General features: G+C 39.3%; 57 protein-coding genes (1 of these 57 running past the window's edge). 40 read left to right on the top strand and 17 right to left on the bottom strand.

Annotation, left to right across the window (positions count from 1 at the left end; translation table 11 throughout):
• Positions 1-1,033 carry the 5' portion of a serine/threonine-protein kinase gene (locus tag HC728_RS14730; RefSeq protein ID WP_065639780.1) on the bottom strand. It extends 293 nt beyond the left edge of the window, so the window shows 1,033 of its 1,326 coding nt (coding positions 1-1,033); it begins with the start codon at positions 1,031-1,033; the stop codon falls past the left edge of the window.
• 265 nt (positions 1,034-1,298) lie between these two features.
• On the opposite strand from HC728_RS14730, the gene HC728_RS14725 reads away from it, so the two are divergent.
• From HC728_RS14725 to HC728_RS14705, 5 genes are all read left to right on the top strand, one after another.
• Positions 1,299-1,886 (top strand): hypothetical protein, encoded by a 588-nt coding sequence (locus HC728_RS14725; RefSeq protein WP_065597912.1) that lies wholly within the window; start codon positions 1,299-1,301, stop codon positions 1,884-1,886.
• Between the two features lie 134 nt (positions 1,887-2,020).
• Positions 2,021-2,353, top strand: a complete 333-nt coding sequence (locus HC728_RS14720) for a copper resistance protein (protein ID WP_370539792.1) — start codon at positions 2,021-2,023, stop codon at positions 2,351-2,353.
• Positions 2,354-2,408: 55 nt separating this feature from the next.
• Positions 2,409-4,505: a protein-disulfide reductase DsbD gene (locus HC728_RS14715; protein ID WP_190395697.1), complete on the top strand. Its 2,097-nt coding sequence runs from the start codon at positions 2,409-2,411 to the stop codon at positions 4,503-4,505.
• On the top strand, positions 4,505-5,008 hold the full coding sequence (locus HC728_RS14710) for a protein disulfide oxidoreductase (RefSeq protein ID WP_190395696.1): 504 nt from the start codon (positions 4,505-4,507) through the stop codon (positions 5,006-5,008). Before HC728_RS14715 ends, HC728_RS14710 begins: the two co-directional genes overlap by 1 nt.
• 24 nt (positions 5,009-5,032) lie before the next feature.
• A complete protein-coding gene (locus HC728_RS14705) occupies positions 5,033-5,761 on the top strand; it encodes a DsbA family protein (RefSeq protein WP_190395695.1) in 729 nt (242 codons plus the stop codon).
• Between the two features lie 103 nt (positions 5,762-5,864).
• Here the strand turns inward: HC728_RS14705 and gorA are convergent, their stop codons facing one another.
• Both gorA and HC728_RS14695 read right to left on the bottom strand, forming a co-directional pair.
• A complete protein-coding gene (gorA, locus tag HC728_RS14700) occupies positions 5,865-7,220 on the bottom strand; it encodes a glutathione-disulfide reductase (protein ID WP_005421460.1) in 1,356 nt (451 codons plus the stop codon).
• 240 nt (positions 7,221-7,460) lie between these two features.
• Entirely contained in the window at positions 7,461-8,300 is an 840-nt protein-coding gene (locus HC728_RS14695; protein WP_005421459.1) for a 23S rRNA (adenine(2030)-N(6))-methyltransferase RlmJ, read from the bottom strand.
• A gap of 152 nt (positions 8,301-8,452) precedes the next feature.
• Here HC728_RS14695 and prlC point away from each other — a divergent pair, with 152 nt between their 5' ends.
• Positions 8,453-10,495: an oligopeptidase A gene (gene prlC / locus HC728_RS14690; RefSeq protein ID WP_065596325.1), complete on the top strand. Its 2,043-nt coding sequence runs from the start codon at positions 8,453-8,455 to the stop codon at positions 10,493-10,495.
• Positions 10,496-10,649: 154 nt separating this feature from the next.
• Here the strand turns inward: prlC and cyaY are convergent, their stop codons facing one another.
• The gene (gene cyaY, locus HC728_RS14685; protein WP_017018508.1) at positions 10,650-10,964 is read right to left on the bottom strand and encodes an iron donor protein CyaY; all 315 of its coding nucleotides are present in this window, start codon (positions 10,962-10,964) and stop codon (positions 10,650-10,652) included.
• An 81-nt stretch (positions 10,965-11,045) separates the two neighbouring features.
• Between cyaY and HC728_RS14680 the strand changes: the two genes are divergently transcribed.
• The 5 genes from HC728_RS14680 to xerC all read left to right on the top strand — a co-directional run bounded on the left by HC728_RS14680 (position 11,046) and on the right by xerC (position 15,161).
• The gene (locus tag HC728_RS14680) at positions 11,046-11,165 is read left to right on the top strand and encodes a lipoprotein (protein ID WP_005421451.1); all 120 of its coding nucleotides are present in this window, start codon (positions 11,046-11,048) and stop codon (positions 11,163-11,165) included.
• Positions 11,166-11,390: 225 nt separating this feature from the next.
• Positions 11,391-12,644 (top strand): diaminopimelate decarboxylase, encoded by a 1,254-nt coding sequence (gene lysA / locus HC728_RS14675; RefSeq protein ID WP_065641780.1) that lies wholly within the window; start codon positions 11,391-11,393, stop codon positions 12,642-12,644.
• A gap of 81 nt (positions 12,645-12,725) precedes the next feature.
• A complete protein-coding gene (dapF, locus tag HC728_RS14670) occupies positions 12,726-13,556 on the top strand; it encodes a diaminopimelate epimerase (protein WP_005421448.1) in 831 nt (276 codons plus the stop codon).
• Positions 13,553-14,257 (top strand): DUF484 family protein, encoded by a 705-nt coding sequence (locus tag HC728_RS14665; protein WP_065641781.1) that lies wholly within the window; start codon positions 13,553-13,555, stop codon positions 14,255-14,257. The genes dapF and HC728_RS14665 overlap by 4 nt, the downstream gene beginning before the upstream one ends.
• Positions 14,250-15,161, top strand: a complete 912-nt coding sequence (gene xerC / locus HC728_RS14660; protein WP_005421444.1) for a tyrosine recombinase XerC — start codon at positions 14,250-14,252, stop codon at positions 15,159-15,161. Before HC728_RS14665 ends, xerC begins: the two co-directional genes overlap by 8 nt.
• Positions 15,162-15,282: 121 nt before the next feature.
• Here xerC and HC728_RS14655 read toward each other — a convergent pair whose 3' ends face one another.
• A complete protein-coding gene (locus HC728_RS14655) occupies positions 15,283-16,080 on the bottom strand; it encodes a Cof-type HAD-IIB family hydrolase (RefSeq protein ID WP_190395694.1) in 798 nt (265 codons plus the stop codon).
• 167 nt (positions 16,081-16,247) lie between these two features.
• The gene (locus tag HC728_RS14650; protein ID WP_017018504.1) at positions 16,248-17,216 is read right to left on the bottom strand and encodes an alpha/beta fold hydrolase; all 969 of its coding nucleotides are present in this window, start codon (positions 17,214-17,216) and stop codon (positions 16,248-16,250) included.
• A 248-nt stretch (positions 17,217-17,464) separates the two neighbouring features.
• Between HC728_RS14650 and HC728_RS14645 the strand changes: the two genes are divergently transcribed.
• Positions 17,465-18,682: an EAL and HDOD domain-containing protein gene (locus HC728_RS14645; protein WP_011262838.1), complete on the top strand. Its 1,218-nt coding sequence runs from the start codon at positions 17,465-17,467 to the stop codon at positions 18,680-18,682.
• A gap of 65 nt (positions 18,683-18,747) precedes the next feature.
• Here the strand turns inward: HC728_RS14645 and HC728_RS14640 are convergent, their stop codons facing one another.
• The 4 genes from HC728_RS14640 to hslR form a co-directional block, all read right to left on the bottom strand.
• The gene (locus HC728_RS14640) at positions 18,748-20,706 is read right to left on the bottom strand and encodes an AsmA family protein (RefSeq protein WP_190395693.1); all 1,959 of its coding nucleotides are present in this window, start codon (positions 20,704-20,706) and stop codon (positions 18,748-18,750) included.
• Between the two features lie 182 nt (positions 20,707-20,888).
• Positions 20,889-22,511: a phosphoenolpyruvate carboxykinase (ATP) gene (gene pckA / locus HC728_RS14635; protein WP_190395692.1), complete on the bottom strand. Its 1,623-nt coding sequence runs from the start codon at positions 22,509-22,511 to the stop codon at positions 20,889-20,891.
• A 336-nt stretch (positions 22,512-22,847) separates the two neighbouring features.
• Complete coding sequence (gene hslO / locus HC728_RS14630; RefSeq protein ID WP_005421430.1) at positions 22,848-23,723, bottom strand: Hsp33 family molecular chaperone HslO; 876 nt, start codon at positions 23,721-23,723, stop codon at positions 22,848-22,850.
• Between the two features lie 92 nt (positions 23,724-23,815).
• Positions 23,816-24,217 carry a ribosome-associated heat shock protein Hsp15 gene (gene hslR / locus HC728_RS14625; protein WP_005421427.1) on the bottom strand — a complete coding sequence of 134 codons (402 nt, stop codon included), beginning with the start codon at positions 24,215-24,217 and terminating at the stop codon, positions 23,816-23,818.
• A 279-nt stretch (positions 24,218-24,496) separates the two neighbouring features.
• Here hslR and gspC point away from each other — a divergent pair, with 279 nt between their 5' ends.
• From gspC to nfuA, 15 genes are all read left to right on the top strand, one after another.
• Positions 24,497-25,405, top strand: coding sequence for a type II secretion system protein GspC (gspC, locus tag HC728_RS14620; protein WP_026029240.1), 909 nt, complete (start codon positions 24,497-24,499; stop codon positions 25,403-25,405).
• Between the two features lie 32 nt (positions 25,406-25,437).
• The gene (gspD, locus tag HC728_RS14615) at positions 25,438-27,474 is read left to right on the top strand and encodes a type II secretion system secretin GspD (RefSeq protein ID WP_017018499.1); all 2,037 of its coding nucleotides are present in this window, start codon (positions 25,438-25,440) and stop codon (positions 27,472-27,474) included.
• Entirely contained in the window at positions 27,474-28,973 is a 1,500-nt protein-coding gene (gspE, locus tag HC728_RS14610) for a type II secretion system ATPase GspE (protein ID WP_005421421.1), read from the top strand. The genes gspD and gspE overlap by 1 nt, the downstream gene beginning before the upstream one ends.
• Positions 28,974-30,188 (top strand): type II secretion system inner membrane protein GspF, encoded by a 1,215-nt coding sequence (gspF, locus tag HC728_RS14605; RefSeq protein ID WP_011262831.1) that lies wholly within the window; start codon positions 28,974-28,976, stop codon positions 30,186-30,188. It abuts the gene before it with no gap.
• A gap of 62 nt (positions 30,189-30,250) precedes the next feature.
• Entirely contained in the window at positions 30,251-30,703 is a 453-nt protein-coding gene (gene gspG / locus HC728_RS14600) for a type II secretion system major pseudopilin GspG (RefSeq protein WP_005421415.1), read from the top strand.
• A 22-nt stretch (positions 30,704-30,725) separates the two neighbouring features.
• Positions 30,726-31,322, top strand: a complete 597-nt coding sequence (gene gspH / locus HC728_RS14595) for a type II secretion system minor pseudopilin GspH (protein WP_026029239.1) — start codon at positions 30,726-30,728, stop codon at positions 31,320-31,322.
• Complete coding sequence (gene gspI, locus HC728_RS14590; protein WP_190395691.1) at positions 31,312-31,689, top strand: type II secretion system minor pseudopilin GspI; 378 nt, start codon at positions 31,312-31,314, stop codon at positions 31,687-31,689. Before gspH ends, gspI begins: the two co-directional genes overlap by 11 nt.
• Positions 31,676-32,356 carry a type II secretion system minor pseudopilin GspJ gene (gene gspJ / locus HC728_RS14585; protein WP_017018497.1) on the top strand — a complete coding sequence of 227 codons (681 nt, stop codon included), beginning with the start codon at positions 31,676-31,678 and terminating at the stop codon, positions 32,354-32,356. The genes gspI and gspJ overlap by 14 nt, the downstream gene beginning before the upstream one ends.
• Entirely contained in the window at positions 32,356-33,390 is a 1,035-nt protein-coding gene (gene gspK, locus HC728_RS14580) for a type II secretion system minor pseudopilin GspK (RefSeq protein WP_012534351.1), read from the top strand. Before gspJ ends, gspK begins: the two co-directional genes overlap by 1 nt.
• Positions 33,359-34,612 (top strand): type II secretion system protein GspL, encoded by a 1,254-nt coding sequence (gene gspL, locus HC728_RS14575; RefSeq protein ID WP_081328857.1) that lies wholly within the window; start codon positions 33,359-33,361, stop codon positions 34,610-34,612. The genes gspK and gspL overlap by 32 nt, the downstream gene beginning before the upstream one ends.
• Complete coding sequence (locus HC728_RS14570; RefSeq protein ID WP_011262824.1) at positions 34,612-35,103, top strand: type II secretion system protein M; 492 nt, start codon at positions 34,612-34,614, stop codon at positions 35,101-35,103. The genes gspL and HC728_RS14570 overlap by 1 nt, the downstream gene beginning before the upstream one ends.
• Positions 35,100-35,861 (top strand): type II secretion system protein N, encoded by a 762-nt coding sequence (locus HC728_RS14565; protein WP_012534382.1) that lies wholly within the window; start codon positions 35,100-35,102, stop codon positions 35,859-35,861. The genes HC728_RS14570 and HC728_RS14565 overlap by 4 nt, the downstream gene beginning before the upstream one ends.
• 10 nt (positions 35,862-35,871) lie before the next feature.
• Positions 35,872-36,423 carry an ADP compounds hydrolase NudE gene (gene nudE / locus HC728_RS14560; protein ID WP_017018495.1) on the top strand — a complete coding sequence of 184 codons (552 nt, stop codon included), beginning with the start codon at positions 35,872-35,874 and terminating at the stop codon, positions 36,421-36,423.
• A gap of 5 nt (positions 36,424-36,428) precedes the next feature.
• A complete protein-coding gene (gene cysQ, locus HC728_RS14555; RefSeq protein ID WP_012534365.1) occupies positions 36,429-37,247 on the top strand; it encodes a 3'(2'),5'-bisphosphate nucleotidase CysQ in 819 nt (272 codons plus the stop codon).
• Positions 37,248-37,365: 118 nt separating this feature from the next.
• Positions 37,366-37,950 (top strand): Fe-S biogenesis protein NfuA, encoded by a 585-nt coding sequence (gene nfuA, locus HC728_RS14550; RefSeq protein WP_005421395.1) that lies wholly within the window; start codon positions 37,366-37,368, stop codon positions 37,948-37,950.
• Between the two features lie 80 nt (positions 37,951-38,030).
• On the opposite strand, the gene recG is transcribed toward nfuA, so the two are convergent.
• A complete protein-coding gene (gene recG / locus HC728_RS14545; protein WP_017018494.1) occupies positions 38,031-40,112 on the bottom strand; it encodes an ATP-dependent DNA helicase RecG in 2,082 nt (693 codons plus the stop codon).
• A gap of 21 nt (positions 40,113-40,133) precedes the next feature.
• Positions 40,134-40,466, bottom strand: coding sequence for a DUF2500 domain-containing protein (locus HC728_RS14540; protein ID WP_005421391.1), 333 nt, complete (start codon positions 40,464-40,466; stop codon positions 40,134-40,136).
• A gap of 298 nt (positions 40,467-40,764) precedes the next feature.
• On the opposite strand from HC728_RS14540, the gene HC728_RS14535 reads away from it, so the two are divergent.
• Both HC728_RS14535 and HC728_RS14530 read left to right on the top strand, forming a co-directional pair.
• Positions 40,765-41,130, top strand: a complete 366-nt coding sequence (locus HC728_RS14535) for a DUF4145 domain-containing protein (RefSeq protein WP_065597922.1) — start codon at positions 40,765-40,767, stop codon at positions 41,128-41,130.
• A gap of 824 nt (positions 41,131-41,954) precedes the next feature.
• A complete protein-coding gene (locus tag HC728_RS14530) occupies positions 41,955-42,197 on the top strand; it encodes a YecH family metal-binding protein (protein ID WP_011262818.1) in 243 nt (80 codons plus the stop codon).
• 64 nt (positions 42,198-42,261) lie between these two features.
• On the opposite strand, the gene HC728_RS14525 is transcribed toward HC728_RS14530, so the two are convergent.
• The 3 genes from HC728_RS14525 to rsmD all read right to left on the bottom strand — a co-directional run bounded on the left by HC728_RS14525 (position 42,262) and on the right by rsmD (position 43,869).
• Positions 42,262-42,855, bottom strand: coding sequence for a YhgN family NAAT transporter (locus HC728_RS14525; RefSeq protein ID WP_005421385.1), 594 nt, complete (start codon positions 42,853-42,855; stop codon positions 42,262-42,264).
• A gap of 144 nt (positions 42,856-42,999) precedes the next feature.
• Complete coding sequence (locus HC728_RS14520; protein ID WP_005421383.1) at positions 43,000-43,266, bottom strand: DUF1145 domain-containing protein; 267 nt, start codon at positions 43,264-43,266, stop codon at positions 43,000-43,002.
• A complete protein-coding gene (rsmD, locus tag HC728_RS14515; RefSeq protein ID WP_012534366.1) occupies positions 43,267-43,869 on the bottom strand; it encodes a 16S rRNA (guanine(966)-N(2))-methyltransferase RsmD in 603 nt (200 codons plus the stop codon). It abuts the gene before it with no gap.
• A gap of 70 nt (positions 43,870-43,939) precedes the next feature.
• Between rsmD and ftsY the strand changes: the two genes are divergently transcribed.
• The 6 genes from ftsY (at position 43,940) to glpG (ending at position 49,530) form a co-directional block, all read left to right on the top strand.
• Positions 43,940-45,178 (top strand): signal recognition particle-docking protein FtsY, encoded by a 1,239-nt coding sequence (gene ftsY, locus HC728_RS14510; RefSeq protein ID WP_012534380.1) that lies wholly within the window; start codon positions 43,940-43,942, stop codon positions 45,176-45,178.
• Between the two features lie 3 nt (positions 45,179-45,181).
• Positions 45,182-45,850, top strand: coding sequence for a cell division ATP-binding protein FtsE (gene ftsE, locus HC728_RS14505; protein ID WP_005421376.1), 669 nt, complete (start codon positions 45,182-45,184; stop codon positions 45,848-45,850).
• Positions 45,843-46,796, top strand: a complete 954-nt coding sequence (gene ftsX, locus HC728_RS14500) for a permease-like cell division protein FtsX (protein ID WP_005421374.1) — start codon at positions 45,843-45,845, stop codon at positions 46,794-46,796. Before ftsE ends, ftsX begins: the two co-directional genes overlap by 8 nt.
• A gap of 215 nt (positions 46,797-47,011) precedes the next feature.
• Positions 47,012-47,872 carry an RNA polymerase sigma factor RpoH gene (gene rpoH / locus HC728_RS14495; RefSeq protein ID WP_005421372.1) on the top strand — a complete coding sequence of 287 codons (861 nt, stop codon included), beginning with the start codon at positions 47,012-47,014 and terminating at the stop codon, positions 47,870-47,872.
• A gap of 485 nt (positions 47,873-48,357) precedes the next feature.
• Positions 48,358-48,681 carry a thiosulfate sulfurtransferase GlpE gene (gene glpE, locus HC728_RS14490; RefSeq protein WP_012534374.1) on the top strand — a complete coding sequence of 108 codons (324 nt, stop codon included), beginning with the start codon at positions 48,358-48,360 and terminating at the stop codon, positions 48,679-48,681.
• A gap of 6 nt (positions 48,682-48,687) precedes the next feature.
• Positions 48,688-49,530 (top strand): rhomboid family intramembrane serine protease GlpG, encoded by an 843-nt coding sequence (glpG, locus tag HC728_RS14485; RefSeq protein WP_012534343.1) that lies wholly within the window; start codon positions 48,688-48,690, stop codon positions 49,528-49,530.
• A 77-nt stretch (positions 49,531-49,607) separates the two neighbouring features.
• Here the strand turns inward: glpG and HC728_RS14480 are convergent, their stop codons facing one another.
• Positions 49,608-50,018: a flagellar basal body-associated protein FliL gene (locus HC728_RS14480; RefSeq protein ID WP_005421359.1), complete on the bottom strand. Its 411-nt coding sequence runs from the start codon at positions 50,016-50,018 to the stop codon at positions 49,608-49,610.
• 121 nt (positions 50,019-50,139) lie between these two features.
• On the opposite strand from HC728_RS14480, the gene HC728_RS14475 reads away from it, so the two are divergent.
• Positions 50,140-50,682: a chorismate lyase gene (locus HC728_RS14475; protein WP_054775828.1), complete on the top strand. Its 543-nt coding sequence runs from the start codon at positions 50,140-50,142 to the stop codon at positions 50,680-50,682.
• Positions 50,679-51,542 carry a 4-hydroxybenzoate octaprenyltransferase gene (gene ubiA / locus HC728_RS14470; RefSeq protein ID WP_054775829.1) on the top strand — a complete coding sequence of 288 codons (864 nt, stop codon included), beginning with the start codon at positions 50,679-50,681 and terminating at the stop codon, positions 51,540-51,542. Before HC728_RS14475 ends, ubiA begins: the two co-directional genes overlap by 4 nt.
• 233 nt (positions 51,543-51,775) lie before the next feature.
• Here ubiA and plsB read toward each other — a convergent pair whose 3' ends face one another.
• Positions 51,776-54,199, bottom strand: coding sequence for a glycerol-3-phosphate 1-O-acyltransferase PlsB (gene plsB, locus HC728_RS14465; protein WP_190395690.1), 2,424 nt, complete (start codon positions 54,197-54,199; stop codon positions 51,776-51,778).
• A 241-nt stretch (positions 54,200-54,440) separates the two neighbouring features.
• Here plsB and lexA point away from each other — a divergent pair, with 241 nt between their 5' ends.
• The 3 genes from lexA to dinF all read left to right on the top strand — a co-directional run bounded on the left by lexA (position 54,441) and on the right by dinF (position 57,444).
• Complete coding sequence (gene lexA / locus HC728_RS14460) at positions 54,441-55,067, top strand: transcriptional repressor LexA (RefSeq protein ID WP_005421350.1); 627 nt, start codon at positions 54,441-54,443, stop codon at positions 55,065-55,067.
• Between the two features lie 125 nt (positions 55,068-55,192).
• Positions 55,193-55,987 (top strand): class I SAM-dependent methyltransferase, encoded by a 795-nt coding sequence (locus HC728_RS14455; RefSeq protein WP_017019518.1) that lies wholly within the window; start codon positions 55,193-55,195, stop codon positions 55,985-55,987.
• A 125-nt stretch (positions 55,988-56,112) separates the two neighbouring features.
• Positions 56,113-57,444: an MATE family efflux transporter DinF gene (gene dinF / locus HC728_RS14450; protein WP_017019517.1), complete on the top strand. Its 1,332-nt coding sequence runs from the start codon at positions 56,113-56,115 to the stop codon at positions 57,442-57,444.
• Positions 57,445-57,671 lie beyond the last annotated feature (227 nt).

Here is a 57,671-nt window from a genome sequence, read left to right as displayed (position 1 = left end):
TTAATAATGCACATAAAAATGAAGGAATAGGTTTACGTTTTAATAGGCACGTTAATGTATAGCATGGACGATGCTGCTTTAAGCTAATTGGACGAGACGCGATAACCGCTTCGATATCTAATCGCAGCTCTAAAACCGAGTGATAGCGTTTATCTAATGATTCTTGCATCGCTTTCGTTTGGATGCAGTGAATATCATCATTTTCATTTGTTACTGGAAATAGCAAATGTAAGATCTTTCCGAGTGAAAAAATATCACTCTGTTGCGTAAGAAACCCACCTGATTTCTGTTCAGGACTCGCAAATTGTTCACTAAAGGCAAGCACGCCTTGTTGAGGCTCAATCGTGCTCCCTTTTACTTTTTGTGTAAGGTTAAAGTCGATTAATTTGGGAGAGTGTTGCTTATCAATCAATATGTTTTCAGGTTTAAGATCGGCATGAAGTACATTGTGCTGATGTGCGTGTTCAAGTGCCTTACAAACTTGACTAAATAGATGTAATTTTTGTGTCTTGGATAGTTCATGCGTCACTAAAAAATCGTTAAGCGTTGAACCAATCACTTTTTCCATTACGACATAAACAAGATTTTGGTGTTCACCGCCATCGAATACTTTTGCAATGTAAGGGTGATTTAAACGGGCTAAAAGTTGAGCTTCTTCAAATAGCGCTCTTTTATCGAGTAGGTTGTTAAAACTTGGCTGAATAAACTTGATAGCCAACTCTTGCTCAAAAGTACCATTTGCTCGATGTGCAGAATAAACAACGCCCATTCCTCCACGACCTAACTCATCACGTAATTGATATTTATCAATCGTTTGATTGCTTAAATCCCAATCAAAATGACAAGTTTGTTGCGCGTGAAAGCCGAGCAGATCGGAAAAATGCTCTGATGGAGAAGAACCTAGTAACGCTGTGATCTCTTGATGGATTTCTGGTTGATTTTCTTTCAGTGTATCGAGCACTTTTTGTTGTTGTTCATCATCCAGATCTAACAAGTGATAAAAGATTTGTGTTGAAGAAGTACCTAGCAGCACGATGTTAATTTATAAAAATAATTTGTGCGTACTGTATAAGTTAATATTGAAAATGTGAATGAATATTCTCGATTTTAAGAAAGTTTAAATGGATTTTTTGATCTGAGTAGATGGAGGTTATTGATGTTTTTAATAATAAATTAATAATGATGATTATTATTACAAATAAGTAATAGTGATTTGCTTTTTACTAGGATAGTCATTTTTCAAATAAGGATTACACTTAGCGGTATAAATTAAGATACAGATGAAGAAGGTAATGATTATGGCTGAACACAACACTCCACAGTTTCAAGTTGGACAAACGTTTGAAAACCACCCTTTCCAAGAGGGCGACGGTGCGATGCTTGAACTATTTCGTAATGATTTACCTAATTTACTGTATGTTGGACTTAGCAATATTACCGCTGATGAACAAACACTATTAGGTCAAAGTGGTGCTCAATTAGGTTTAGTATCATCAGAGAAAGGCGGTTGCCTACTTGTTGTTAGTTTTGGTGATTTGGCTTTTGAAATGCAATTTAATTCATCAGCAATTCCAGATGAATATTTCTCTCTTTCTGAAAACAATACCTTATCTGTTTCTATGATTGCGGTAGATACAGCAACTAATTTGTTGTGTGCAATTCGTGAATTTACGTTACCAGAAGCATTAAGTCGTCAGTTTATTGAAGTAGCAAAAACACAACGTGAATTAGGTGATGTTAATGTGGTAAATATCGAGAATATGCACCTATTAAATTCATTAACACCTGAAGCTTTGCAAGAAAAAATGGAATTCCATCCATTACAAAGCGTGGTTGCTGCACCAACATGTGGTTGCGGTCACCATCATCATAACCACGCTCATTAAATTTAAATAGGTAACTAGGAAACTATTTAAAGGTGCGTGTGTCCTAACTGCACACGTTCCTTATTCTTATAGTTAACCAGTTGATGAAATCTGCGTTTTACAGACATGATTTTTTTAGATGGCCCCTCATTCTTGTGTGCTGGGTTATCTTTGTCTGTGCGGCAAACAATATTGGTTTATTAAGTTCGTGTTCTTTACCGCTGGATAGCTCAGTATCTGATACTGTGCAACAAGCATCGGAAACACAGCAAGACAAAAATGGATTAGGTGATAAGTGTGAATTATCGGAACATTTAATCCATTTCGAACAACATCAAGTTGGCGATCATGCGCTTATTGTGCAGATATTCACGGTTCTTCTCGTTATAGGGCTGTGTTTATCATTCGGCTATACCTCTTCATTTACTGAGCCTATTCTTCATAAAGGAAGGCGGGTTCACCTCAAGTTGTGTGTTTTTAGAGAATAAATAATCGAATGTTGTAACAACATTCGACGTATATTTATTTTTAAAGGAAACACAGATGCAAAAATCAGTAATGACAACACGTATGGTCCTATTTGGACTATTCGCGATGTTGTGCAGCGTATTTATATCCGTTGCCCAAGCCGAAACCCCAAATACTGGGTGGCTCAAAAACCAGAATCACACTCCGATTGAAACTCGCTTTGTTCTTACCGGGCAAATCAATAAAGTCGATCAAACCGTTGCCGGATTTCTAGAAGTTCGCTTAGCGGGTGATTGGAAAACGTATTGGAGAAGCCCTGGAGAAGGAGGTATTGCCCCGAGCATGACTTGGGAAGACTCTCAAAATATTCGCAGTATCGATTGGTATTGGCCATATCCGAAACGCTTCGATCTACTTGGTATTGAAACCTTAGGGTATAAGGGAAGTGTGATTTTCCCTATGACACTTCATATTGATGATCTTAATAAGCCGGTTACCTTTAAGGTTGATCTCACCCTGTCATCTTGCACCACTATTTGTGTACTGACTGACTACCCATTTGAACTTACATTCACTCCAGCTGATTTAACGCTTTCTAAAGAAGCGATGCACGTTTACGCCCAAGGGTTAAGTCAGGTTCCAAAAGAGTCTGCACTGATCAGTGATGTAAAAGCAGTGTGGGATGCCACAAAAATGCAGCTTCAGGTGACTGCAAGCAAAAAAATGGGATGGATAACGCCTGATGTTTTGGTAGATGGTCCGTCAGATGAAATGCAAGACGCTAATTTTTCTCGCCCAAAGATTGATGTAGATGGTAACAATATTACCGCAACATTTGATGTAAGTAGTTGGATGGGAACGCCGGATTTAACTGGTGAAAATATCAGTGTTACTTTAAAAGACAGTGAGTTTATAGCAGAGCAACCAGCAAGCATTAGTGATGGAATAATCACAAGTAGTAATGGATTGCAGTCTATTCTGAAAATGATCTTATTTGCTTTATTTGGTGGTTTAATTCTGAACGTAATGCCTTGTGTTTTCCCTGTATTGGGAATGAAGTTAAGCAGTGTTATTTCAGCTCAAGGTCTTGAGAAAAAACAGATTAAATTGCAGTTTTTAGCCTCTGCAAGTGGGATTGTTTTTTCTTTTTGGCTTCTGGCTTCGTTCTTAGTGGTACTTAAGTTATCAGGCAATGCAATTGGATGGGGCATTCAATTTCAGAGTGCGTGGTTTATTGGAATTATGACGCTTATTACGGCATTGTTTGGTGCCAATATGCTGAGCTTGTTTGAAATTCGATTATCCTCAAACACCAACACTTGGATCGCATCAAAAGGAAACAATTCGTACTTTGGTCATTTTATTCAAGGTATGTTTGCCACCTTACTTTCTACTCCTTGTTCCGCACCTTTCTTAGGTACTGCGGTTGCCTTTGCTTTAGCAACAAACATCCCAACCATGTATGGCATTTTTACTGCGTTAGCGCTTGGTATGGCTCTACCATGGATATTGGTTGCTCTCTTCCCATCCATTGCTCTTTCATTACCTAAACCCGGCCCATGGATGAGTAAGGTGAAGTATCTCTTTGGTGCAATGATGCTTATTACTAGCATTTGGTTGCTGAACTTACTTTCTAATCATCTATCAGAGCTTTGGATTTATGCCATTGCAGCAATTGCGGGTGGCGTAATCTTGCTGCGAACCGTTCAAGTTCATAGTAAGAAAGCGGCAGGGTGGTTAAGTATCTTATTTGCTATCGCATTTGGCTTTGGCACAGTGATAGACAGCATGACGTCAACGGACCTACTGCCTGAAGAGCCTAAATGGGTTCCGTTATCGAGTGAATCTATTCAGCAATATGTAGATGAAGGAAAAGTGGTCTTTGTTGATGTTACTGCTGATTGGTGTGTGACCTGTAAGGCAAACAAAATTGGTGTGTTGCTTCAAGAGCCAGTTTATAGCGAGTTAAACAGCGCGAATATTATTCCTATGCAGGGAGACTGGACGGTTCCGAGTGAAAAAATTACTTCTTACCTACAAGAGCATGGACGATTTGGAGTGCCATTTAATGTGGTTTATGGCCCAAGTGCGCCAAACGGCATCGAACTTCCTGTTATTTTGAATGAAAAAGTCGTTATGGATGCGATTAAAAAAGCAGGAAATAAACCGTAATGGGGAAAAGACAAAAAATGAAGCGCTGGGGTAAAGAGACACTAATTTACCTTCTGGTGATCATTATTTTTAGTTTTGCTGTTGATGCGTGGAGAACTAAAGATATGCCAGCGAATACTGCCCCTGCTCTTGCTGGAATAAGTACAACAGGTGAAGCGATCGATGTTATCGCTATGAGTCAAGAAAAGCCGGTGGTGGTGTATTTCTGGGCGACGTGGTGTGCAGCGTGTCGATTTGTAACGCCAACCATTAATTGGTTCAGTGATTCTTATCAAGTTGTTGGTGTGAGTACGAATTCTGGAGAGGACAGAAGAGTCTCTGGTTATATGAGATCTCACGATTACACTTTTAAAAATATGAATGATACGCGTGGCGATATTTCAAGAGAATGGGGCATTCAAGTGACCCCAACCATCGTCATTATTGATAAAGGCGAGATAAAAAACATCACCACGGGGATAACAACTCCGATGGGATTACTTGCTCGTTTATGGCTTATCTAAACGAATATATACGGACAATAAAAAATGAAATTTAAAACGAAATTCATCACAACACTGGTAATGGCATGCTTATTTTCTCCTCTTGCTTCTGCAATGACTCAATCGGAGAAAGTGGAAGATATTAATAAAATGCTTAAAGGCAACCCTACCATTATTGATAGCCTTCATGAGAGCTTGGCTATGTATATTGCTCAACAGGGTAAGTATGAAAAAACGTTGGCAGATTATCATGATTATATGTACAACAACCCAAATCTACCGTGGTTTGGTGCGAAAGATCCTAAATTAACTATTGTTGTATTAACGGATTTAAGTTGCCCTTGGTGTAAAAAATTAGACCCAGTATTAATGAAGTTGGTCGAAGAGCACCCTGATGATCTTAAAGTGATAAATATTTATGTACCACTTAAAGAGGGTTCAAATCCGGCTAACTCGGCAACCTTTGCCTTAAGAGTGTGGAAGGAAAGCCCAGACAAATTTAATAAGATCAGTGAGACCTTATTAAGTAAGCCGGGAATTCACAATATGCGCTCTATCATGAAGGTCGCAAAAGCGAATGATGCGGAAAAGTACGTATCAACGAATGACGAAGTTCAAGATATGGTAGCGAAGAACTACCAACTATTTACGGATTTAGGCGTGCGAGGAACACCAGCTATGTTGATCGATGGTCAACTTCTTCCGGGCTATTTACCTTATGAAAAATTAGCGCCCATGGTTGAAGCTAAAATCGCAGAACAGTCGGGTAAGTAATGTCACTCACTGCTTAATCGAGTTAAACATGATTCAATAAAACAAAAACGCCGCCAAGGTTAATTGGCGGCGTTTTTTATTTTTAAAACAGTCTAAAAATAGACTATCGCATCGTTACAAATTCTTCAGAACCCGTCGGGTGGATAGCCACAACGGCATCGAAATCAGCCTTAGTTGCGCCCATCTTCATTGCTACTGCAAAACCTTGGATCATTTCATCAACCGTGAAACCGATACCGTGTAGACCAACGACTTTCTCGTCTTCGCCTGCACATACTAGTTTCATCTTACAAGGTTGACGGTGCTTAGTGACCGCTGTGTACATTGCAGTAAAGCCTGATGTGTACACTTTCACGTTCTCTTTGCCGTATTGTTCGTCAGCTTCTTGCTCTGTTAAGCCAATCGTACCAATTGGTGGGTGGCTAAATACAACCGTAGGAACTAGATCGTAGTCCATTTTTGCATTGGTTTTGCCATTAAATAGACGCTCTGAAAGTTGACGACCTGCCTTAACCGCTACAGGAGTCAGCTCAATACCGCCTTCCATGATGTCACCAACACAGTAGATGCCTTTCACGTTTGTTTCTTGGTATTCATCCACTTTGATGTAACCGCGATCGTTCGTCGCAACACCGGTTTTATCAAGATTGATAGCATCCGTTGCTGGGTGACGACCGATAGCCCAAATTAGCGTATCAACGTTTTGTGTATTACCGTTTTCTAGGTGAAGCGTTAGGCTGCCGTCTGCTTCTTTAACTACTTCTTTTGGTACCGAGTGAGTATGAAGTGTTGGGCCTTCGGTATTCATTACTTCAACTAGCGTATCGATGATCATTGGGTCAAAGCTACGTAGTGGTGATTCTTTACGGCAGAATAGGTGAGTTTCTGTACCTAGAGAGTGAAGAACGCCTGCGATTTCTACAGCAATGTAACCTGCACCAATAACCGCAACGCGTTTTGGTTGCTCAGTCAGTTCAAAGAAACCATTTGAATCAATACCGTATTCTGCACCAGGGATATTTGGAATTGTTGGACGACCGCCAACGGCAATAAGAATATGATCTGCTGTGTAGTGCTCACCGTTTACTTCAACGGTTTTTGCATCAACAAATTTAGCAAAGCCTTTGATTACGTTTACTTTGTTATTACCAAGTACGCGATCGTAAGATTCATGAATACGACCAATGTAAGCTTGACGACTTTCAATCATCTTGTTCCATTTGAATTCTTTTAGCTCTACATCAAAGCCGTAATCTTCAGCGTATAGGTTAATGGCTTCAGCAACTTGAGCACCGTGCCACATTACTTTTTTAGGTACACACCCTACGTTTACACACGTACCGCCAAGATCTTGAGCTTCGATCAGTGCCACTTTTGCACCGTACATTGATGCACGGTTTGCTGATGCGATACCGCCTGAACCACCGCCGATACAGATATAATCAAAATGCGTAGTCATTACTTTCTCTCCAATAAGTGTTAACCAATTCTAATAATTATCTTCATCTAATTAATTACATTGGTATTAATTCTTTTTATTTACTATGTATGAAATGCGACCAAATTTTTCTTTTTCAAGGTCTACTAGGTTTCATGTCGCTTCGCTTGCAGGTTTCAGGAAAGAGATAAAACTGAGCAATGCTATCTGCTTTTCCTGAATCCTTTGAGGGAGCTTGCGACCGATCTGAACCCTTAGATCTTATTCCGGAACAATCCACTCTACTTTGAAGTGACCTGTTGCTGGTGCAATCGCTTCTTTTAAGAAAGGCAAAATATCGTTCATTTGGCTTTCTAGTTTCCAAGGTGGGTTAATTACGATCATGCCTGATGCTGTCATGCCGCGCTCGTTGGTATCTGGTGATACACCTAATTCAATTTGCAGAATGTTACGAATGTCTAATTTTTTTAATCCGTTGATCATATCGTCGATATCGTGACGATTTACCACCGGATACCAAATCGCATAAATACCCGTAGCCCAACGCTTATGACTTTGGCCAATAGCAGTAACAACATCGCGATATTCTTTTGCAAGCTCATAAGGTGGGTCGATTAAGACTAATCCTCTGCGCTCTTTTGGCGGAAGACTTGCTTTTAGTCGCGCAAAGCCGTCTTCTTTATAGATAGACACTTGGCGATCACGATGAAACTCTTGTTCAAGCAGTGGGTAATCTGAAGGGTGAAGTTCCGTTAGTACCATACGGTCTTGGCGACGCAAATGTGCGCGGCCAACACGAGGAGAACCCGGGTAGTAACGCAGCTCTTCGCCGTCATTTAAGGTTTTGATAGCATCAAGGTAGCTGGTGATTTCTTCTGGAAGATTCGCTTGCTCCCAGATACGTGCGATACCTTGTTTGTATTCACCTGTTTTTTCAGACCATTCATGCGTTAAGTCGTAACGGCCAACACCTGAGTGGGTGTCATGATAAACAAATGGTTTATCTTTTTGAGTTAATGAATTAAGGATAAGGCTTTGTACAATGTGTTTAACCACATCGGCATGGTTGCCTGCATGAAAACTGTGACGGTAACTTAACATGGATGAACTCTCACTATTGGAATGGGAATATTATACCCAAGTTTGTGGCTCAATGTGTGTACTCTTGCATCAGCCATTGAAATTTAGTCAATTAAGCACCATCTTATCTACATAGTGACATCAAATCGAATAAGAAATAAAAAGGAATGAATATGTCTAACCCGCTACTGACCTTCACTGATTTACCTCCATTTTCTCAAATTAAGCCTGAGCATATTCAGCCTGCTGTAGAACAAGCGATTGCTGATTGCCGTGCAAAAATTGAAGAAGTATTAGCTTCTGACGTAACTCCTAGCTGGGAAAGCATTATTGTTCCTTTAGCGGAAACGGATGATCGCCTTAGCCGTATTTGGTCGCCAGTAAGTCATTTAAATTCAGTAAAAAATAGCGAAGCATGGCGTGAAGCTTATGAAGCGTGTCTACCTGAGTTATCTGAATATGGCACTTGGGTTGGCCAACACAAAGGATTGTACGAAGCGTATAAATCCATTAAAGAGAGCGAGGCATTTGCAAGCCTATCTCAAGCCCAACAAAAAACCATCATTGATGAACTGCGTGATTTTGATTTATCAGGTATTGGTTTACCGGCTGATCAACAAAAGCGTTACGGCGAGATCAGTAAACGTAGCTCTGAGCTAAGCTCAAACTTCAGCAACAATGTGCTTGACGCTACTATGGGTTGGTCAAAACACATTACGGACGAAAAAGAGTTATCAGGTTTACCAGAGTCTGCAATGGCAGCAGCAAAAGCCGCGGCTGAAGCAAAAGAATTGGACGGTTGGCTACTTACGTTAGAAATGCCATCTTACTTACCTGTAATGACGTACTGTGATAACAAACCATTACGTAAAGAAATTTATGAAGCATTCGTGACTCGTGCATCAGATCGTGGTCCAAATGCAGGTAAGTGGGACAACAGCGCAATCATGGAAGAAGAATTACAACTTCGTCATGAAATCGCTCGTCTACTTGGTTTTGGTTCATACAGTGATAAATCATTGGCAACCAAAATGGCAGAAAGTCCAACTCAAGTACTTGGCTTTTTAAATGACCTAGCAACAAAAGCAAAACCTCAAGGTGAGCGTGAAGTTGAAGAGCTAAAAGCATTTGTAAAAGAAGAGTTTGGTATTGATGAGTTAGATCTGTGGGACATCACTTACTACTCTGAAAAATTAAAGCAAAAGCTGTATCAAATCTCGGATGAAGAGCTTCGCCCTTACTTCCCTGAATCAAAAGCCGTATCTGGTCTATTCGAAGTATTAAACCGTCTGTTTGGTATGACAGTGGTTGAGCGTGAAGGTGTGGATGTATGGCACGAATCAGTGCGTTTCTTTGATATCTTTGATTCAACGAACACACTACGTGGCAGCTTTTACCTTGATTTGTATGCTCGTGAACATAAGCGTGGTGGCGCATGGATGGATGAGTGTCGTGTACGTCGTTTGACTCAAGAAGGCGAACTACAGACTCCTGTTGCTTATCTAACCTGTAACTTTAATAAACCTGTCGGTGGCAAACCTGCACTGTTTACTCACGATGAAGTGGTGACGTTATTCCACGAATTTGGTCACGGTATCCATCACATGCTGACTCAAATTGATGTGGCTTCGGTATCAGGGATTAACGGTGTGCCTTGGGATGCAGTTGAGCTGCCAAGTCAGTTCTTAGAAAACTGGTGTTATGAAGAAGAGGCGTTAGCGTTTATCTCTGGTCATTACGAAACGGGTGAGCCGCTTCCTAAAGAGATGCTAGATAAAATGCTAGCAGCGAAAAACTTCCAATCAGCGATGTTTATTTTGCGTCAGTTAGAGTTTGGTTTGTTTGATTTTACGCTGCACACTAATTTTGACCCAGAGCTAGGCGGTCGAGTGCTGGAAACGCTAGCGGAAGTGAAAGCGAAAGTAGCGGTATTACCAAGCGTTGAGTGGAACCGTTTCTCTCACAGCTTTGGTCATATTTTTGCAGGCGGTTACAGTGCTGGCTATTACAGCTACTTATGGGCAGAAGTATTATCAGCAGATGCGTTCTCTCGTTTTGAAGAGGAAGGTATTTTTAATACCGAGACTGGCCAAAGTTTCTTAAATAATATTTTGGAAATGGGTGGCAGTGAAGAGCCGATGGAGTTGTTCAAGCGTTTCCGTGGTCGTGAGCCGCAAGTGGATGCGATGCTGCGTCACGCGGGAATTGGTAAATAAAACTATACGCTAGCGCTAACTAGAATCTAGACGCTTCGCTTCTATAAGAGCAGGAAATGGTCCGTATGGATAAGTAATTTATCCAGTTGCCGTTGTTCTGCTCTTATCGTTTCTAGACGCGAAGCTTTATAGTCAGCGATAGCGTATCGAGAAATTAAGCCCACTCAATCTCTTCATCAGCGTGTTTCTGACACTCTTCTTTTACCATCTCGATAAATTCCATGCCCGTTTTAGAACATGTCCATTTTTCATCAACATAAGAGAAGTGGAAGCCACCCGATTTTGAAGCTAACCAAATTTCGTGCATTGGTTCTTGTTTGTTAATGACGATTTGGCTGCGATTTTCAAACTCCAGCGTTAATACGTTTCCTGTGATAACAGGTTCAATATCAGCACCCGAATCATCAATCATATCTTCGAGTAATTGCAGTTTTTCATCGACTAGTTCGTGAAATTCAGTGTTATTCATCTTGTTTATCCTATTGCTTTTCTTGGCTGTGGTGCGATTATAGAGAGCATCAGTAGATATTAACACTAATGGTAAAATCTTATGCACAAAAGAGTGATGGCATTAATGCTATTGAGCCTTCTTACTTTAGCTGGTTGTGGCCAAACTGGTCCGTTGTACATGCCTGCAGATGAAGCACCACAAACAGAAGCGGCTGAGTAATAAATAATACCAATTCCATTAATTACCTGATCATTATTACTGGTTAAATCACCCAATAGCGGTGTTGAAAATTATTATTGTAGAATAACTACTTATAAGAATTTTTGCCTTGCTCTTAAGTGATTTTCCTGCGTAATAAATAGATCATCTAATTAGTTACATTGGTATAACTCTCGCGGATAAATCGATAAACAGAACAACGAAAACTAGACAAGGAAGACGACATTGGATTATTTCAATTATAAAGATGATGGACAACTTTGGGCGGAAGAGCTGCCTATTACACAGTTAGCTGAGCAATTCGGCACACCTTTATACGTGTATTCTCGTGCGACATTAGAGCGCCACTGGAAAGCATTTGATAACTCTGTAGGTAATCACCCTCATCTTGTGTGTTATGCCGTAAAAGCGAACTCAAATATCGGCGTGTTAAACGCACTTGCTCGTCTAGGTTCAGGGTTTGATATTGTTTCTCAAGGTGAATTAGAGCGTGTTGTTGCCGCAGGTGGCGATCCAACTAAGGTTGTTTTTTCTGGTGTAGGTAAAACGGCTGATGAAATGCGCCGTGCACTAGAGCTAAAAATTAAATGCTTTAATGTTGAATCAGAGCCAGAGCTTGAACGCCTAAATGCCGTTGCGGCTGAAATGGGGGTTATTGCGCCTATTTCTTTACGTATTAATCCAGATGTGGATGCAAAAACACACCCGTATATCTCTACAGGGTTGCGTGATAACAAATTTGGAATTGCGTTTGATCGTGCACCTGAAGTGTATAAATTTGCTCAAAGTCTGCCAAATTTAGATGTTCAAGGTATCGACTGTCATATTGGCTCTCAATTAACCGATATTGAACCGTTTATTGATGCAACGGATCGTCTGCTTGCGTTGATCGATGATTTAAAAGCACAAGGCGTCAATATTCGTCACCTTGATGTTGGTGGTGGTCTTGGTGTGGTTTATCGTGATGAATTACCGCCACAACCTTCTGAATATGCGACCGCGTTATTAGGCAGACTAGCGGAACATCAAGATTTAGAACTTATTTTTGAGCCGGGACGTGCTATTGCTGCAAATGCAGGTATCCTAGTTACTAAAGTTGAGTTTTTAAAACACACTGAGCATAAAAACTTTGCGATTATTGATGCGGCAATGAACGATTTAATGCGCCCTGCTCTTTATCAAGCGTGGCAAGATATCGTTCCTGTTGTACCTCGTGAAGGTGACGCTCAAAATTACGATCTTGTGGGCCCTATTTGTGAAACCGGTGATTTTCTTGGTAAAGATCGAGCATTGGTACTAGAAGCGAATGATTTACTGGCAGTTCGCTCATCAGGTGCTTATGGGTTTGTAATGTCATCCAACTATAATACACGTTGCCGAGCGGCAGAGATTATGGTGGATGGTGATGGCGTTCACCTTGTTCGTAAGCGTGAAGAGCTAAGCTCATTGTGGGAACTGGAAGCGATTTTACCCAACTAAAAATATTATTTAAGAGCAAGGTGCTAAGCATGCTTGCTCTTTTTTCAGCCAAGAAAGAAAACATACATAAGAAGAACAACTATGCACTTTCATTTTTCTAAAATGCACGGGCTAGGCAACGACTTTATGGTTGTTGACTGTCTGACACAGAATATTTTCTTTTCTCCAGACCTGATCCGTCGTTTGGCTGATCGCCATCGTGGTATTGGATTTGATCAGTTATTGGTGGTTGAAGCCCCTTATGATCCTGAAACGGATTTTCATTACCGAATTTTTAATGCTGACGGCTCGGAAGTAGAGCAGTGTGGTAATGGTGCACGTTGTTTCGCTCGATTTGTACGAATGAAAGGATTAACCAATAAAACCAGCATTTCGGTCAGTACTAAGAAAGGCAAAATGATTTTAAAAGTGGAAGATGATGATCAAATTACGGTGAACATGGGTGAGCCTGTATTTGAGCCAAATAAGATTCCATTTAAAGCAACGCAAGCTGAAAAAACCTATTTATTGCGTGTTGATGATAAAACCTTATTCAGTGGCGCAGTAAGCATGGGAAATCCTCACTGTGTGACCGTTGTCGATGATGTTGATGCTTATGATGTTGATAAGTATGGACCGTTAGTGGAAAGCCATGAACGCTTTCCTGAGCGTGTAAATGCCGGATTTATGCAAATCATCTCACCAAATGAAGTGAAATTACGCGTTTATGAACGTGGTGCTGGTGAAACTCAAGCTTGTGGTAGCGGTGCTTGTGGCGCGGTTGCTGTCGGTATTATGCAAGAATTATTGGGTGAAGAAGTGAAAGTGTCTTTACCTGGTGGTGATTTGCACATCGTATGGCAAGGACCAGGAAAACCCTTATTTATGACAGGCCCTGCAACACACGTATACGATGGTCAATTATCAATATGATTGAGAAGCAACAAGAATACATAGAGCCAACTGAGCTAACAGAAGATATTGTGGCTCAGTTTTTAACGGATCACCCTGATTTCTTTCAAAAACATCCTGAGTTATTGAATCGAATTAAGGTGGATACACCTGAGCGTGGGGTGGTTTCGTTAGTTGAGGTTCAGGTTAATAAATTGCGTGGTCGTATTGGTGAGTTAGAAGAAGAAATTACGCAATTGATGTCGTTAGCGGCACAAAATGATCGTTTGTTTCATGAGTTTTCAAGTATTCAAAAACAATTGTTATTGAGCGAAAATTTTTCTCAAGCTGTGGCTATTATTGAAAAAAAAGCCATTGAACTTAACTTAACCGCACATATTAAAATTGTTGAACATTCTCACCCTAAATATCATGTCGAGCAAAGTGCACTAGATAATTTTTTGAAGAAATTCTTGAATGGGCATTCCGCTTATTTAGGGCGATTACGTAAAACAGACCGCGATAGTCTTTTTGCGTATGGAGGGTTGGATTTATCAAGTTCTGATTTAGGCTCTTTTGCTATTTTACCTTTAGGTGCATCATCAAAGTCTATGGGTATCATTGCATTTGCTAGTCGTGATGGCGGACATTTCCAACCGAATATGGGCACACTGTTTTTAGAGCAATTAGTGAGTGTGTTTCATTATTTATTAACTCAATGGTCGAAGTTAGATAATGAGTGATGTTTTACCGGTTCAATTTTCAAAGCATCTTGATGCCTTTTATGAGTTCTTGCGCAATGAGAAAGGACTCAGTATCTATACCCAACGTAATTATAAACGTCAATTGACGACCATAGCGGAACAACTTGTTGAGCTAGGCGTTGAATCTTGGCAAGACGTTGATGCTGGATGGGTGAGACAAGTTACCAGTAAAGGAATGCGTGAAGGATTAAAAGCGAGCAGTTTATCTACGCGTTTATCTTCTCTACGTAGTTTCTTTGATTTTTTAGTCTTACGTAATGTGTTGACGGCTAACCCTGCTAAAGGGGTGTCTGCACCTCGTAAATCTCGTCCTTTGCCTAAAAATATTGATGTAGATGAGATGGGGCAATTACTTGAAGTAAACGAAGATGACCCATTGTCTATTCGTGATCGCGCTATCATGGAATTAATGTATGGTGCTGGTTTACGTTTGGCGGAATTGGTCAGCATTGATGTTCGTGATATTCAATTACGTCAAGGCGAATTACGTGTTATTGGTAAAGGCGATAAAGAGCGTAAAGTGCCATTTTCAGGTCAAGCGAAAGAGTGGTTAGGGCATTGGTTACGAGTGCGAAATCAATTAGCAAAACCCGAAGAAAAAGGATTGTTTGTTTCTAAGTTAGGTGTGCGTATTTCTCATCGAAATGTACAAAAACGCATGGCTGAATGGGGATTAAAACAAGGGGTAAATAGCCACATTAGCCCACATAAATTGCGTCACTCCTTTGCGACACATATGTTGGAATCCAGTGGTAATTTACGTGCGGTACAAGAACTGCTTGGGCACGAAAATATTTCTACTACTCAAATCTATACCCATTTAGATTTTCAACACCTTGCTCAAGCGTATGACCAAGCGCATCCTAGAGCGAAGAAAAAATAGGTTCGATTCGGATCAATTAAAAAAGCCAGAGAATTCTCTGGCTTTTTTAATTTATTGATTTTAAATGCAATTACAACGCTTTCAACTATTTGGCCTATGGTAGGCCAAATAGTGAAAAAGCTTATTTAAGCAATAAGTTTTCTAGGTAATGAGCAACGGCTTCGTCAGCTGAAGAACCAATTACTTCATTATTTGGTAGTGCTTTTTTTACTTTCTCGTGCGATGTACCCATCACAATACCTTTGCCAGCCATGCTTAACATTTCGTAGTCATTCATGCCGTCACCAAATGCAATGCAGTTTTCTAATGTCTTACCAAGTAATTTAGCCACCGCCTCTAGTGCTGCCCCTTTTGATACTTCAGCTGCCATGATTTCTAAACACCAAGGCGTAGAGAAAGCCACCATCAGTTGATCGTCAAACTGTGCTTTTAATTGCTCTTCATATTGCACTAAATACTCGTGTTCAGGCATGGTCACAAAGACTTTAGCAATATCGTCTACTGGTGGATTATTTACATCGAATACCGTGTAGGTGAAGCCGTTGTCATGAAATTCTTTTAAGCTCTCATCTTCAGCATTAATGAACCATTGCGTATCTGAGTACATATGAATGGTCAGTTGGTCATCATTTTTTAGTAGGTCGATAACCTGAGGCACTAACGTTTCTGGAACATTTTTGCTGTAAATTAAATTATCATCAGCATCATGAACTCGAGCACCATTAGATGTGATCATATAAGCCGGAATACCCACATCACTGCGAATATTACCCACATCAATATGATGGCGACCCGTTGCAAAAATAAAGGTTAAATTTTGCTGGTGTAATTTGTTCAGTGTTTTTTTCGTGAAGTCAGCAACTTTGTGCTCTGGAGTAAGAAGGGTACCGTCAAGATCCGATGCAACAATGGTAATCATAAAGCCTCATGAGAATACCAATGCCAGTAAATAGAACATTCAATAAACGGCATCAGTATAAAATTAGAATTCAGTTTAATGAGGCTAAGTTTACGTCACTTTATAAGTAAAAAAGAGGGTAAAGATTACACTTCTTATCTTTCCTCTTTTTACTTTTTAGCAGAGCATCACACGTGAGAGTGTTGTTGGAAAAAATCAATGATAGCAACTAATGCTTGGTTGCGGCATTCATCCGTCTCAAACAGCAATTCATGTTTAGCATCAGAAATGGTTATTAATTGGCAATCTGGTGCTTTTTTCTGAAACTTCACATGCGCGTTATTATCAACGATTTGGTCTTTTTCACCTTGAAGTAATAAGGTTGGAAGTGTGCATTGTGCTGCTTGGTCAACACACAGCTTTGCCCCTTTTAATCCCTGATTAACCCAATGATTGCTTGGACCACCGATCTGCAATTCTGGTTTGGTGTCATAGAGCTCTCTAAACCACTGATAGCGAATTTCACAAGTAGTGAGCGCATTATCTAAAAATGGTTTTGCATGATATGGCGCTTGGCCTAAGGCGTAAGAAGGCTGTTTTGACCATAAACTTAAGTAGCGACTAATTGGGTTTGCAATGGGCTTTAGCCAAGGTTGCATATGAATACCATGCATTGGAGCACTTAATGCTAAAGCGGTGTAGGGGTGAGAGTGAGTTTCAACGTATTGAGTTGCAATTGCCCCTCCCATTGAATGACCGAGTAGATAGCAGTCTTGGTAATGCTCTGGTGTGATTAATGATTGAGTTAGGCTATTTAAATCGAGAACGTAATCATTAAAGTCTTCAATATGACCAATATCATTATTATCCGTTAGGCGATCGGACAGACCTTGGCCACGGTGATCGAAAGAATAAATATCATAGCCTTGGCAGAATAAATCATAAAACAGCTCTTGGTATTTATAGACGCTTTCAATTCGTCCGTTAACAACCATGATCGCTTTGGTGTGAGCAGGGCTGGTAAAACTTACCCAATGAAGTTGTGTTTCCTTCTCTCCTTGATAAAAACCGTGTTGGCGTTTCTCCCAAAAAGGAGCCACTTGGTTTTTCATGGTTTCAAGGTAATGCGTTTCTTGAGTAAAGGTCGCTGCTTTCATTGGACTCTCTGAATAACGAATAAGTGAAATTGATGCTGTTATTATAATGACATAAGTTAACTTCGTATCATATTTTGGTAAGTTCTTGCATACTTCTTAAGCAAGAGCATTTTTTTTATTGTGTGTTTCGACTAAGATGTCCTTCAAATCATTAAGGAATGTGTTGATACATCTCAAGTTCATAAAGAAATTGCCGATATAATCATTTATCATCCCGATATATTTTTACAGGATACCGCTTTAAAGTTATGTATGCATACGTTGCCAGACAACCGATACTTAATCGAAAAAAACAGACAATAGGATATGAACTGCTTTTTCGCGACGGTGCAAGCAATGCGTTTCCTGATATGGAAGCCAATCAAGCAACGTGTCGATTGTTGGTTGAAAACTTTATGGCGACGGGAAATAACCCTGCTTTAGAGTCTCCTCGTAGTTTCATTAATTTCCCACAAGAGTCATTAATTTCACTTGTTCCAACGGCATTTCCTAAAAAGAAGATTGTCATTGAAGTACTCGAAACCTGTACCCCAAACGATGAGCTATTTAGTGCGATTAAACATTTGCACAGAATGGGGTATGTGATTGCGCTTGATGATTTTAGTTTAGACCCTGAGTGGGATCGATTCCTTCCTTATTCTCATATCGTTAAGTTAGATATTATGCAGCTGGGTCTTGAGAGAGCGTGTGCTTATGTTAAGCAGCGTAAACGCCAAGGTTGTAAGCGTCATTATTTAGCTGAACGAGTAGAAACGAATGAAGAGTTTCAGCAAGCTTTAGATGTCGGTTTTCATTTCTTCCAAGGGTATTTCTTTAGTAAGCCTGAAATCATTAAAAATCGAGTCGTAAAACCTGAAGAGTTGTTAACGGTACAACTTTTTCAAGAGGTGTGTCGTGAAGAGGTCGACTTCACTCGAATTGAGCAATTGATTTCTCAAGATGTGTCTCTGTCGTACCAGTTGTTGAAGTTTGTAAATACGGCAGCAGTTCGATTAGAAAATCCAATTTCATCGTTTAAGCAAGCGTTAGTGTATTTAGGAGAAGAGCAGATAAAAATGTTCGTGACCTTAATTGCTACAGCGCATGCGGCGATAAATAAACCCAAAGAGCTGTATAAGCAATCATTGGTGAAAGGCCGGTTCTGTGAGTTGATGATTTATCGTTGTCAAAATGGAACGCCAGGCCAACAAGCGTTTATTGTTGGATTGTTCTCTTTACTTGATGCGTTATTGGATAAGAAATTAGATGATGTATTAGTACAGCTATCTTTGAGTCAAGACATTGAGAAAGCCATTTTGATCCGTGAGGGATTATTAGGGTCAATGCTGGAGTTGTATGAAAACATCGATACTGGTAATTGGGAAAATATTGATAAGTTGAGTCGACAACTTGGGTTCTCTGCAAAAACTGTTGAATCTACCTATCAAGAAGCCGTTAAGTGGTATCAGAGTATTTTGTCTAAATAGTTTTTCAATTTCATTATGTTTAAATAAAAACGTCCCATAAGTGATTTATGGGGCGTTTTTTTGATTTACTGACAGTAATTAATCATTTGCACAGTATCTGAAAAGAGCTTCTGAACCAGTTGGTGGCACTCTTGTGTTATTGATGTAATCGTTTCTGCTTTCTCTGGATTAACCAAGTCGTAATCCCCTTCAATGTTATAACTAAAGCCATCACCAGTAATAGTGATCGGTTTGATTGTAATGCGTCCACGGTTGGCTGAAATATGAATTGGTTCAACATGGATCGGATAAGATGCCTGTTTTGTTGTCGGTTCTTTGACTGCATTATCGGGTTGCTCTGTATCAGGAACCAGACCTAATTTAAATTGCCATAATTCTTTCGCTGTTTGAGTGGTTACCATCTCTCTTGGAATGATATTTAAATCACCATTAAAACTGTAGTTAAAGCTGTCACGATTAGCAGCAAGGCCACTGCCATTAAAAGTAAATTCAGCCATGCCATCCAGTGGGACAGCATGAGGGAATAAACTGGTTAGATAACTAATTGGCAAACCGTCACCGTACGCTTCTACCTGCCAAGGCTGACTATCTTGGGTTAAATTTAGGCTGCCGCTAAAGCCAAATAGCCCTTCTGCTAGTGGGAAAAGCGCTCGTTCAACAGTCCAAAGTCCATTTTCTGTATTCATCTCAATCAACATTTGTTGAGTTAATAAATAATTAAAACTGGCATTTGAAGCGCTTAAAGAAAGTTTTCCATCCCATAATCCCCATTGATAATATTTTAATAAATCAAGATCATGACCTTCAGCATTCAACCCTGAAACTTGATATGGGTATTTCCCCTCAGGCTGTATTACTTGCACATTGTTGATGTCGACGTTATCGATCTTAACTTGCTCAAGTTGCTTGATATATTCAACGATTGAGTCTGTATCTTTGTTGTCAATTAACCATCTTATCTGACTAACCGTTAACGATTTTAGATTGATTTTATGAGGTGATAAGTCACCTGAAAGCTGAATGTTGCCATTAAAAATATCAAAAGACAGGTTTTCAATATTGGCTTCTTTTTTATTTAAAGTGACATCCATGATCGGTTTTTCAATCATGGTTTCATTCCACACTATGCTGTCAGCATTAAGGGAAATATTGGCGTTAGTCTGCTCCCAGAGATCGTAAGGAAGTAAAATATTTTCAGCCGATAGACTGAGATCGTTTGTTACTATCTGAGGTAATTCTAAATTGATATTTAATAAATCGATACGCTTGAATTGATACGTAAAGTGTTGCTCTGATAGCCACTGCAACGGCTTCCCAATGATGTCAGCATTATCTGACTCTAAATTAAATCGACGTAGCGTAAATTGTGGGATAACCCATAATTTGTTTTCTTTTAACTCAGCTTGCGCAGTAATGGTACTCCCACGCCAAGTGAGTGATATACCATCTAGTGCGGTGTAATCTTGTGAGTAGTAGCCATCAATGAGCACATCATCTAGAGCTTCTGATTGCCAATATAGTTGTTGTGTTGAAAACTGGAATTCACCTTCAAAAGGTAGCGTTTTGGTTTTATCAATTGACCAGTTACTGATTTGAACTTGTGCTTCACGGATAACTAATCCATCGTCAGCAAAATCTAAATTGGAAATGCTCAGTTGTGCAATAGAAAGCCAATCCAGTTGCTGTGTGTTAGGTAACCCTGTTTGTAAGCTAATCCCGTCGATTTTTACACTATCAAATGCCAATTTATTATTTTGAATAGGGTGTTGAGATAACCAAAAATCAACTTGCTGAATATTAATATTTTTTTCTGATTCAATACTTACATCTGACAGAGTTAAATGCAGCGGTGATTGAATTGAATAATTAAGTTCTCCAAAAGAAATTTTCTGATGAGAGAGTTTTTGAACCAAAGGATTAAGCACGGGTTGTGCATAAGGAGTATGTAATAAGGCTAAGAATGCGACCACAAGCAGCAAACAGAAAGTGATAAGCCAGCCTAGGCTTTTCAGTGTGGTGTACATTGTTAACTCCAATAAAAGAAAGATGAATAGAAAGAGTGGAGTAAAAACGCCTTTCAATCAAGTGATCGTGTTCAATAATCCTTATGATCTCCAGTCTTTATTGCGTTCTTGAGCTAAGGGTATAAAAAAGCCCTTCTCATAAGGAGAGAAGGGCTTGGTTTTTATGAGTAATCAGGCGTAGGTTATAGCTGAGGACCCGCTTTAACTAACGCTTTTCCTTCCTCGTTATCTGTGTATTGAGCGAAGTTTTTGATGAAGCGTTGCGCTAAATCTTCCGCTTTGCTGTCCCATTGTAGTGGGTCAGTATAGGTGTCACGAGGGTCAAGAATAGAGGCATCAACACCAGGTAGTGATGTTGGTACTTCTAAGTTAAATACAGGGATATTTTTGGTTTCAGCTTGGTCAATTGAACCATCTAAAATCGCATCAATAATGCCACGTGTATCTTGAATTGAAATACGTTTTCCTGTGCCATTCCAACCCGTGTTTACGATGTAAGCTTCAGCGCCTGCAGCTTCCATACGTTTAACCAATACTTCTGCATATTGTGTTGGGTGAAGCGTTAAGAACGCAGCACCAAATGCAGCAGAGAAAGTTGGTGTTGGTTCTGTAATACCACGTTCAGTACCTGCAAGTTTTGCGGTAAAACCTGATAGGAAGTGATACTTAGTTTGTTCTGGTGTGAGTTTCGCTACCGGTGGTAGAACACCAAATGCATCTGCTGTTAAGAAGATAACTTTTTTAGCGTGGCCAGCTTTTGAAACTGGTTTAACGATGTTATCGATATGATAGATAGGGTAAGAAACACGAGTGTTTTCTGTTTTAGAACCATCATTAAAATCAATAGAGCTGTCGCTACGTACAGTAACGTTTTCTAATAATGCATCACGGCGGATTGCGTTATAAATATCTGGTTCAGCTTCTTTTGAAAGACGAATGGTTTTAGCGTAGCAGCCACCTTCAAAGTTGAAGATACCATCGTCATCCCAACCGTGCTCATCATCACCAATAAGTTGACGTTTAGGATCGGTTGAAAGCGTAGTTTTGCCTGTTCCTGATAAACCAAAGAATACCGCAACATCGCCTTTTTCACCGACGTTAGCTGAACAGTGCATTGAAGCAATGCCTTTAAGTGGAAGTAGGTAGTTCATCATTGCGAACATACCTTTTTTCATTTCACCGCCGTACCAAGTACCACCGATGATTTGAACGCGTTCTGTTAAATTGAAAGCAACGAAGTTTTCAGAATTTAATCCGTGCTTTTCGTAATTAGGGTTAGTTGCTTTTGCTCCATTCATTACCACGAAATCAGGCTCGAAGTTTTCAAGTTCTGCTTCTGTTGGACGAATGAACATGTTTTTCACAAAGTGTGCTTGCCATGCTACTTCTGTAATGATGCGAACGTTTAAACGAGTATCTGGGTTGGCACCACAGAAACCATCAATAACAAATAAGCGTTTACCCGATAGTTGTGTTGTAACTAGCGACTTTAGATCATCCCAAACTGCTGGCGTGATGGCTTTGTTGTCGTTCTTTCCTTGATCTGACCACCATAGCGTATCTTTGGTAGTGTCATCTTTTACGATGTATTTATCTTTTGGTGAACGACCAGTAAATATACCAGTATCTACCGCAACTGAGCCAAGCTCTGTCATTACACCACGCTCATAACCTTCTAAATCTGGACGTGTCTCTTCTTCAAATAGTTGCTCATAGCTTGGATTACGTAGTACGTCTGTAACCCCAGTAAGACCATATTGAGTTAGATCGAGTAGTGCAGCCTTCTTGTGTTCCATAACAGTCATAGGTGCTCCTTAGAGGATTTTGTAGGGATTTTAATATTTCTAATTATTTGTATTCTGCTAATCATGCTAACAACGCGGTAAATTGAAAACAGGGAGATGAATCATAAAATAACCATAAAGTGGTAGTGGTTATTTTATCGCCATCACAAAATAGCAATAGCTCTATTCTACTCTTAATAAAATCGATTGCGCTAGATGTAATTGATTATTATTTAATCAAAATTAAGTGTGGATAAGTGGAATTAAAAGTGTGGTTTATATCAAATTTAGTTATAAAAAAAGCCAACCTAACGGCTGGCTTTTGTAACAGTTTTGCAACTTATTCTATGCAGTAAATTAATGTACTGTATCGTTGCCGCTTGTAGCTTGTTCAAATAGGTTTGCAACATCAATACTGTCGAAATCGTAGCTTGTACCACAGTAATCACAGTGAAGAGAAATCTTCCCTTCTGTTTTAATGATGTCATCAACTTCAGCGCGATCAATCGTTACGATTGCGCCGCCGCTACGTTCACGTGAACAACCACAGAAGAACTCAACGTCTTGAGGTTCAAACAGTTGAACTTTATCTTGGTTATATAGACGGTAAAGTACGTCTTCAGCTGGTAAACCAAACAGCTCTTCATTTTTAATGGTGTCTGTTAGTTGTTCTAAATGTTCGAAGTCATTTTCAGAACCAGTACCATCAGGCATTACTTGCAGTAACATACCAGCTGCGTGAGGTTTGCCTTCATATTCACCTAGACGTAACCATAGACGAGTTTTTAGTTGCTCAGAACGCTCGAAGTAACCTTCAAAACATTGTGCTAGATTTTCACCTTCAAGAGCAACAACACCTTGGTAACGCTCACCATCTTTTGGTGTGATAGTGATAACTAGGTAGCCGCGACCCATTAGTTGGTGCAACGTTGCATCTTCAGCAATATCACCTTCAAAACGAGCAACACCACGTACTTTTTGGTTGTTATCGCCGTTAATTACTGCAAGAGAAACTGGACCGTCACCTTGAAGTTGAAGGGTAATAGAACCTTCAAATTTCAATGTTGCAGTTAATAGTGTGGTTGCAACTAATAGCTCACCCAATAGATTTTGAACTGGTTTTGGGTATTCCTTGCTAGAAATGATTTGTTGGTAAGCATCATCTAGTTGAACTAATTCACCACGAACAGATAAATCTTCAAATAGGTAACGATGCAATGTGTTATTTGCCATGAAATACTCCAGCAATTGTATTAAGGGTTGTCGTTACTCATAGTATAGCGGAGACAACCAGTATAAATAAGGTGTGAGACAGAAAAGCGTATTTATTGGTGCTTAAACTTCATGATATCGCGTCGTTGTTTTTTATCCGGACGTTTATCTGGTCGTGGGCTACCAAGTGAATTGAGTTTGCGTAATTGTGCATTTTCTTCACGGTGCTTAATGCTGTCTTGTGTTTCTTTGTAAAGAGTTTGTGCAATAGGTGCTCCGCGGCGTTGATCGGAAACGATCTCGATGATCACTGTGATCTCTTCATTGTTTCCTTGGCGCAGCTTTATTTCAGCGCCTACTTCCACAATCTTACTTGGTTTTGAGCGCTGTCCATTATATTGAACTTTACCGCCATCAACCATGTTGCGAGCAATTGAGCGTGTTTTATAAAAACGAGCTGCCCAGAGCCATTTATCGAGTCTTACACCCTCTGCAGTGTTTGATTTTGAACTCATGATGTCTACCTAATGTCATATCTCTGCTTCTTAAATGGTGGCTGGAATCTTTTTTTCAATCTTTTGAGGGGAATTAATCAAAAATCGTATCTAATTAGAGTCATTAATGAGAAATAATGCTCTAATACGGTGCTTTATTTATGTAATTTCGTGATATGTCTGCGAGTAATTTAAGAAAATACCGTCAATGACAGCAAAGCTGTGCTGTTCTCTTATAATAAATATAAAATCAGACATTTAATCATTTTATGACGATGAGAAAGGAAACATAGGATCCAAATGATAACTAATATGAAAATAGAGAAGATTTCTCAATATTGGTCGATATATCAATCAACAATAGCAAAGAGTTTGACGGTGATCCTCGTTGCTTGGTTTGCGTGGATTTGTGGCTCTCTTTTTTGGTCTATGTTAGCCCCACAAACGTCTGTATCTAAATGGACGCCTAAAACGGTGGCGGTTGCTGTATCTCAAGGAAAACAAGGTAAAGATTCGCTTTCTGAACTGCTTAATAGCCAAGTGTTTGGTCGTTTTAATGCAGAGAAAAAAGTTGATCAACCAAAAGCGGTTGAAGTGAAAGATGCACCAAAAACACGCTTGAATTTAACGCTATCAGGTGTGGTTGCTAGTTCAGAGCCGTCATTGAGCCTTGCAGTGATAGCTAATCGCGGTAAACAAAATACGTATGGAATTAATGAAACCATTGATGGTACTCGTGCAAGTGTTAAAGCGATAAGCGCTGATCGCATCATTATTTCTAACAATGGCCGTGATGAAACCTTAATGCTTGAAGGTGTTGAATACACCAAAATTTCTACTGAAAGAAATATCACTGGCAGCTCGGGAACTGTATTAGGAAATAATCGTCAAAATTCGAATCAAGATGAATTGGATAAGATCCGTAAAGAAATGGCTCAGAATCCACAATCTGTTTTGAAATACATTCGCCTTTCACAGGTGAGTGATAATGGAAAAATTAAAGGGTATCGAGTTAACCCAGGTAAAGACCGTAAATTATTTGATTCTGTTGGTTTGAAGCCGGGTGATATCGCAACCAGTTTAAATGGGGTTGATTTAACCGATCCTGCTGCAATGAGCTCATTGTGGAAAAATATGTCAGAAATGACGGAATTAAACTTAACTGTCCTGCGTAATGGACAATTATATGACATCTTTGTTGGCCTGTAGCTTGAAAAGATGAGAATGAATAAGGGTGTATTGTGAAAAAGTGGATGGGCAAGGGAGCCTTATTACTTGCAAGTAGCATGATGTGGACATCAGCAATTGCAAATGACTTTAGTGCCAGTTTTAAAGGGACAGACATTCAAGAATTTATCAATATTGTTGGTCGTAATTTAGAAAAGACCATTATTGTTGATCCATCTGTTCGTGGAAAAGTTGATGTTCGTAGCTACGATTTATTAAATGAAGAACAATACTACCAATTCTTCCTTAGCGTACTTGAAGTATATGGATACGCTGTGGTTGAAATGGATTCAGGTATTTTAAAGGTCATTAAAGATAAAGATGCGAAAACATCGGCAGTTCCTGTTCTTGGTGCAAAAGATCAAGTGAAAGGCGATGCGGTGATTACGCGAGTTATCGCTGTACGTAATGTGTCTGTTCGTGAGCTTTCTCCTTTGCTTCGTCAACTTAATGATAATGCGGGTGCAGGTAACGTGGTTCACTACGACCCAGCCAATATTATTATGATCACAGGTCGTGCGGCGGTGGTTAACCGTTTAGCTGAGATTATCGAACGAGTTGACCGTGCTGGTGATAAAGAAGTCGAAGTGGTGGAGTTAGATAATGCATCAGCAGCAGAAATGGTGCGCATTGTTGATGCTCTAAATAAAACCACAGATGCAAAAAATACCCCTGCATTCTTACAACCTAAATTGGTTGCGGATGAGCGTACTAACTCGATTTTAATTTCGGGTGATCCAAAAGTGCGTAATCGTCTGAAGAAACTAATCAAGCAGCTTGATGTTGAGATGGCTACCAAAGGCAATAATCAGGTCATCTATTTACGTTATGCTAAAGCCGAAGATTTGGTTGATGTACTAAAAGGTGTGTCTGATAACTTATCGGCAAGTAAGGGCTCTCAGCAAAAAAGCAGCTCACAAAATCGCAATGATGTGATGATTTCTGCACACGTTGATACTAACTCATTAGTGATCACTGCGCCGCCTGATGTAATGCGAGCAATGAAAGATGTGATTGCTCAGTTGGATATCCGTCGTGCTCAAGTATTGATTGAGGCTTTAATCGTTGAATTAGCAGAAGGTGATGGCGTTAATCTAGGTGTTCAATGGGGTAATCTGGAAACTGGCGCGATGATCCAATACAGCAATACTGGGGCGTCAATTGGTGCCACCATGGTTGGTTTGGAAGAAGCGAAAGATACAACGACCACGACAGCTGTTTACGATGAAAATGGTAAATTTTTACGTAATGAAACCACGACAGAAAAAGGCAGCTATGATGCATTAGCTGGTGCTCTTGGTGGTGTTCAAGGTGCAGCAGTAAGTATCATGATGGGGGATTGGGCTGCGTTAGTTACAGCAGTCTCTACCGATTCTAATTCCAACATTCTTTCATCTCCAAGCATTACGGTGATGGATAATGGCGAAGCGTCATTCATTGTAGGTGAAGAAGTACCGGTATTAACAGGGTCAACCGCAGGATCAAGTAATGACAACCCATTCCAAACCGTTGATCGTAAAGAAGTGGGTATTAAGCTTAAAGTGGTACCACAAATTAACGAAGGTGACTCTGTTCGTCTAGATATCGAACAAGAAGTATCTAACGTATTAGGTGCTAACGGTGCTGTGGATGTGCGTTTTGCAAAACGTCAACTTAATACCTCGGTAATGGTGCAAGATGGCCAAATGCTAGTACTCGGTGGTTTGATTGATGAACGTGCGCTTGAGAGCGAATCAAAAGTTCCGTTCTTAGGTGACATCCCTGTGTTGGGGTATTTATTCAAATCAACCAGTACTCAGGTTGAGAAGAAAAACCTAATGGTATTCATTAAGCCAACCATTATTCGTAATGGAATGACAGCGGATGGCATTACTCAGCGTAAATATAACTACATTCGAGCAGAGCAGTTATATAACGCAGAAAAAGGCCTAAAACTGATGGATGATGCGAATATTCCAGTATTACCTAAATTTGGTAAAGAATTAAATCATCCAGCAGAGATCCAAGCATTTTCTGAGCAATTTGATGATAACGAGAAAAAGGAAAAATAATGGCGGATACATTATTTCCTGAATCTAACGCTGTACTTCGTTTGCCTTTTTCATTTGCAAAAAGGCATTCGGTAGTCATTGAATCAAGTGTTAATGGATGGGTGCTGTACTATGTATCGCCCCCTTCATCTATGGTGCTGTGTGAGATCCGCCGTGTTTGCCAATCTAGTTTTTCATTAATTCAGTTAACCAAAGATGAGTTCGATACTAAGTTAACTCAGGTATATCAACGTAACTCATCAGAAGCTCAGCAGTTAATGGAAGATATCGGTGCAGACAGTGACGATTTCTTCTCATTAGCTGAAGAGTTACCAAATAATGATGATTTATTAGAATCAGAAGATGATGCGCCGATCATTAAATTAATCAACGCCATGCTAGGTGAAGCGATTAAAGAGGGGGCATCGGATATTCATATTGAAACGTTTGAGAAAGTATTATCGATTCGTTTCCGTGTCGATGGTGTTCTGCGTGATGTATTAAGCCCAAGCCGTAAGTTAGCGCCATTATTAGTGTCTCGTGTAAAAGTGATGTCGAAATTGGACATTGCTGAAAAACGAGTCCCACAAGATGGTCGTATTTCATTACGTATTGGTGGTCGTGCTGTTGATGTGCGTGTATCAACCATGCCGTCATCGCATGGTGAACGTGTGGTAATGCGTTTACTGGATAAGAATGCAACTCGACTGGATTTAAATAGCTTAGGCATGTCGGCTGAAAACCATAAAAACTTTCAGCATATTATCAAGCGTCCACACGGTATTATTTTGGTTACTGGCCCAACAGGTTCGGGTAAATCAACCACCTTGTATGCAGGGTTAGGTGAACTAGACAGCTCTCAATCCAATATTTTAACCGTTGAAGACCCTATCGAATTTGATATTGATGGCATTGGTCAAACACAAGTAAATCCAAAAGTAGACATGACGTTTGCTCGTGGTTTACGTGCAATTCTTCGTCAAGACCCTGATGTGGTGATGATAGGTGAGATCCGTGATTTAGAAACCGCAGAAATTGCCGTTCAAGCTTCATTAACCGGTCACTTGGTAATGTCTACACTGCACACCAATACTGCGGTAGGTGCGATTACTCGTCTTCGTGATATGGGCATTGAACCTTTCCTAATTTCATCTTCATTACTTGGGGTGCTTGCACAACGTCTGGTTCGAACTCTGTGTGGTGAATGTAAAGAAGCGTATCAAGCTGATGAGGAGCAGAAGAAATTGTTCTCTCTTTCAGCAAGTGACGAGTTAACGCTATATAAACCAATTGGTTGTGAACACTGTAATGGTAAAGGTTATCGTGGTCGTACTGGTATTCATGAACTTTTAGTGGTGAATGAAAAAGTACAAGAGTTGATCCACAAAGAAGTGGGTGAACAAGCGATAGAAAAAGAAGTAAGAAAGTCGACTCGCAGTATTCAACAAGACGGCTTATTAAAAGTACAAAAAGGAATAACCACATTAGAAGAGGTGATGCGAGTCACTCGGGAAGGATAAATGGCGGCGTTTGAATATAAAGCGTTAGAAAAAGGGAAACAGAAAAAAGGTGTCATGGAGGGAGATAACGCCCGCCAAGTTCGCCAGCGATTAAAAGAGCAAGGTTTGATCCCTGTCGAAGTCATTGAAACCAAATCTAAGCAGCAAAAAAGTGCATCGCAAGGATTGAGTTTTAAACGTGGGATCAGTGTTAACGATTTATCATTGATCACTCGTCAATTGGCCACCTTAGTTCAAGCAGGGATGCCACTTGAAGAAAGTTTAAAAGCGGTGGCAGAGCAGGGTGAAAAAGCGCATATCCGTAGCATGATGATGGGGGTGCGTTCGCGGGTTATTGAAGGTTATCCTCTTGCTGAGAGTTTTGCGGATTATCCTCATGTATTTGATGATCTGTTTTGCTCAATGGTGGCTGCAGGTGAAAAATCAGGCCATTTGGATACGGTATTAAATCGTTTAGCGGATTACGCTGAAAATCGCCAGAAGATGCGCAGTAAATTACAGCAAGCGATGATTTATCCTATCATGCTCACTCTGATTGCGATTGCTGTAATTTCATTCTTGTTAGCAACGGTAGTTCCCAAAATTGTTGATCAATTTGTGCAAATGGGACAAGGACTTCCAACGGTTACTGAAGTCTTATTGGCAGCCAGTAACTTTGTTGTTCATTGGGGATTGTTGGTTGTTGTGGTTGTAATTGTTTTTATTGCTGGTGTGAAGTGGTTACTTACAAAACCGCATTTACGCTTAGCATGGGATAAAAAAATCTTACAGCTCCCTGTTATTGGTAAGGTAGTTCGAGGGTTAAATACCTCTCGTTTTGCTCGCACATTATCTATTTGTACATCAAGTGCAATTCCTTTGCTTGATGGTATGAAAGTCGCTGCTGATGTAATGAGTAATACCTACTTTAAGCAACAAGTATTAGAAGCGGCAGATAATGTTCGAGAGGGTGCAAGTTTACGAGTTTCTCTTGAACAAACAAAACTGTTCCCTCCAATGATGTTACACATGATTGCCAGTGGTGAACAAAGTGGCGAGTTAGAGCAAATGCTAACGCGTTCTGCGGATAATCAAGACCGAGATTTTGAATCTTTAGTTAATATGGCTCTAGGGATTTTTGAACCGTTATTGATTGTCTTTATGGCTGGTATTGTTCTCTTCATTGTTGTTGCGACATTGATGCCAATAATCGAATTAAACAATTTGGTTGGGTAGCATTCACTGCTATCTACCTTTTCTTTTATCTTATATGAATTTTTAACGTTAGGAGTTATTCCATGCAAGTCAATTCAGCTCAACGTAAACAAGGCGGCTTTACACTGTTAGAAGTAATGGTCGTGATTGTAATTCTTGGTGTGTTAGCGAGCTTAGTGGTTCCAAATTTACTTGGTAACAAAGAGAAAGCCGATCAGCAAAAAGCGATCACCGATATTGTTGCACTAGAGAACTCACTGGATATGTATAAGTTAGATAACAGCGTATATCCAACAACAGATCAAGGTTTAGATGCGTTAGTTTCAAAACCAACAGCAACTCCAGAGCCTCGTAATTACCGTGCAGACGGCTACATTCGTCGTTTACCAAATGACCCATGGGGCAATGAGTACCAATACCTAAGCCCAGGAGATAACGGTACTATTGATATCTTCACATTAGGCGCAGATGGCCAAGAAGGTGGTGAAGGTGCGAATGCGGATATTGGTAACTGGAACATGCAAGACTTTCAATAAGTCTTGATAAATAAGAACAATGATGAAAATAAAACGTGAGGTTGGGTTTACCCTGATCGAAATAATGTTGGTGTTGGTGCTGCTATCGCTTAGTTCGATGGCCGTTATCATGAGCCTTCCTGATAATCAGGATGACCAACTGGAAGAAGAAGCCTCACGTTTTTATCAACTTGTTCAACTCCTTAATGAGGATGCTTTGCTCAATGGGATGGATTACGGCATTTACTTTAATCAAGAGCGACAAGAATATCGCTTTATGCAATTAATGGTAGATGGTTGGCAGCCAATTGAGAAAAGCCGCTTTTTTACAGAAGTGAAAATGGAAGAGTCGCTAGAGTTTGATATGACGCTTGGTGGTTCAGCTTGGGCAGATGATGAGCGACTATTTGAGCCGGGCTCTTTATTTGATGAAGAGATGTTTGCGGATGTCGAAAAAGATAAAAAGCCAACACCTCCTCAAGTTATGGTGCTTTCAAGTGGTGAAGTGACTCCTTTTTCGTTTCGTTTATCTCCGCAAGGTGCTCGTGGAAACCTTGATGATAAATCATGGCTTATTCGCGTTGAAGAATCAGGAGTGATTAAGTTATTTGCTCCGGGGGAGGAACGTGATGAGGAGTAAGAAACATCAGCGAACCTCTTATAAAGGCATGACATTACTTGAAGTCTTAGTGGCGCTCGCTATTTTCGCAACTGCAGCCCTAAGTGTGTTGCGTTCGGTGACTCAGCACATAAATACATTAAGTTATTTAGAAGAAAAGACGTTTGCAAGCATAGTGGTGGATAATCAAATGGCATTAATGATGTTAGATAAACCACCGACAACGAAGAAGAAGGGAGAGACAGAGCTGGCAGGACAAACATGGTATTGGACGATTGCTCCAGTAAAAACAACGTCTGATATTTTAAAATCTGTGGATGTATCTGTGTCGACCACAAAAGATCAAGAATCCCCTTTAATTACGGTAAGAACCTATGTTGCACCGTAGTTCTTTTCAGCCTTTTTCAAAAGCAAGAGGCTTCACACTGATTGAAGTGATGGTGGCTATTGCTGTATTTGCGACCTTGAGCTTTGCTGCGTATCAAGTAGTAAACCAAGTACAACGCAGTAATGAACAATCATTAGAAAAAAGTGAGCGCATTAAACAGCTGCAACGCAGTTTGGTTTTTCTTGATAACGATTTTCGACAAATTGTCGCTCGCCCATTTCGAACTGGTGGTGAAAAAGCCTCGGAAGCCTTGTTGAAATCGGGAGAGTATTTCCTTGATTCTGAATTCCAAGCCATTCTGTTTGTACGTCTTGGCTGGAAAAATCCACAACAAGCCTTTCCTCGTGGTGAAATTACTAAAGTTGGCTATCGAGTTATTGAAAATAAATTAGAGCGATTATGGTGGCGATACCCAGATACGCCTGTTGGTCAGGAAGCGGTCATTACCCCGCTTATTGACGGTATTGAAGAGCTAAAATTTGAATTTTATGACGGTAAAAAGTGGCTAAAGAAATGGGAAATGAAAAATCAATTACCCAATGCCATTAAAATGATACTCACGTTTAAAGATTATGGTGACGTTGAGCGTGTTTATCTTACTCCGGGATTTAAACTGGATAATAATGCTAATCAGAATAGTGATGATTCAAAAGAGGATCGTGGCTAATGAGAAAGGTAGGCGTGATTTCCCATTTTAAAAAGAATAAAGGTGTTGCATTGATCGTGGTACTGCTGCTTTTAGCCATTATGACCACCATTGCAGCCCAGATGTCAGAACGATTATTTCTTCAATTTCATCGAGCTCAGAATCAGTTAAATCATCAGCAAGCGTATTGGTACTCTATTGGTGTTGAAGCCTTAGCAAAAACCGGAATAGAAGAAGCCTACAAAGATGGAAATAAAATTAATTTAAGCCAAGCATGGGCAACTGAGGAAACCACTTATCCACTTGATTATGGTGAAGCTTATGGTGGTGTAAAAGACAAACAAGCTTGCTTTAATTTAAACGCATTAAGCAGTGTTGAAGCCAGTAATGATTCATCCAAACGCCCTTTTTTGGTGGGTGTATGGATGAACTTATTAGAATCAGTTGAGGTGGATAATTATCTTGCTGAAGTGATTGCTGACTCCACATGGGAATATCTTGACCCTGATGACGTTGTACGCTCAATGGCAGGCGTTGAAGACAGTACTTATCAATCGTTTAAACCTGCGTATTTAGCTCCAAATGGTTGGATGGGAGATGTCAGTGAGTTACGTGCCGTTAATGGCGTTACAGCTGAAGTTGTTGAAAAAGTATCTCCACTAATTTGTGCGATACCAAGTGGTAATTGGTACTTAAATGTAAATACCTTAGCACCAGAAAATGCCAAGATATTGGTTGCGCTATTTTCTCCAAATCTAAGTGAAAGTGACGCAAGAAGTGTATTAGAAGATCGTCCATTTGATGGGTGGGATTCGGTTGATGATTTTCTTGCTGAAGGACCAATTAGCCGAGTTGAAGAAAAAGTTCGTAAACAAGCAAAAGATTATTTATCCGTAGATAGTCAGTTTTTTGAGTTAGATGCTCAAGTATTAGTAGAAGATTCGCGCGTACGTGTGCGTTCTTTATTGCATAGCAGTGATAAGAAAGTGGTGAACGTTATCCGTCGCCAATATGGAGGAATGAGTGAGCGAACATCTGATAATACGGTTGAATAGTCAACCATCAGATCCCATTCAATGGATAGTCTGGTCTCCAGAAAATAAAGAAGTGATTGCTTCAGGTGAGTTAAGTTCGTCTGAAGAATTACCTTCGTTGTCGTCATACAGTGAACAACGCATGGTGTCTGTGCTTTTACCAAGCAGTGATGTGTTATTGCGTGAGGTTGCGATACCTGAAGGGGCAACTCGTCAGTTTTCATCGATGCTACCGTTTATTATTGAAGATGATTTAGCACAAGATGTTGATGATCTTCATATGGTTATTTTGAAAAAAGACAGCAAGTCCGCTCAAGTAGCGATTGTTGAACATAACAAAATGGCCATGTGGTTAGAGCAACTGAGCGATGCAGGGATCCAAACCAAACGATTCATGCCTGACGTATTGGCTTTACCATTTCATGATAATGGTGCGAGTATGGTTCAATTGGGTCAACAATGGCTTATTCGTCATCATGAATACCAAGGTGCAGTAGCTGAATCTGAGTGGGTATCCATGTTATTGACGGGTATCGTTGAGCGTGCTGAAACCAAATATGAAGATTCAGAAAGCGATGAAGATGCTGAATCATCACCAATGCCTTTTATTCTTCATAGCTATTCTGAATGTGAGATGGAAGTCGCAGGGGCTAAGGTCAGCCTTGAATCCCCTGAACTTGTAATGCAATTATTAGCTGAAGGATTGTTGTCTTCAAAAGTAAACGTGCTAAATGGTCCATATCGTCCGCAATCTTCATGGAGAAAGCATTGGCGAGTATGGCAAAAAGTGATTCTGTCTCTTGGTCTTGTGATGGTTGCTTTTGTTGCTCAACACGTTTCTGAAGTACAAAAATTAGAACAACACAGTTTGGCTTTGCATGCAGAAAGCGAGCGTATCTTTCGAGATATTTTCCCTAATAAGCGAAAAATACCAACGGCGAGCTATTTAAAATCTCAAATGAAAAATGAAGAAGCTCGTTTACAAGGTGGTGCTGGCGGACATGATTTGTTAGCTTGGATGGCAGAGATATCACCTTATTTATCAAAGGTTCCTCAAGTTAAATTACAAAGCCTAAAATTTGATGGCAAGCGTAATGAAATTCGACTTCAAGCCAGTGCTTCTGATTTCCCATATTTTGAGAAGTTGACTTCAGAGCTAGGAACTAAATTTGAAGTAGAGCAAGGTCAATTGAATAAGAATGACGGCCAAGTCTTTGGTGCCATTATCATTAGGAGACAATAATGAAAGCATTTATGGCATGGTGGCAAAGTATCTCTCCACGTGAACGTATATTGGTTGCTGGCGGTGGTGTGGCACTGTTGATCGCGGTTATTTACTGGGGGGGAATAAAACCATTAAATGACCGTGCAGAACTTGCTCAAAATCGAATTAATAATGAACGTAACTTATTAGCGTGGGTGCAGAAAAAAGCTGATACGATCATTACATTAAGAGGCGGGGCATCTTCTAGCTCACAATCTGCAATTCGTCCAATGAATCAGGTGATACCAAGCAGTACTCGTCAATTTAAAATTGAGTTGATTCGTATGCAACCTCGTGGCGAACAAATGCAAGTGTGGGTAAAACCTTTACCTTTTAATTCTTTGGTTAATTGGTTGGCATTTTTACGCGATTCTCAAGGAATAAATGTACAATTTTTAGATTTAAATAAAACTGATGTGGAAGGCGTGGTTGAAGTGAACCGTCTTCAATTAACTCGAGAGGCATCATGAAGTTTAAGTTATTAATCGCGACCGTATTTTCTACTTTTTTTACTTTTAGTGCGTTATTACATATCCCAATTCAGTGGGTTGTAGAGCAAGCACCTAAAGTAAGAGGATTAGAGTTAACCGGACTTTCAGGGACACCATGGAAAGGACAAGTTGATTCATTATCCTTTCAACGAATGAACTATGGCCAAGTTCAATGGGTAATTGATCCACTTGCCATTCTTAAAGGTCATGCTGTATTTGATGTGCGTTTTGGTCGTGGTAGTGAATTAGATTTACGTGGAAAAGGCACGGTTGGTTATAGCGTATCTATGGGGGCTTATGCTGAGAATTTAGTGCTTTCTTTCCCGATAGCAAATGCAATGAAACATTTGCCGATGGCGGTTCCTATCTCATTACAAGGTCAAGCAGAGATCAGTGTGAAATCTTATCAACAAGGTCAGCCTTGGTGTAAACAAGCAATCGGTGAAGTGGTGTGGTCTGGTGGCAAGGTAGTTTCACCATTAGGTAATATTGACCCTGAAACCGTGATTGCTGATGTCACTTGTAATGACAGCAAAATTAGTGTCGTGAGTAAACAATCATCAAAAGATGTCGCGAGTCAATTTGATGTTACCCTTAATCCAAATCGTTCTTATCAAGTAAGTGGTTGGTTTAAACCTGAAGCGAATTTTCCTTCAAGTTTAAGAAGTCAGTTAAAATGGGTAGGCAAGCCGGATGCAAAAGGGCAATATAGAGTGACATACTCAGGACGTCTATAAAGGAAAAACGATGGCTAAAAAACAGTTGCCAACGATTTTGGATACACGCATTGAAGCCAAATCCAATCTATTCTGTATTGAATCGGTTGATTTGCGCTTTTCTAATGGTGTAGAACGTACCTATGAACGAATGAAACCAAGCGGTCGTCATGCTGTCATGATGGTGCCTGTAACAGAGCAAGGTGATTTACTTTTGGTTCGTGAATATGCTGTTGGAACCGAAAGTTACGAGCTTGGTTTTCCAAAAGGATTGATTGATCCAGGAGAGACCCCGTTAGAAGCGGCAAATCGAGAGCTAAAAGAAGAGATTGGTTTTGGTGCAAAAGTACTCACACCATTGAAAGAAATTGTATTAGCCCCTTCTTATTTCTCAAGCAAAATGACATTAATTCTGGCTCAAGATTTATATCCAGAGCGATTAGAAGGTGATGAGCCTGAGCCTTTAGATGTAGTTAGATGGCCTTTAGCTCAAGCATCTGAGTTATTGCATCATCTTGATTTTTCAGAGGCAAGATGCATTACCGCACTATTACTTGCTCAACAATTTTTAGCTAAGGAGTAATATTGATGGATTCTACACTTTCTCACCTTATCCCTGAGGTGATCAATATTGCACGTGCATCGGGTCAACTTATTCTCGATATATACGAGAAAGGAGATTTCGAAGAGTTCATTAAATCAGATGAAACTCCAGTGACCAGTGCCGATCTTGCCGCTCATAAATTAATTATCGAAAAACTTTCTCAATTAACACCAGATATTCCTATCCTTTCTGAAGAAGATGCAGGGATATCTTTAGAGCAACGAGCTCAATGGGAACGTTATTGGCTCGTTGACCCTCTTGATGGTACGCAAGAGTTCATCGCGCGCAGTGGTGATTTTGCTACGATTATTGCTTTAGTTGAAAATAATCGTCCGGTAATGGGAGTTGTGTATGGTCCTGTTTCAGGTGTTACATACTACGCTTATGAAGGGAAAGGGGCGTGGAAAATTCCTGATATGGATGAAAGTGTTCGTATTAGTACGTTAAAGCATGAAGATGAAAAACAGCCAATTGCGATAGCGATCAGTCGACGTCAAGATATCAATAACATAACACGTTGTATGAGCTCTGATTGGAATTACGATTTGGTTCCATTGGGGTCAGCTGCGCTTAAAGCCTGTTTGGTCGCAGAAGGTGCAGTGGATTGTTATTTACGATTAGGTCCAACTGGTGAATGGGATACCGCAGCAACGCAGTGTATTGTTCAAGAGGCGGGAGGTCGCATCTTATCTACAGAGCTTGAACCACTGTCTTATAATGAACGAGAGTCATTAGAAAATCCGAATTTTATTGTTCTCGGTGACGAAAATTTACCGTGGAATAAAATTCTTACATGTAAATAATTAGACCAAATCTTGATAAATTGATTATTAAGATTGCTATAATTTGACTACGATACTCGAAAATTATTTCTTTTCAGAGTACAATCCTTAATCATACTAAATTAGTCAGGTATTACTTGTGTCTTCAATCAATATTACTGAAAGTGCCCAAGAGCATTTTGCAAAACTTCTAGCACAGCAGCCAGAAGGGACAAACATCCGTGTATTCGTGGTTAATCCGGGTACTCAAAACGCAGAGTGTGGCGTATCTTACTGTCCACCAGAAGCAGTAGAAGCGAATGATACTGAGCTGAAGTTTGAAAAATTATCAGCATACGTTGATGAGTTAAGCCTACCATTCCTTGAAGATGCTGACATTGATTATGTTACTGACAAGATGGGTTCTCAGCTTACTCTTAAAGCACCTAATGCGAAAATGCGTAAAGTAGCCGATGATGCACCATTATTTGAACGTGTTGAATACGCAATTCAAACTCAAGTTAACCCACAATTAGCTGGTCACGGTGGCCATGTTAGCCTGATGGAAATTAACGATGAAGGTGTTGCTATCGTTCAGTTCGGTGGTGGTTGTAATGGTTGTTCAATGGTTGATGTGACACTAAAAGAAGGCATCGAAAAAGAACTATTGGTTCAATTCGAAGGCGAATTAACAGCAGTTAAAGATTTAACTGAGCATGATCGTGGTGAGCACTCTTACTACTAATTGTAAGTTTAATTGCAATAAAGAAAAGGTGAGTAGTTACTCACCTTTTTTGTATCTGCTATTTATGAGAAGGGAATTATTTACGCATTCGAGTAAATGTCTCGTTCCCCTAACCAACGTAAAATAATGGCTTTCGCATTTTGTGGGTAGTTATCGTGTAGGTGACGAGCAATGCGTTGTACTTCTGGTATTAGGTGTTGGTCTCGAACTAAATCAGCAATTTTAAAGTCAGCTAAACCTGTTTGCTTGGTTCCAAGCAATTCACCTGGCCCTCGAATTTCTAAATCACGTTGGGCAATCACAAAGCCATCATTACTCTCTCGTAAAACACTTAAGCGTTTTTGTGCGGTCTTTGATAATGGCGAGTGATATAAGAGTACACAGTGACTTGCAACAGAACCTCGGCCCACACGCCCACGTAATTGGTGCAGCTGTGCTAACCCTAAGCGCTCAGGGTTCTCAATGATCATTAAACTTGAGTTAGGCACATCTACCCCCACTTCGATAACCGTAGTAGCCACTAACAAATGCAGGTTCCCTTCTTTAAATTCCTGCATTATTTGCTGTTTTTCTTTTGGTTTCATTCTGCCGTGCACTAAACCAATGTTTAGTTCGGGTAGTTGTAGGCGTAACGCTTCTGCGGTGTCTGAAGCGGCTTGGGCTTCTAATACTTCGGAATCATCAATAAGAGTACAAACCCAGTAGGCTTGTCTACCATCGTTCATACACGCACTACGAACTTTGTTTACTATCTCATCACGACGTGTATCTGGAACCGCTATCGTTTGAATCGGTGTTCTACCCGGAGGAAGCTCATCAATAACAGAGGTTTCTAAGTCAGCATAAGCCGTCATGGCTAGCGTTCTAGGTATCGGTGTCGCTGTCATGATTAATTGATGTGGATAGGCTCCATTTTTTTGGCCTTTTTCACGCAGTTCTAAGCGTTGATCAACACCAAAACGATGTTGTTCATCAATAATAACCAGAGCAAGATGATGGAACTCTACATTTTGTTGAAACAGTGCGTGAGTACCCACTATCATTTTCGCCTCGCCACTGGCTATGCGTTCTAATTCTTTTTCTTTCGCTTTACCTGTTAGTTTACCTGCAAGCCAACCAACAGTAATTCCCATCGATTCAAACCAATGTGCAAAGTTAGCGGCGTGTTGTTCTGCGAGTAATTCCGTCGGAGCCATTAAAGCGACTTGATAGCCATGTTCGATAGCCTGTACCGCTGCTAATGCTGCAACTAAGGTTTTACCTGAACCTACATCACCTTGTACTAATCGCATCATTGGGTGAGGTTTTGCTAAATCTTGTTCGATCTCAGCGACAACACGTTGTTGGGCGTTAGTTGGAGTAAAAGGAAGCTGTGCTAATAGTTTTTGCTTTAAGTTAGTTAGTGTTGCTAATGGTAACGCATCTTCTTGTTGTCCTTTACTGCGAACAGACAACATAGATAAATTTTGAGCCAACAACTCTTCCATAATGAGGCGTTGTTGAGCAGGATGTTTACCTTCATCAAATGCATCAAGGTTTATTGATGGATCTGGACGATGAATAATATGAAGCGCTTGATTAAGGGTGATTTGGTTATTGTATAAACCTTGTGGTAAAAGCTCAGTAACCGCAGCTTTATCTAATAACTCTAAGGCTTGGTCAGTTAGGCTACGTAATGTATTTTGACGTAATCCGTCCGTTGTTGGGTAGACAGGCGTTAAGCTTGCTTCAATTTCAAGTGGCTGGGATGGCACATGAAATTGATATTCAGGATGAACAATTTCTAAACCACTGCCTCCACGTTTAATTTCGCCATAAGCATGAACGAGTTTGCCTTCACTAAAGCTGTTTTTCATGCCCGCATTAAAATTAAAAAAGCGTAGGGTAATAGTGCCATTTCCATCACTGATTTTTACCAGTAACATTTTTCTTTTGCCAAATTGCATATCGCAAGACATGACTTTGCCTTGCACTGCGGCAAACAAACCAGAGTGAACACGTGCCATTGGATATACACGTGTTCGATCTTCATAGCGTAATGGGAGGTGGAAAAGTAAATCTTGAATGGAGACCAATCCTATTTTTTCGAGCTTTTCTGCGACTTTTGCTCCCACACCAGCAAGAGAGGTTAATGGAATGGCAGAAAGCATGGTATTGGTCATAAGTGGTTCCCTAGTATTTCTTTAATCTCGCTTTAAGGCAAAGTGATGAAATTTACGCCCTTGATAAGTCATTATACCTTTATCTCCTGGATTTAGAGCATGAAAATAATGGACGCCGACTTCAAATTCTCGTTTTGGTCCAAATCGTCCTTTTTGTACATAAATCCAAAATTCCTGATCTTCTTCTCCGGGTTGAGTGTCTGGGATTTCAACTATTTGCTTATCTAAAATAGTTACTTCGGCCGTCATCTCAGGGGCATTTTCTCCTAAGATATATTTGCTTTGGAAGCGTTTAAATAAAAATGCCGCAGCAAAAATAAAGATAAGTAACAAAATAATATAAGTAACAGGCATGATTTTCCTTAAACGTGCAAGTAAATACATAAGTTCATCATTATTCTACTCTTTATAGAAAGATAGATAAGGAGTATTTATCGAGTTTGTGCGGGTTTTCTAGTTATTTTATGTATCTTTTCTTTAGAAGTAGAAATCAAGAGACGAACTGAGATCTAGCTCGAACATTATCTTAAAATTATCCCCTATTATTTTACTGTGTACTAAAGATAATAATCTGAAGGATCAGAAAGAGAAACTCGCATTTGCATGGTATAAAGTAGAAAGAGATTTCAGAGTCAAAGATTAGGAGAGTGATATGTCTGATATTGATCTTGTTGTGAAGCAAAGTCGTAAAATTGAATCTTTATTAAAGACACATTATCACGCAGAAGGAAAAGGACTTCATCAGCTTATTAGTAGTTGTGAGGAACGTCTTCCTCATGAAGTGATTAAGAAATTACACTTTATTGCAACTATGCGAAACAAAGTTGTGCACGAAGAAGGGTATAAGTTAGAAGATAAATCCGCTTTCAAAGCTACGTGTAAAGAAATGAATGATATTTTGACCCCAAGAGCCAGTCGATTTTTATGGAAATTGGTGGGGGGGATCGTATTGATTGCTACCTTGATATCTTTAGCTATCTATATGATTCATTGGGAAAATATTAAGCATTTATTTTAAGTGCTATATTTTAGATATAAAAAAACGGACGCAAATGCGTCCGTTTTTTTATATGAACTTATTTGAATGTAGATTAGTACATCATTGGCAGAGTCATTAGTCCAACAACTACTGCGATCATCATAAGTCCTTGTTTTTGCGATGAAGTAATCATTACTATGCTCCTCTAATGTCATCTATCATTGCTTGACAAATAGAATAACACCGTTTTTGGTTATTGATCAAGCACTGATTGCTCTAAAGCTTAAAAAAATAACTTTTCTATGACAATAGTGCCCATTACCTCCTTGGTTAAGGTGTGTTTTTGTCTGTTGTTATTGTGGTTTTTTGTGTTTAATTCATGTTAACTTGATTTAAGCCGTTGATTTTGCTTGTTTTAATTGGGTTTTTTATGGTTTGTTTATTAATCACCTATTTTAGTTGTGATTTTAGAGTTTAGGTGCGATATCTTGCTCTACTTTCAATTTTGCCTTTTTTATTGCTTCAATATGATCGGCTTTTAAGTGACTTTTATATCATTAGATTCTAAAGAGCATATTTTTCTAATAAAAAATCATATTACACTGGTTATAAGTTACTTTTATATATATGAAAAATTAATATATACATCATTTAACTTGTTGTATTTGTTGTGTTTTATCTTTTGTTTTTATGTTTTTTATCTTGTCGATAAAATAGTCTTTTTTAATATGGGCTATTCTTTTAGTTGTTTTGGCTTACTATTGCTTTCTATGAGCTATTTATCGATAAAAATAGAAAGCATAAAGCTAACCGTTGTTATCTGGTATGCTAAGACGGTCTTTAATAAATGATGAGAAAGTGAAATGAAACAAGATATCCATGGTCATGTTGTTTTAAATATTCTTATTGATTCTAAAGAGCCGTTACCACGCGCTCAATTGGAAGAGAAAATAGAGAGTGAATTTGGTTCTGAGGTTTGTTTTCATACTTGTAGCCAACAAGATTTAACGTTGGCTGAGTTGCTTGATTTTTTACTATCTAAAAAGAAGATTGTCGCAACGGAAGAAGGGCTTACAGCAAACCCTGAGCGCATGTGTCACCATTAATTATATTGGTGTAAATAAAAAGGTCGCATATAGCGACCTTTTTATTTGAAAGTGATGGTTTAGATTAAATATGGCTGAAGTAGCTCATGATGCCGTCTAAGAACATTTGTACCGATATCATAAGTAATAGCATACCCATTAAGCGTTCTATTGCTGCTAACCCTTTCTCACCAACCACGCGTTGGAATATTTCAGAAAACATTAAAATAACAGTTGTTGCTGACCATGCACCTAATAAAGCAAGGCTCCAATCAAGCATACGATCTGGCTCTTGGTGAGCTAAAAGTAATAATGTAGCAAGAATTGAAGGACCAGCAATCATAGGGATTGCAAGTGGTACAATTAAAGGTTCATCGCCAGCACCTAAACTTGCTCCTAATCCTCCCTCTGGTGGGAAAATCATTTTTAAGCCAATTAAGAATAAGATAATGGCACCAGAAATAGATACCGCTTCTTTTTTAAGGCTTAAGAAATTCAGGATTTGCTCCCCCATAAACAGAAATGCCATCATAATTGCCAAGGCAATAAGTAGCTCTCTGATTAAAATTATACGTCTACGCTTTTTTTCTACGTGTTTAAGAATGGCTGTAAATACAGGTAAGTTACCCATAGGGTCCATTATTAGAAAAAGCATGACAGCGGCAGAAAGCGTATCCATAAATGTGTACCAAGATTAAAGTTCAGAAGAATATCGGCAATGGTAGCATAGATACCCATTAAAAATGAGTTGAAGAGGTGGAGTCGTAGTATAAAAAAAGGAGCTGAGCGCTCCTTTTAAAATAATCTATTTATAGTGGGTGTTTTACATCATGTGTTTTTTTCTGATGTCTAATAAAGCAAATACACCAAAGATGAGTATTGACCACTTTTCCCAACGGCTCATTGATATTTTATCGCCAAAAGCGCCAATAAAGATAAGCATCTGCAAACCATGCATCATAAATAAAAATGCAGTCATGATGTAAAGAGCAATGGCTGCTTTACCTGGAAATGGCATAAAGAAATTTAAAATTAAAATAAACCACACAAAGGCAATGGCCGCTTTAGCAAGAATGATCAATCCTTTCATCTATTCCTCTCTTTCATATAATTTGAAGGTAACTTGTCCTGCGGTTTTGTCTTTGCTTAGATGCCAATGGGCAGGAACAGGCAATGAGCTTAACTCTTTTTCTGCTTCAATGTATATCATAGCGTTTGCCGCTAACCATCCATTATTTTCTAATTTTGTTAAGGTTTCTTCTAATAAATCTTTTCTAAATGGAGGATCAATAAAGACAACATCAAATGGAGTTGCAGCTTGATTTAAAAACGTCAATGCATCGGTATGATGAATTTCGATATTATCTGCTTTTAAACTCTCTGCATTTTGTTTAAGTTGTGCATGAGCTTGTTTATTTAACTCAAGCATTACTACGTGTTCAGCACCACGAGAAGCGGCTTCAAAACCTAAACCGCCGCTACCAGAAAAAAGATCCAAACAACGAGCTCGAGGAATATCAGGTGCTAACCAGTTAAAAACAGTCTCTTTTACACGGTCCGTGGTTGGTCGTAACCCTTCTGCATCATGTACTGGAAGTTTGCGTCCGCGCCAGCGTCCACTGATAATACGAATGCTTCCTGAGCGACCATTTGTGCCAGAAGTGCGAGGTGAGTGTTGTTTACGTTTAACCATAGATTTTTTGACCGCTCAGAAAGTGATAGTATACGAGAAAATTGTACCAATTTAATTCTAGGATTTCCCAATGACAGGCAAAAAGAAACGCGGATTATTGTCTTGGTTAGGTTTTGGTGATGAAGAAAAAGCCGAACAACCAGCAGTAGAACAACAATCAGTAGAAGAAAATGCAGAAACGCTTTCTCAGGCTCCATCTAAAGATGATAGTGCCGTAGAGAGTGTAGTGGAAGATGCAGAGCTTGAACAGCCTAAAGAAAGTGAGAAAGTAACGGTACAAGCTGAAGAAACGACAGAAGCGGAAGAAGTTGTTACTGAGAAAGAACCTGAAGCAGAATTAGAGGCTGAGCCTGTAATTAAAGTCGAAGAAGTTCAAGAAAAACCAACCGAAAGCTTCTTTGCTCGCTTAAAGCGTAGTTTGCAACGCACAAAAGAGAATATTGGTGCAGGATTCTTTGGTTTATTTAGCGGTAAAAAAATTGATGATGAACTGTTTGAAGAGCTTGAAGAGCAGTTATTAATTGCCGATGTGGGAATGGACACGACAGTTAGAATTATTGATAGTCTAACTGAAAAAGCGAGTAAGCAAGATCTTAAAGATGGTGAAGCATTATATGGTTTACTAAAAGAAGAAATGGCTGAAATCTTAGCTAAAGTTGAACAACCTCTGGAAATTGATGAAAAAAATATGCCACACGTGATTTTAATGGTTGGCGTAAATGGTGTTGGTAAAACAACAACGATCGGTAAGTTAGCAAAACAATTCCAAAATGAAGGTAAGTCGGTCATGTTGGCGGCGGGCGATACGTTCCGTGCAGCGGCTGTTGAGCAACTTCAGGTTTGGGGTCAGCGTAATGATGTTCCTGTGATTGCTCAACATACTGGAGCTGATAGTGCGTCTGTTATTTATGATGCGATTGAAGCTGCACGAGCACGTAAAGTTGATGTTGTTATTGCTGATACTGCAGGTCGTCTCCAAAATAAGAGTAACTTAATGGAGGAATTGCGTAAAATTGTTCGTGTAATGAAGAAAATTGACCCATCAGCACCGCATGAGATCATGTTAACTTTAGATGCGGGTACGGGCCAAAATGCCATTAGCCAAGCTAAATTGTTCAGTGATGTTGCTCCAGTAACTGGAATTACATTAACGAAATTGGACGGTACAGCAAAAGGTGGTGTTATTTTCTCTATTGCGGATCAATTCCAAATTCCAATCCGTTTTATCGGTGTCGGTGAAGGCATTGATGATTTACGTCCATTTGTGGCGCAAGATTTTATTGAAGCATTATTTAGTCGTGAGGAATAGCGCGTGATTCGATTTCAGCAAGTGTCGAAAGCCTATCGAGGTGGTCGTCCAGCATTACAAAAAGTAAACTTTCATTTAAATAGAGGTGAAATGGCTTTTTTGAGTGGTCATTCAGGGGCTGGTAAAAGTACGTTGTTGAAACTGATCTGTGCAATTGAACGTCCAAGTGATGGCAAGATCTTATTTAATGGTCATGATATTACAAAAATTTCGAATCAAGATATTCCATTTTTACGTCGTAATATCGGTATCGTTTTTCAAGATCATAAATTACTGATGAATCGTACTGTTTTCGATAATGTTGCATTACCAATGCGCGTTGAATCAGTACGAGAAAATGATATTAAGCGCCGAGTCTCGGCAGCATTAGATAAAACTGGGTTATTAGATAAAGCAAAAAGTTACCCTATGCAATTGTCTGGTGGTGAACAACAACGTGTGGGTATTGCTCGTGCGGTTGTAAATAAACCTATGTTGTTATTGGCTGATGAACCGACAGGTAACTTAGATCCACAGTTATCTCGTCAGGTGTTTAATCTTTTTGCTGAATTTAATCGTGTGGGAGTAAGCGTATTAATGGCTTCTCATGATTTATCATTAATTGGTGGTAATAAGTACCGTCGTTTTGATTTACACCAAGGGTGTTTACGCGAGGTTGCTGATCATGGCTAAGCGTAAACCTAAAAATACTCAAGGTGCATCAAATGACGGTTTCTGGGCTACTCATAAAAAACAAGCCAAGCTTTCTTTTCAAGAACTATTACGTCGTCCTTTAGGTAATATGCTGACATTAGCGGTGATTGCTATGTCATTAACCTTACCTTCAAGTATGTACTTAATTGGTAAAAACTTAACGATTGTCGCTTCAAAATGGCAAGCGCCTTCGCAAGTCAGTTTGTACTTACAACAAGATGTTGCAGAAACGAAAGTTCAAACCTTAAAGAGCGAGCTAGAACGCTGGAAAGAGATTGAAGCTGTTCAATACATCTCTCCACAAGAGGGGTTAAAAGAGCTGAGTGAGCATTCAGGTTTTGAGCAAGCACTAACACTATTAGATAGCAATCCGTTACCCGCAGTGTTAATTGTTTCACCGAAAACAGAGTGGCAAGGTACAGAACAAGTAAACCAGCTCGTTAATCGTTTGAAGCAGCAATCTTATGTAAACGAAGTTCGTTTGGATGATGATTGGTTAGCTCGATTGGATGCCATTAAACACGTAGCTGTCGTAGTCGCAACGACATTGGCTATTCTAATGTTTGTTGCTGTCTTTTTGATTGTAGGTAATACATTACGTTTTAATGTATTAGAGCAAAAAGATGAAATCCAAGTAATGAAATTAGTTGGTGCAACCAATACTTTTATCTTACGCCCTTATTTATACACGGGTATGTGGTTTGGTCTATTAGGTGGTTTTGTTGCTTGGCTATTAACTGCAATTATTACGGTTACTCTAAATGGAGCGGTAGATAATGTGGCTGTACTTTACGATAGTATCTTTCGTTTAGTTGGTTTAACGTGGGATGAGAGTTTGCTATTGCTTATGTTATCGTCATTTTTAGGTCTACTAGCGGCTCGAATTTCAGTGTTGCGTCATTTAAAAGAAATTGAACCGGTATAAAAGAAAACGATCTTTGTTTTAAATAAGATCTTAAGCCGCTAATTGATTGAATTAGCGGCTTTTTTGTTTTTGTTTTGTTAAAAACTGAACTTACTTAACAGAAATTAGTCAATAAAGTGTGGATAATTTTCCGCCTTTCACTTGCAGTCTGTTTACTTTAAGTACATTATTGCAAGGTTAAGTTAAGTAATACCAAGATATAAATGGGGATTTGAATGTCGAAAGAAATGTATTCAATGGCTGTCGTTTCACAAGATAGTATCGATAGCTATCTACGATCTGTTAATAGTTACCCAATGTTAACTGTGGCAGAGGAACGTGAGCTAGCGGAGCGTTTACACTACAAAGAAGAAATAGAGGCAGCGAAAGAGCTGATCCTATCTCATCTTCGTTTCGTCGTACATGTTGCCCGTGGTTATTCAGGTTACGGCCTACCTTTAGCGGATCTTATTCAAGAAGGTAACGTAGGCTTAATGAAAGCAGTAAAACGTTTTAACCCTGAAGTAGGTGTGCGTTTAGTGTCTTTTGCTGTGCACTGGATTAAAGCTGAAATTCATGAATACGTATTGAGAAACTGGCGTATTGTGAAGGTAGCAACGACCAAAGCACAACGTAAATTGTTTTTTAATTTAAGAAAGAATAAAAAACGTTTAGGTTGGTTTAACAACGGTGAAGTTGAAGCGGTTGCAAAAGATCTTGGTGTTGCACCGTCTGAAGTTAGAGAGATGGAAGCACGACTTGCTGCTCAAGACTCAACGTTTGAAGCTCCTGCAGAAGATGACGACCGTGATATGGCGTTTACTGCACCAGTTTACTATCTAGAAGATAAGCAATCAGATGTTGCTTACTCTTTAGAAGAAGATAACTGGGAAGATTATACAAATAATCGTTTAGCAAATGCGATTGCGACGTTAGATGAGCGTAGTCAGCATATTGTTCAATCTCGTTGGTTAGCTGATGAGAAAGCGACACTGCAAGAGTTAGCGGATACTTATCAAGTATCGGCGGAGCGTATTCGTCAACTTGAGAAGAATGCGATGAAAAAATTGAAGGATGCCGTTGGCGACGTTCTTTAATTACAATAAGAATTTTAAAGAAGGCTGAACTTGAAAGAGTTCAGCCTTTTTTTATACCTAAATGTAATAGAAACGTCAGTAATTGAGTGGAATATCTAATCTAACCGTATTGGTATGATCAAGAGTTTGATTAATTCGATGGATTATAATAAAAATATCTTGTGTATAAGTAGGGAGTTATCTGTTTAGATCTTGATTGAATTTAGTAAAACCTAGATAACACGATAGCTTAGCAACAGAATTTATATCCACACTTTAAAAAGGATCTTTACTACATGTAGTGGATCACTTTTTCATAAACTACTTTATCAACGTAATTCACAGCTTTCTCCACAGGTGAGTAAAAATTAAACAACTAAAAATAGCCTAAAAAAATGTGTGGATAATAACTATGTGGATAACTTTGTTTAACCCTTACGTACTCTGTGTTTTTCTTGTGGTTAATCGAGAGTACAATAAATAAAAAATAGAGAGAAAGGCTCATAATGGATCAGTTTCAACATATATCAGTAGTAGACGCTCAGGAAAAGTTAAAGCAGCAAGATCTTAATGCTGTATTGGTAGATATTAGGGATCCACAATCCTTCATTAGAGGGCATGTAGAAAATGCATTTCATTTAACGAACGACACGATCGTTGAATTAATGAATGAGGTTGATTTTGAACAGCCGGTGTTGGTTATGTGCTATCACGGACATAGTAGCCAAGGTGCAGCTCAGTATTTAGTGAATCAAGGCTATGAAGAAGTTTATAGTGTTGATGGTGGATTTGAAGGTTGGCATAAAGCAGGGTTACCTGTGGAGAAATAAAAGCATATGCAAAGATTAATCGCATTATCAAACCCCAGAGCAGGACAGGCATTTATTGATTATATGGCATCAAGACATATCGATATCAGAATGATGCCTGAAGGAGATGGGCAGTTTGCTTTATGGGTTGTTTCTGATGATGCTTATTTACTGGAAGTCGAATCAGAATTACAGGCATTTTTACGTAACCCTAATGATGTTAAATACCAATCAGCATCATGGGATATGGCGGATACACGAACGGCAAAATTTGCATATGGTTCGCCTAATCTCATCAAAATGATCAAAGCGAAAGCCGGGATCTTTACGTTGTCGATTATGCTTGTGTGTATTGTGATTTTTGCTTTGCAGCAATTAGGTTGGAATAACTCGATTTTCCAAGCATTACACTTTCCTGCCTATCAAGGACAAAGTGTTGAAGTATGGCGCTGGTTCTCACATGCATTGCTGCACTTTTCTGCGACACACATAATTTTTAACTTGTTGTGGTGGTGGCAGTTAGGTGGGGATATTGAATTACGATTAGGTCGCACTAAGTTAGTACAACTGTTTTTATTTTCTGCACTGTTTTCTGGTTTAGGTCAGTTCTGGGTAGAAGGTGCTAATTTTGGTGGGCTATCTGGTGTGGTGTATGCGCTACTTGGTTATTCTTGGTTTATTGGCTGGCTAGCGCCAGAGAGAGGCGTTTCAGTTTCTAAACCTATAGTTGGTTTTATGCTTGTTTGGCTAGTTCTTGGTTATGTACAACCTTTTATGGCCATTGCAAATACTGCACATTTAGCCGGTTTAATTACGGGATGTGTGATTGCAGGTATTGATAGTCGCTTTAAAAGATCTTCATTGAGTTAAAAAAAATGAGCGAGGTAATGATTACCTCGCTCATTCTATATCGACACAGATAAATGAAAATATCTGGTACCAAATGGTTATTGGTAGATGTATTTGGTAAACAGTAAATCAACGGCTAACGTTTTTCCTGTCTCTGCAAGCAACAGTTCATTAATTGCAGTTAAACACTCTTTTCTAATTTCTTCACGACCCGCAAGGGATTTAATTCTTTGTTCTGGTTGTTGTCCTAATACTTCAACTAATGCGTTTCGGATCTGTGGGTTGTGACGCTCTAATTGCGGTAAATCTCGGTTATCTGCAACAAGAATATCTACTCGAATTTGGATGTAACCTAGCTTTTTTCCTGTTGTTACAAAATTCGTTGTTAAATCTGGTGCCAGTGTAAAGTAGCCCATTTGAGGAGCGACTTCTTCTTCTGCGTGGATCGCAGGAGAGAATATTTGGCTAATAATCAGCAGTAACCCTGCAAATAATGATTTCTTTGTCATTTTCTAATCCATTCATCAGTCAATTTATTTTATTACTTGATACAATAGTCGGCAGTTGTGAGAAAAAATTAACTACAATCTTTCAATATAAGCAATATATGTGAAAGATGTTATAGAGAATATGTCAGATATCAATTCTTGGTGTGCTTCTGTACTAAAAAGAGTGCAGTGGCAAGAGGCCGATACATTTGAGTGTTGTAACGATCTGCAGCGTTATTGGTTGCTAGGATTAGATTCACTATCACGTCGTTTAGAGCAACATTGCCATGTGTTATCGGTATCGGTATTGGATAATACCCATGTGAACCCAAATAAATTAACCGTAGAAGAGAAAGATCTTCTTAGCGGAGAAGTGTGTTTGCGTCGAAAAGTTATCTTAAAAGGCGATCAGCAGTCATGGGTTTATGGTAGAACATTAATTCCGTTATCATCATTGCAAGATCAACCGCATGATTTAACTCGTCAAGGTCATACACCTCTAGGTATTACTGTATTTAGTGCTCAAAGTGCACATAGAGATAAATTACAAGTAGGAAAAATAATGACAGAAAGAGGAGAGTTGTTTGCTCGTCGTTCTCGATTATGGATGAATAATAAACCCATGCTAGTTGCAGAGTTATTTTTACCAGAAGCACCCATTTATTCAAAGGAAGTGGAATCATGAATATGTCAAAAGCAGAGGCGTTTTGGCAATTGACCCGAATGAATCGTCCAATTGGTTCTCTATTACTTTTATGGCCAACATTATGGGCTTTATTTTTAGCAGCCGATGGATTACCTGATTGGCATGTACTTATTGTATTTGTATTAGGTGTAATTTTTATGCGTTCTGCGGGGTGCGTGATTAATGATTTTGCGGACCGTAAAGTGGATGGTCATGTAAAACGAACGGCTAATCGTCCATTGCCTTCTGGAGTTATCTCTTCAAAAGAAGCGTTGTCTCTTTTTGCTGTTTTGGTTGTGTGTTCTTTTCTTCTTGTTTTAACCATGAACACCTTAACGATTATGCTATCTGGTATCGGTATTGTTCTTGCCATTGCTTACCCTTTTATGAAACGAGTGACGTATCTCCCTCAGTTTGTACTTGGACTAGCATTTAGCTGGGCAATTCCAATGGCATACGCAGCAGAATCAAATCAGGTACCACCTGAAGCGTGGTTACTGTTTGTGATTAATGCATTGTGGACGATCGCCTACGATACACAGTATGCAATGGTGGACAGAGATGATGATGTAAAGATTGGTATTAAATCAACAGCCATTTTGTTTGGACGCTATGATAAAACGATTATCGGTTTATTGCAGTTATCGGTATTGGCATTATTGATCGTATTAGGCTCTCAATTAGCGCTTTCTGGTATTTATTATTGGGGAATATTAGCGGCTGCTGGATTTTTTGTGTATCAGCAATGGTTAATAAAAGGACGTGAAAGGGAAGCTTGCTTTAAAGCGTTTTTAAATAATAACTATGTCGGTGGACTGATTTTTATTGCTATCAGTGCAAGTGTGTTATACCAATCGTAGTCAATAACTGATCGCTCTAGCTTGTTAAAATGTTCGATAATTACGTTAGAACTTTTGATTGTAGAATAACTACTTATCGAAAAATTCTGCCTTGTTCTCAAGCATTTTTTCTTCGCTATTTCTGCTCACTTACTTACTGTGATTGATATTAATTTAAAGTGTTGTTTTAAAAGAAAAGCCAGTATGACTAATATCATACTGGCTTTTTTGTATTTAAAGAAAGGGACGTTAAATTAGTCTTCTTTTGTCATTACTGCATGAATCGTTAGCTTAATTTCAGGAGTAAGAAGGTGTGCGATATCTTGCGATAACGGTTCAACTTTACTTAACACTGCTGCGCCATCTTCATCAAGGTATCCTTCTGTTTTTAGAGTATTAAACAGAATGCAGAATACACCTTTATCAAAGAACTCAGGTGCGTTGATACCATGTAGACGACTTAAACGTTGAGCCATGATTTGGCTTTGCTCTTCTAATTCATCTTTGCCCAAATCTGGTGATGCTTGAAGATGCGTTAGTGCGATAGCATAGCGCTGTAGAGTTTCTGAAATGGTATGAGCAAGTAAATGCAATTTGCGAATATTTGTATTACACAGTTGCAGTGTATCACCATCACGTAAAATCAGATTTTGTTGAACTAATTCATCAATATGATTATTTACTATAGAGGTCAATTCTTCCTCTTTGTAATGTAAGAACAATTCCGCTTTTAGGAAAGGATAAATTAATTTTATCTGGTCCTGAATTTGTTCTACGGTAATCGTGTCATGGTGAACGACGAGTTTTGCAATCAATGATGGTAGTGCAAATAGATGGATAATGTTATTTCGATAGTAAGTCATCAGTAGAGACTGGTTACGATCTAATGAAACAATCTCACCTAGCGTATCTTTCTCAATAACAAACTTATCCAGCTTAATGGCATGTTCTAGTAAAGCGTCAGCATCTTCACTTGGAACAGTTGCCGTTGCTGAGTATGGAACATTACGTAGAATTTGCAGGTAACAATCTAATTGTTCAGTTAAGTCTTCCTTACTTAGTGCTCGTTGGTTTGCAGCAAGTAAAGCGGTTGCACATAATGTTAATGCGTTAGCTGCCGCTGCATCATTAATATGTGTCATCATCTTATTAGCGATGCCGTTTACGACTGGTGTCATCCATTCTGGTTTCTGTGGTTCAATCGGGTTGATCGATTCAGACCAATTTGGAGCATGCTCATTTAAGTAATGGTTTAATGAGATAGGCTCACCAAAGTTAACGTAACCTTGTCCGAAATTACGTAGTTTGCGTAGTGTACGTAATACCTGACCTGCATTTTCTTTTTCTTTACGTTTACCACGCAGCTCTTTTGCGTAAGTGGTTACTTCCATTACGTGTTCATAACCAATATAAACAGGTACTAAGGTAACTGGGCGGTTTAAGCCACGTAGCATTGCTTGTACCGTCATTGCTAACATACCTGTTTTCGCTTGTAATAAACGACCGGTACGTGAACGTCCACCTTCACTGAAGTATTCAACTGAGTATCCTTTTGCAAAAAGCTCAGCTAAATATTCACGGAAGATGGTTGAGTACAGGCGATTACCTTTAAAGCTACGACGAATAAAGAAAGCACCACCGCGACGGAAAATAGGACCCGCAGGGAAGAAGTTTAAGTTAATGCCTGCAGCAATATGTGGTGGAACTAAACCTTCATGGTATAAAACATAAGAAAGGAGTAGGTAATCCATGTGACTACGATGACAAGGAACATAAACAATCTCATGGCCTTCTTGTGCTAATTTACGCACAGTAGAAGCGTTATTGATGTTTAATCCCTGATATAAACGGTTCCATAACCATTTTAAAATACGGTTGCCATTTTTAATTAGAGAATAAGAGAAGTTGGTAGCGATTTCTTCCATGATACCCATGGCTTCTTTACGCACTTTCTCTACATCGACATTTCGACTTTTTGCTTCTTCTAAAATGACTTTCTCAATCGCTTGTGATTTTAATAAGCGATTAAATAACGCTTGGCGATTAGGTAGGTTAGGACCTGATGCCGCTAATTTTTGGCGAGAAAAGTGTATTTTTGCAACACGCGCTAATTTATGTGCAATGGCTTCATCAGAGCCGTGGTTATCAGCCATGTAACGTAAAGATACCACTGGGCTAATACGAACGGTTGAGTCTCGTCCTGCTTTTATTAACGTGACAAATTTTTGAGGTCCGTTAAGTGGCATTAAGTGAGGTTTACTTGTACCTTCTTTACCTGGCTTTCTTCCCCACAAAATAGAGGTAGGGATCAGTTGGAAATCAGCGTCTGGATTATCAGCATGGTGCTTTAATACAATCTTAAATAGGTCTAACGACTCTTGTGGAAGATCGTCATCAGTATCGAACATTTTTGGTCCGATAGAAGTAAATACATAGCGTGGGTATTTTACGCCTTCAATCTCGATAGGAGATAGAGGGTCAGGCAAACCAAGTTCTAGGGCACTTTTTTGTAGTGTAAGTAAATCCACATGTGAACGAAATGGTAGTGCGTAAATAATTGGGCGCTCAAGATCAATGTTTAAATCTTCAATAGGATTCGATGGAATCGAGCTACTCTTCACCATTACCGATAGTGGTAACTTTAGTAAAGAATGATAAATAGTGTGTCCTGTAGACATAATGACAATAACGCCTTAGTTATGTACCGAGCAGTCGGCCGTATAATAGATGCTTACAATTTCAGGCAAGAATAGCAGAACTGGTCAAACCTTTTAATAGGGATGAACAGAATATCCGCAATTGTATGAGTCATATGACAGAAAAGTAAGCGATTTTGTCTTATTTTTAATCAATAGGTCTTTCAAAGCATAGCACAGCTGTATATACTCACAGTGAACTGTATAAACAGACAGGTGATTTATGAAGCCGCTAACGGCAAGACAGCAAGAAGTCTTTGATCTTATCAAAGCAAAAATTGATGATACTGGCATGCCACCAACACGTGCAGAAATTGCTCGTGAGTTGGGATTTCGTTCAGCGAATGCGGCGGAAGAGCACTTAAAGGCATTAGCTCGTAAGCAGGTGATAGAAATTATTCCTGGTGCATCTCGTGGAATACGTATTTTACTGCAAGATGCAGATCATCATGATGAAGAACTGGGTGTTCCACTCATTGGTCAAGTTGCAGCAGGAGAGCCTATTCTTGCTCAAGAGCATGTTGAGAGCCACTATAAAGTTGATCCTGGAATGTTTAAGCCACAAGCTGATTTCTTATTACGCGTGAACGGCGAAAGCATGAAAGACATTGGAATTATGGATGGTGATTTACTTGCGGTTCATAAAACTCAAGACGTTCGCGATGGCCAAGTCGTTGTTGCGCGTGTTGATGATGATGTAACGGTAAAACGCTTAGAGCGTAAAGGCTCTATGGTATTTCTTCATGCCGAAAATGAAGAATTTTCACCAATTGAAGTGGATTTAACTTCTCAAAGTTTAAGTATTGAAGGTCTTGCTGTTGGCGTGATCAGAAGTACAACTTGGATGTAATTACAATCTAATCATCTAGATTGACATTATATAATCATCATTATCGCTTGTTTAGCTGAAATAAATCTTTACAAGTGGTAATGATAGTTATTATCATTTAATCCTATTCACTAAGGATGATGATAATGACGAACCTCGGCCATAAAATTCCTTCACGTTTATTACAACCTCTTTGGTTAAGAAGCCGTGAAAGTATGATCGACAATGGGCTCATTTATGACCCTATTGCTGCAGCGGCTTGTCAGCGCTGTCACCTTTCTGCTGAATGTCTCTCTGGAGATATAGATCAAAAACAGCTTCTTCATGCAACACTGACGGTTCAGTGTGATCAGCAAGTTTCTAAATTTCTAAAATCAAATCCATCTGGCTGGGTTGTCAATGTTGGCGCAGGCTTAGATACGCGTTTTTATCGTTTAGATAATGGACGTTGTCATTGGCTTGAACTTGATATTAATGAAAATTTGCTTTGGCGCCAAAAACTCTTCCATACCAATGAACGATATTATTTACGTTGCGGCTCTGTTGGTGACGATCATTGGATTGATGAGCTGCCTGTACCTAATAATGTGCCTGTCATGATTGTGTGTGAGCAAGCTTTGTTAGATTGCACTAAAACTCAGCTATCTAAATTTATTCAACTGCTTGGTCGTCGTTTTAATCATGCAGAAGCGTTATTCGTTGTTGCAGGGGATCGCTGTAATACCATCATAGGCAAAAAGCTTGGGAGTGTTGAATACCGACATGGTTTACATCAACCGAAGCTTGATTTTACTGGATGGTTACCATGGATTGAAAATCTATCCGTTACTTCACCTATAGAGCATAACTGTACTCGTTGGAAGGCATGGCAGCGTTGGTTGGTTAAGTTCCCATTATTTAAGCACCGGGTTACTCCTTTGCTGATCCATATGAATTGGTAATGATACTTGTCTTATTTGAATGGGTGTTTCTATTTAATGACAAGAGTATGAATTGAAGGGTACAGGGTTTAGGATCATAAGAAAGTAAGCAATAATGTGGCTACTTTTTTTTATCGGTACTCCCTATGTGGAATTCATTAAGAAACCTTTCATTACATCGGCAAGTGCTAGCATTAGCCATTCCGATGGTGCTATCAAATATCACTATTCCTTTATTAGGGTTAATTGATGCTGCTGTTATTGGACATTTAGAGCATGCTTGGTATTTAGGTGGTGTAGCGGTGGGCGGCACAATGATCAGTGTGACGTTTTGGTTATTGGGTTTTCTTCGCATGGCAACCACAGGATTAACCGCTCAAGCTTATGGTGCAGAAAATAAAAATGCGTTGAGTCAGACGTTTTCTCAAGGTATTTTTCTTGCTCTGTGCTTCTCTTTTATTTTACTGCTTTTTCATCAGCCACTTTCTCAGATCATTTTTTCATTCAGTGACGCTTCTGTTGAAGTGAAGCACTATGCCGAGCAATATTTTTCTATTCGTATATGGAGTGCGCCAGCAGCATTAAGTAATTTAGTTATTATGGGCTGGTTACTGGGTACGCAAAATGCTCGTTATCCTATGTGGCTAGTTATCATAACCAATAGCATTAATATTATTCTCGATCTTTTATTTGTGGTTGGTTTTCATTGGAAAGTTGAAGGTGCGGCACTTGCTTCCGTCATTGCCGATTATTCTTCATTAGTAATCGGTTTGTGGTTTGTCTTAAAGCAGAGTAATAAGCTCGTATTACCTAGCTTTATTATGTCTCTATCTGATTTATTATCGGGTTTTAAGCGTCTCTTGAATTTAAATCGAGATATATTCTTACGTTCTCTGTGCTTACAAGCTTGCTTTACTTTTATGACGTTTCAAGGAGCATCATTAGGTGTAGATATTGTTGCTGCAAATGCAGTATTAATGAGCTTCTTAATGATGATTTCTTATGGTATGGATGGGTTTGCTTATGCAATGGAGGCAATGGTAGGAAAGGCGATTGGAGCAAAAAGTAGAACTCAGCTAGCGGATTCTCTTATTGGTACGACTTTTTGGAGTTTAGTGATAAGTAGCTTACTCAGTTTGGTATTTGGTGTATTTGGTTATCAGTTAATCGCAATGATATCTTCAATTGAAGATGTGCAAAAAACAGCGTTGATTTATTTGCCTTGGTTAATTGCTATGCCATTGGTATCAATGTGGTGTTTCTTGTTGGATGGTATTTTTGTTGGAGCAACCAAAGGCTCTGAGATGAGAAATTCCATGTTTATCGCCATGATAACCTTCTTCTCTGTTTGGTGGTTAATGCAAGATAGCGGAAATCATGCGCTTTGGGCTGCTATGATTTCATTTATGGCAATGCGTGGTTTGAGTTTGGCTGTGACATTCTATTATCAATGGAAAAAAGCAATTTTCCTATCATAGGCCAAATGCATTACCTAATTGATCGCTATACAAAAAAAGGGCTGCAGTATGCAGTAATGCCAGTCAGTTAAGCTGACTGGCATTTTTTTTATTTATTGCATATTTCTTGGGTTTCAGTTTCACCCAACGAGGATAACTTCTATCTTCTCTTCGAGGTGGTAGGATAAACATGGATATTTGCTGTAGTAATACTTCATAATGTTTAGGTAGCTTCCCTGGACTCCTTA

Source organism: Aliivibrio sp. S10_S31 (assembly GCF_014694495.1).
Lineage (GTDB): Bacteria > Pseudomonadota > Gammaproteobacteria > Enterobacterales > Vibrionaceae > Aliivibrio > Aliivibrio fischeri.
The sequence above is the reverse complement of the archived record's forward strand: the minus strand, read 5'-3'. Positions and strand labels throughout refer to the sequence as shown.

What these genes read in the sequence shown, in the direction of transcription:
- hslO (WP_005421430.1), bottom strand. Translation starts at nt 23,723, where the DNA reads ATGGCAAATAACACATTGCATCGTTACCTATTTGAAGATTTATCTGTT.
- gspF (WP_011262831.1), top strand. Translation starts at nt 28,974, where the DNA reads ATGGCGGCGTTTGAATATAAAGCGTTAGAAAAAGGGAAACAGAAAAAA.
- ubiA (WP_054775829.1), top strand. Translation starts at nt 50,679, where the DNA reads ATGAATATGTCAAAAGCAGAGGCGTTTTGGCAATTGACCCGAATGAAT.
- HC728_RS14475 (WP_054775828.1), top strand. Translation starts at nt 50,140, where the DNA reads ATGTCAGATATCAATTCTTGGTGTGCTTCTGTACTAAAAAGAGTGCAG.
- rpoH (WP_005421372.1), top strand. Translation starts at nt 47,012, where the DNA reads ATGTCGAAAGAAATGTATTCAATGGCTGTCGTTTCACAAGATAGTATC.
- HC728_RS14665 (WP_065641781.1), top strand. Translation starts at nt 13,553, where the DNA reads ATGATTGAGAAGCAACAAGAATACATAGAGCCAACTGAGCTAACAGAA.
- gorA (WP_005421460.1), bottom strand. Translation starts at nt 7,220, where the DNA reads ATGACTACGCATTTTGATTATATCTGTATCGGCGGTGGTTCAGGCGGT.
- HC728_RS14525 (WP_005421385.1), bottom strand. Translation starts at nt 42,855, where the DNA reads ATGGATACGCTTTCTGCCGCTGTCATGCTTTTTCTAATAATGGACCCT.
- prlC (WP_065596325.1), top strand. Translation starts at nt 8,453, where the DNA reads ATGTCTAACCCGCTACTGACCTTCACTGATTTACCTCCATTTTCTCAA.
- nudE (WP_017018495.1), top strand. Translation starts at nt 35,872, where the DNA reads ATGGCTAAAAAACAGTTGCCAACGATTTTGGATACACGCATTGAAGCC.
- gspI (WP_190395691.1), top strand. Translation starts at nt 31,312, where the DNA reads ATGAGGAGTAAGAAACATCAGCGAACCTCTTATAAAGGCATGACATTA.
- HC728_RS14455 (WP_017019518.1), top strand. Translation starts at nt 55,193, where the DNA reads ATGACGAACCTCGGCCATAAAATTCCTTCACGTTTATTACAACCTCTT.
- pckA (WP_190395692.1), bottom strand. Translation starts at nt 22,511, where the DNA reads ATGACTGTTATGGAACACAAGAAGGCTGCACTACTCGATCTAACTCAA.
- HC728_RS14640 (WP_190395693.1), bottom strand. Translation starts at nt 20,706, where the DNA reads ATGTACACCACACTGAAAAGCCTAGGCTGGCTTATCACTTTCTGTTTG.
- gspK (WP_012534351.1), top strand. Translation starts at nt 32,356, where the DNA reads ATGAGAAAGGTAGGCGTGATTTCCCATTTTAAAAAGAATAAAGGTGTT.
- gspH (WP_026029239.1), top strand. Translation starts at nt 30,726, where the DNA reads ATGAAAATAAAACGTGAGGTTGGGTTTACCCTGATCGAAATAATGTTG.
- ftsY (WP_012534380.1), top strand. Translation starts at nt 43,940, where the DNA reads ATGACAGGCAAAAAGAAACGCGGATTATTGTCTTGGTTAGGTTTTGGT.
- hslR (WP_005421427.1), bottom strand. Translation starts at nt 24,217, where the DNA reads ATGAGTTCAAAATCAAACACTGCAGAGGGTGTAAGACTCGATAAATGG.
- HC728_RS14725 (WP_065597912.1), top strand. Translation starts at nt 1,299, where the DNA reads ATGGCTGAACACAACACTCCACAGTTTCAAGTTGGACAAACGTTTGAA.
- plsB (WP_190395690.1), bottom strand. Translation starts at nt 54,199, where the DNA reads ATGTCTACAGGACACACTATTTATCATTCTTTACTAAAGTTACCACTA.
- HC728_RS14655 (WP_190395694.1), bottom strand. Translation starts at nt 16,080, where the DNA reads ATGATTACCATTGTTGCATCGGATCTTGACGGTACCCTTCTTACTCCA.
- HC728_RS14480 (WP_005421359.1), bottom strand. Translation starts at nt 50,018, where the DNA reads ATGACAAAGAAATCATTATTTGCAGGGTTACTGCTGATTATTAGCCAA.
- gspG (WP_005421415.1), top strand. Translation starts at nt 30,251, where the DNA reads ATGCAAGTCAATTCAGCTCAACGTAAACAAGGCGGCTTTACACTGTTA.
- HC728_RS14645 (WP_011262838.1), top strand. Translation starts at nt 17,465, where the DNA reads ATGTATGCATACGTTGCCAGACAACCGATACTTAATCGAAAAAAACAG.
- rsmD (WP_012534366.1), bottom strand. Translation starts at nt 43,869, where the DNA reads ATGGTTAAACGTAAACAACACTCACCTCGCACTTCTGGCACAAATGGT.
- HC728_RS14570 (WP_011262824.1), top strand. Translation starts at nt 34,612, where the DNA reads ATGAAAGCATTTATGGCATGGTGGCAAAGTATCTCTCCACGTGAACGT.
- gspE (WP_005421421.1), top strand. Translation starts at nt 27,474, where the DNA reads ATGGCGGATACATTATTTCCTGAATCTAACGCTGTACTTCGTTTGCCT.
- glpG (WP_012534343.1), top strand. Translation starts at nt 48,688, where the DNA reads ATGCAAAGATTAATCGCATTATCAAACCCCAGAGCAGGACAGGCATTT.
- HC728_RS14530 (WP_011262818.1), top strand. Translation starts at nt 41,955, where the DNA reads ATGAAACAAGATATCCATGGTCATGTTGTTTTAAATATTCTTATTGAT.
- HC728_RS14565 (WP_012534382.1), top strand. Translation starts at nt 35,100, where the DNA reads ATGAAGTTTAAGTTATTAATCGCGACCGTATTTTCTACTTTTTTTACT.
- HC728_RS14540 (WP_005421391.1), bottom strand. Translation starts at nt 40,466, where the DNA reads ATGCCTGTTACTTATATTATTTTGTTACTTATCTTTATTTTTGCTGCG.
- dinF (WP_017019517.1), top strand. Translation starts at nt 56,113, where the DNA reads ATGTGGAATTCATTAAGAAACCTTTCATTACATCGGCAAGTGCTAGCA.
- HC728_RS14535 (WP_065597922.1), top strand. Translation starts at nt 40,765, where the DNA reads ATGTCTGATATTGATCTTGTTGTGAAGCAAAGTCGTAAAATTGAATCT.
- ftsX (WP_005421374.1), top strand. Translation starts at nt 45,843, where the DNA reads ATGGCTAAGCGTAAACCTAAAAATACTCAAGGTGCATCAAATGACGGT.
- recG (WP_017018494.1), bottom strand. Translation starts at nt 40,112, where the DNA reads ATGACCAATACCATGCTTTCTGCCATTCCATTAACCTCTCTTGCTGGT.
- dapF (WP_005421448.1), top strand. Translation starts at nt 12,726, where the DNA reads ATGCACTTTCATTTTTCTAAAATGCACGGGCTAGGCAACGACTTTATG.
- HC728_RS14680 (WP_005421451.1), top strand. Translation starts at nt 11,046, where the DNA reads ATGCACAAAAGAGTGATGGCATTAATGCTATTGAGCCTTCTTACTTTA.
- xerC (WP_005421444.1), top strand. Translation starts at nt 14,250, where the DNA reads ATGAGTGATGTTTTACCGGTTCAATTTTCAAAGCATCTTGATGCCTTT.
- gspJ (WP_017018497.1), top strand. Translation starts at nt 31,676, where the DNA reads ATGTTGCACCGTAGTTCTTTTCAGCCTTTTTCAAAAGCAAGAGGCTTC.
- glpE (WP_012534374.1), top strand. Translation starts at nt 48,358, where the DNA reads ATGGATCAGTTTCAACATATATCAGTAGTAGACGCTCAGGAAAAGTTA.
- HC728_RS14650 (WP_017018504.1), bottom strand. Translation starts at nt 17,216, where the DNA reads ATGAAAGCAGCGACCTTTACTCAAGAAACGCATTACCTTGAAACCATG.
- HC728_RS14705 (WP_190395695.1), top strand. Translation starts at nt 5,033, where the DNA reads ATGAAATTTAAAACGAAATTCATCACAACACTGGTAATGGCATGCTTA.
- lexA (WP_005421350.1), top strand. Translation starts at nt 54,441, where the DNA reads ATGAAGCCGCTAACGGCAAGACAGCAAGAAGTCTTTGATCTTATCAAA.
- HC728_RS14710 (WP_190395696.1), top strand. Translation starts at nt 4,505, where the DNA reads ATGGGGAAAAGACAAAAAATGAAGCGCTGGGGTAAAGAGACACTAATT.
- HC728_RS14695 (WP_005421459.1), bottom strand. Translation starts at nt 8,300, where the DNA reads ATGTTAAGTTACCGTCACAGTTTTCATGCAGGCAACCATGCCGATGTG.
- cysQ (WP_012534365.1), top strand. Translation starts at nt 36,429, where the DNA reads ATGGATTCTACACTTTCTCACCTTATCCCTGAGGTGATCAATATTGCA.
- cyaY (WP_017018508.1), bottom strand. Translation starts at nt 10,964, where the DNA reads ATGAATAACACTGAATTTCACGAACTAGTCGATGAAAAACTGCAATTA.
- HC728_RS14715 (WP_190395697.1), top strand. Translation starts at nt 2,409, where the DNA reads ATGCAAAAATCAGTAATGACAACACGTATGGTCCTATTTGGACTATTC.
- HC728_RS14520 (WP_005421383.1), bottom strand. Translation starts at nt 43,266, where the DNA reads ATGAAAGGATTGATCATTCTTGCTAAAGCGGCCATTGCCTTTGTGTGG.
- gspC (WP_026029240.1), top strand. Translation starts at nt 24,497, where the DNA reads ATGATAACTAATATGAAAATAGAGAAGATTTCTCAATATTGGTCGATA.